Consider the following 54952-nt stretch of genomic DNA (forward strand, 5'->3'; position numbering starts at 1 on the left):
GCGCCGGTTCTGGTCTGGTATCTGCTGGGCGAGGATCCGGGCCAGTTGACGCTGGTGGGGGGCGCGGTGGTGATTGCAGTGCTGCTGGCGTCGAATCTGGTGGTGATGTGGCAGTTGCGCCGCAACCGGATGCTGGTGCGGTAGGGGTTATGGGATATTGCCGCAAGGTGCGGGACAAGGCCGCAGGCCGCCGCACCATCGGCGGGCCGTCCCGCGGCCTGCCGATTTGGCCAGCGACACGCCAGGCCTTTATAGTCCGGAGTATGCAGCCAGCATAAAGTGAATTTCACCAACGCCGGATCGGCAGACACCGGCCCACCGATGGCGCGGGCTTTATTCAGGCACGAAAGACCCCATCAGCCCCAAGGATTGCCCGCGCGCGTTTGGCGCGCAGTCGGGGCAATCCCGTTTTCCTTTGCCAGTTGCACAAGCGCTGCAATGCGGTTTTCTGTGTTCGGATGCGTCGAAAACAGTTTGTCACGCTTATGGACGTGCAGCGGGTTGATGATGAACATATGCGCGGTTTGCGGGTTCTGTTCCGCGCGGTCATAGTCGATGCGCGATGCGAATCCCTGTATCTTCTCCAGCGCGGATGCCAGCCACATCGGGTTGCCGCAGATTTCTGCGCCCACGCGGTCGGCCTCGTATTCGCGCGACCGCGAAATCGCCATCTGCACCACGGCCGCCGCCAGTGGCGCCAGAATCATGACTGCAATCATCGCAATCGCACCGCCCGCCCCCTGATTGCGCCCGCCGCGAAAGAACAGCGCGAAATTGGCCAGCATGGAAATGGCACCTGCAAAGGTCGCCGTGATCGTCATGATCAAGGTGTCATAATTGCGGATATGCGCCAGTTCATGCGCCATTACGGCGGCAACCTCCTCGCGCGACATGCGCCGCAACAGGCCGGTGGTGGCGGCAACGGCGGCGTTTTCGGGGTTGCGCCCTGTGGCAAAGGCGTTTGGCTGGTCTTCGTCAATGACATAGACGCGCGGGTGCGGCATGCCTGCATCATCGGCCAGCTTGTGCACCATGCGTTGCAGATCCGGATGAACCTGACTGTTGCATTCCTGTGCGTTATGCATGCGCAAAACGGCCTTGTCGGAATTCCAATAGGCAAAGGCATTCATCCCTGCCGCCACGGCAAGTGCGATCAGCAAACCTGCACCGCCGCCAATTGCATAACCCACGCCCATGAAAAGCGCGGTCATGGCAGCCATCAATATTGCGGTCTTGAAGTAGCCTGTCATCGAAACGCCCCCGATTGCAATGCGTTCGATATGGGCAGAAGTGAACGGGCATGCAAGATCTGATGAACGCGCGAAATCAGCGCACCGGGCGCGAGGGGGCGATATATATGACGCTGCATATCAATAAATGGTGAGCCGGACAGGATTCGAACCTGTGACCCGCTGATTAAAAGTCAGCTGCTCTACCAACTGAGCTACCGGCCCACACATCTCGGGCTACTTAGAAAAGCGCGGTCGCGGGGTCAAGGGCGAAATGCGCTTTTTGCGCAGTAATTGGTATCAATGTTGAAAAGACGTCTGGTCAGGCGGCCGCACGCCACTTATATCGCGCGGATGATGGACATAAACGCCCCCTTGGCCTTCGTCAAAATGCATGGCGCGGGAAATGACTTTGTCATTATCGACTCGATGCATCTTGCAGGCGGGGTGATGACGGCGGCGCTGGCCGCGGCGATTGGCGATCGTCATCGCGGCGTGGGTTTTGACCAGCTTGCGGAATTGCGCGCCTCGAATGTGGCTGATCTGGACCTTGATTTCTGGAATGCCGACGGGTCGCGGGCGGGGGCGTGCGGGAATGCGACGCGCTGTGTCGCGCAAATGGTCATGGCGGCGCGCGGGCTGGACAGGCTGCGCATTCGCACAGCGCGCGGGGTGTTACTGGCGGAAAACCGGCAGGGCCAGATTTGGGTGAATATGGGTGCCCCGCTGTTGGACTGGCAGGATATTCCACTGGCGCAGGATTGCGACATCGATCATTTGCCGCTGGATGGTGACCCTGCCGCCGTTGGCATGGGCAACCCGCATTGCGTTTTCTTCGTGGCCGATGCAGACAGCGCGCCAGTGGCCGAACAGGGGCGCAAGGTCGAACATACCCCGCTGTTCCCGCAATCCACAAATGTCGAATTTGCCAGCGTGACTGGGCCGGACCACCTGCGCCTGCGTGTGTGGGAACGGGGCACGGGCATAACGCTTGCCTGCGGGTCCGGGGCTTGTGCAACGGCGGTGGCCGCGCACCGGCGCGGGCTGACGGGACGGCAGGTGCGCATTGATGCAGATGGCGGGCAGTTGCTGGTGGACTGGCGTGATGATGGCGTGTGGTTGTCCGGCCCCGTGGCGCGTGTTTTTGACGCCACGCTGTCGGCTGAATTCCTTGCGGGTCTAACATGAGTGCGCCTGTTTTCACCACTTTGGGCTGCCGCCTGAACGCTTACGAGACCGAGGCGATGAAGGCCCTTGCCGAAGCCGCGGGTGTGCAGGGGGCGGTTGTCGTCAATACCTGCGCAGTCACGGCAGAAGCAGTGCGCAAGGCACGGCAGGAAATCCGCCGTCTGCGCCGCGAACACCCTGATGCGCCCATCATCGTGACCGGCTGTGCTGCGCAGACCGAACCCGAAACATTTGCCGCCATGCCCGAAGTGACCCGCGTTATCGGCAATACCGAAAAAATGCAGGCCGACACATGGGCGCAACTGACCCCTGACCTGATCGGGGCGACCGAACGCGTGCAAGTTGATGACATCATGTCAGTGCGCGAAACCGCAGGCCATCTGATTGACGGGTTTGGCACGCGCGCGCGCGCCTATGTGCAGGTGCAAAACGGCTGTGACCATCGCTGCACCTTCTGCATTATCCCCTATGGGCGGGGCAATTCGCGGTCAGTTCCCGCAGGCGTGGTGGTGGAACAGATCAAGCGACTGGTCGGCCAGGGTTATAACGAGGTTGTTCTGACAGGCGTGGACCTGACAAGTTGGGGCGCGGATTTGCCCGCAACCCCGCGACTGGGCGATCTGGTGCGCCGCATCCTTAAACTGGTGCCCGACCTGCGCCGTCTACGCATTTCCTCTATCGATTCGATCGAGGCCGACCCTGCATTGATGGAAGCCATCGCGACCGAGGCCCGTTTGATGCCGCATCTGCACCTGTCCTTGCAGGCGGGTGATGATATGATCCTTAAACGCATGAAACGTCGTCATCTGCGTGATGACGCGATCCGCTTTTGCGAAGACGCCCGCAGCTTGCGCCCCGACATGGTGTTCGGCGCGGACATCATTGCGGGCTTTCCCACGGAAACTGACGCGATGTTCGCCAATTCCCTGAAGCTGGTGGATGAGTGCGGCCTGACATTCCTGCATGTGTTCCCGTTCAGCCCGCGCAAGGGCACGCCGGCGGCGCGTATGCCGCAATTGGGGGGCAAGACCATCCGCGACCGTGCCGCACGCCTGCGCGATGCGGGTGCGCGCGCCTGCGCGACACATCTGGCCCAACAGCAGGGTAGGCGCCACCGCGTGTTGATGGAAAACCCCCATATGGGCCGCACCGAACAGTTTACCGAAGTGGATTTCACAGCGCCGCACCCTGTCGGCGCCATTGTGGATGTCGAAATCACCGGCAAAACTGATACCCGCCTTCTGGCCTGACCCCCTTGCGCCTGCGCCGCAGGGCTGTAGCTTGGCGCGGCCAGTCCAAGACTGATTGCCAGTTTCCAACCTACAAGGACCACACCCATGACCAACGCTGTTGAAACCCGCCTGTCCGACCTTGGCCTGACCCTGCCGGACGCGCCTGCACCTGCCGCCAATTATGTGCCGTTTGTCCAAAGCGGAAATCTGGTGTTTGTGTCCGGCCAGATCAGTTCAGGGGCGGATGGTCTGATTTGCGGCAAGCTGGGCGGGGATCTGGACGTGGCCCAAGGCACCGAGGCCGCCAAAGCCTGCGCGCTGGCGCTGATTGCGCAGCTGCGTGTTGCCTGTGACGGGGATTTGTCGCGCCTGAAACGCGTGGTCAAGCTGACGGGGTTTGTCAACAGCACGCCTGATTTCACGGACCAGCCCAAGGTCGTCAACGGGGCCTCGGACCTTATGGTTGCCGTATTCGGCGACGCGGGGCGTCATGCCCGTGCCGCAGTTGGTGCGCCGTCCCTGCCGTTGGGCGTCGCGGTCGAGATTGAGGGCGTATTTGAAATCGTGTGACGCGACATGCTTTGGCGCTGGATCGACAAACCGCTGGTGCGATTCCCGTCTGCGCGCAACAGGGAGTGTTAAGTTGGCGAATTCCGGGTTGAAGCTGCCACCCAAGGTGCGGGACAAGGCCGCAGGCCATCGCGCCATCGGCGGGCCGTCCGCGGCCTGCCGATTTGGCTGATGACAGTCCAAGGCTTCTAGCGCTGGAGCATGCAGCCTGCATAAAGTGAACTTCCATACCGAGGGATCGGTAGACCCCGGCCCACCGATGGCGCTGGCTTTATCCAAGTGCGACGGCGCGCAACAGGCCAACAGCACCCGCACCCACTGTGCTTCACTTTATCGGTTCTGCATTAGCGTTTCTTCATCGCCGCCTGAAGCGCTGCACCCAAGCCGCCCATCTGGGGCGCGGCATCTGCCTTTGGTTGCGCTTTCCCCTGTGGTTTCGGGGCCGCTTTGTGTTTGCCGGTGTCACGGGGGGCAGGGGCCGTCTCTGCCCCGCCATCCTTGCGCATGCTTAGCCCGATGCGTTTGCGCGGCACGTCCACTTCGACCACGCGCACGCGCACCACATCACCGGTTTTCACCACGTCATGCGGGTCCTTGACGAAACGGTCGGCCAGTTGGCTGACATGGACAAGCCCGTCCTGATGCACGCCAATATCCACAAAGGCCCCGAAGGCCGCGACATTGGTGACCGTTCCTTCCAGTGACATGCCGGGGCGCAGATCGGTGATTGAATCGATCCCGTCGGCAAAACTGGCGGTCTTGAATTCGGGTCGCGGGTCGCGGCCCGGTTTTTCCAGCTCGTTCAGAATATCGCGCACGGTGGGCAGGCCGAAACTGTCATCGACAAAATCAGCAGGTTCCAGTGACCGCAGAACCGATGGCGCGGCCATCAGCGCGGTCAGGTCCTTGCCCGTTGCCTTGACGATGCGCCGCGCCAGTGCATAGGCTTCGGGGTGGACAGATGATGCGTCCAGCGGTTCCGCCCCGTCACGAATGCGCAAGAAACCCGCTGCCTGTTCAAAGGCTTTGGGGCCAAGGCGGGCCACCTTCAGCAATTCCTTGCGGGTCTTGAACGGACCCGTTCCATCGCGGTGCGCAACAATGGCTTCGGCCAGTGTTTGGCCCAGCCCCGACACGCGCGCCAGAAGCGGCGCGGATGCGGTGTTCAGGTCCACGCCAACCGCGTTCACCGCATCCTCGACCACGGCATCCAGCATCCGCGCAAGGCGGGACTGGTTCACATCATGCTGATACTGGCCGACGCCAATGCTTTTGGGGTCAATCTTGACCAGCTCTGCCAGCGGGTCCTGCAAGCGCCGCGCAATCGACACAGCGCCGCGCAAACTGACATCCAGTTCCGGAAATTCCGCCGAGGCCAGCGCAGACGCCGAATAGACGGACGCGCCCGCTTCGGACACCACAACCTTGGTGGGTTTTGCACTGCCCGGAAGCTGCGCCAGCAAATCGCCCACCATACGTTCGCTTTCGCGGCTGGCCGTGCCGTTGCCGATTGCGATCAAGGCGACCTTATGGCGCGCGATCAGCGCCGCCAGCGTGGCCTGTGCGCCGCGCAGGTCGTTCTTGGGCTGGAACGGATAGATGGTTGCAGTGTCCAGCAATTTTCCCGTGCCGTCCACCACGGCAACCTTGCAGCCGGTGCGAATGCCCGGATCAATACCCAGTGTCACGCGGTTGCCTGCCGGGGCGGCCAGCAACAGGTCATGCAGGTTGCGCGCGAAGACGCGAATGGCTTCTTCCTCGGCGCGTTCGCGCAATTCGGCCATCAGGTCGATGGTCAGCGACAGTTTCAGCTTGATACGCCATGTCCAGTCACATGCCGCCGCCAGCCAGTCATCCGCCGCGCCATTGCCGCCAATCCCCACATTTGCGCGCACCATGCGTTCAACTGGCGCGGGGTCCGGCAGTGTCAGGTCCAGATGCAGGATGCCTTCGTTGCGGCCGCGCAGCATGGCAAGGGCGCGGTGGCTGGGGCAGGTTTTCAGCGCTTCGGAATGGGCGAAGTAATCGCTGAACTTCGCGCCTTCAGCTTCCTTGCCATCCGCGACAGTGGCGGCAATCGCGCCGTGGCTGCGCATATGGTCGCGCAAACGGCCCAGCAAGGCCGCATCTTCCGACAGGCGTTCGGCCAGAATGTCCCGCGCGCCGGTCAGTGCCGCCTTGGTGTCGGGCACGGCATCGGACACATAGGCGGGGGCCAGCGCTTGCGGGTCGCGCCGTTCGGTCAATATGGCATCCAGCAGCGGTTCCAACCCGTTTTCGCGCGCGATCATGGCCTTGGTGCGGCGCTTGGGTTTGTAGGGCAGATACAGGTCTTCCAGCGTGGCCTTGGTGTCGGCCCCCGCAAGGGCACGCGCCAGATCGTCTGTCAGCTTGCCCTGCTCGGATATGGATTTCAAAATCGCTGTGCGCCGGTCTTCCAATTCGCGCAGATAGGTCAGGCGTTCGGCCAGCAGGCGCAACTGCGCATCATCCAGCCCGCCGGTCACTTCCTTGCGATAGCGCGCGATGAAGGGCACCGTTGCCCCTTCGTCCAGCAGCGCAATGGCGGCCTGAACCTGTTGCGGACGGGCGTTGACATCAGTGGCAATGCGGGCGGCGATCTGGGGGGCGGTCATGACACTCCTGAACAGCTATGGACTGGGAAAACCCTCGATACCTGCGGGCAAACACGGCGGCAAGCCCTGTCAGGCGCTTACGCCATACCGCGCCATGAACATGCTGACGGTCCCGTCCGTAATGCGTGCAATTTCGGCATCGGTCACTTCGGTCTGCACCCCGCACAACATGCGATCACATAGCGTTGTCTGGCACAGCTGAAAGAACTGGTCGGCGGCAAGATCGATATCATCAATGGCCAGCGTGCCCCGTGCCACGGCCTGCCGGAAATAGGCCCCAAGCCGCGCGCGCCCCAGTTCCGGCCCGTTTTCATAGAATGCCTGCCCGATCTCCGGAAATCGCGGGGCCTCGGACACGCAAATGCGAAACATGGCAATGCCGAAATCAGACATCAGATAGCTTATCAGGCGTTGCGCTGCCCCATGCAGTGCCTGACACGGCGGCGCATCGGGAGAGAGGAATTCAAGCGCGGCATCGGCAAGGTTCAGAATCTCGGTCTGGTAGACTTCGGTGAAAAGCTGTCTTTTGTCAGGAAAGTAGCTGTAGAGCGTGGCCTTGGAAACGCCTGCAACGCGGGCAATGTCATCAACATTCGCGCGTTCATAGCCCATTTCCACGAAAACCTGTCGCGCGCCGTCCAGAACCTGCCTGAATTTCCGCCCTTGCCTGATTTTTTGCGTTGTCACTGACCCAGCATCCCCCCTGTGGTCTGCAAGAATAGTCGCTGGAAATCGGCAAGGAAAGCGCACAATATGCCAATACGACGTTTCACATGTTAAATCCGGGTCAAGATGGTCGAAATATTCCTGAAAACATTGCCATTCTTTGCCCTGATAGGTGTTGGCTTCGGTGCGGGCCGGTCGGGTTTCTTTCCGACACAGGCTACGGCATATCTGACGAAATTCGTCTTTTACTTTGCACTGCCGGCTATGCTGTTCGGGTTCGCCGCCAATCTTAGCTTTGCGGACCTGCTGGATATGCAGGCAGCGGGGGCGTATTTGCTGGCCTGTGCGGTGGTCTACGGTGTGGTCATGCTGGTTGCCTTCTTGCGCCGCGCGAAACTGGATACCGCCACCATCGAGGCCCATTGCGCCGTTATCGGCAATACCGGATTCCTGGGCGTGCCAATGCTGGTTGTCCTGCTGGGCGAGGCGTCGGTCAAAACGGTGCTGCTGGTGCTGACCATTGACCTGATTGTGTTCTCATCGCTGTTTACCGTGCTGATTACCTTTGCGCGGGGCGGGGGGGTGAACTGGCGATTGCCTGCGCGTCTGTTCGGGGCGGTGCTGCGCAACCCGATGGTGGTTGCCATGGTGCTGGGGCTGGCGTGGTCTGCAACCGGCTGGCAGGTGCCAGTGCCTGCCAATGATTTCCTGACCCTGCTGGGCGCTGCGGCCACACCATGTGCATTGTTTGCAATCGGTGCGTCCCTTGCCGACAAGAAGGTCGAGCGGTTGCAGATCGTGTCCTGGCTGTCCTTTGCCAAACTTTTCCTGCACCCTGCTGCGGTGGCTGTGGCCGCGCTGGGCCTGTTTGCGGTGGACCCCTATGTCGCGGGTGTGCTGATCGCGGCGGCGGCCCTGCCGGTTGCCGGCAATGTGTTCATTCTGGCGCAGCATTATCAGGCTGGCCCCGCGCGGGTTTCGGCCACGATTCTGGTATCGACACTGGTCAGTATTGTTACGGTTCCGGTCGTGATTGCATGGGTCTCCGGCTTCTGACACAGTGCCGGAAAATGAACGGAGAATGCTATGGAAACGGTTTCTGAAAACGCATGTTTCGGGGGGGTGCAAGGGGTGTATCGGCACGCATCGGCGGCGCTGGGCTGTGAAATGACCTTCGGGTTGTTCCTGCCAGCCGAGGCGCGGCTGCATCCTGTGCCGGTGCTTTGGTATCTGTCGGGCCTGACCTGCACGCATGAGAACGCGATGACCAAGGCGGGCGCGCAGGCACATGCGGCCGCGCATGGTCTGGCACTGGTGTTTCCCGACACGTCCCCGCGCGGGGACGACGTGGCCAATGATGATGCCTATGATCTGGGGCAGGGCGCGGGCTTCTATGTGAATGCCACACAAGACCCGTGGGCCAAACACTACCGCATGTGGGACTACATCACCGATGAATTGCCGCGTGTCCTGATGGCCAATTTCGCGCTAGAAGAAGACCGTCAGGCGATCACCGGCCATTCCATGGGCGGGCATGGCGCGCTGTGCATGGCCATGCATCTGCCCGGACGTTTTGCGTCTGTGTCCGCCTTCGCGCCGATTGCAAACCCGAGTGCCAGTGACTGGGGGCGCAAGCAATTCGGCGCGTATCTGGGCGATGATGAACGCACATGGGCCGCCCATGATTCCAGCCTGCTGATGGCCGAGCACGGATTCCGTGGCGAGTTGCTGATAGATCAGGGTGCGTCTGACCAGTTTCTGGACCTGCTGCGCCCCGAAGCGCTGGCCCATGCGATGGCTGCACGCCGCCAGTCCGGCACGTTCCGCATGCAGGCAGGGTATGACCACAGCTATTTCTTCGTTTCCAGCTTCATAGGCGAACATGTCGCCTTTCATGCGAAGGCGCTTGCACAATGACCCGCGATATTCATGCCGTGGTATTTGACATTGGCAATGTCCTGATCGGCTGGAATCCGGAACAGTTTTATGATGCCATAATCGGGTCAGACCGGCGCAAAGCGTTGTTCGCGGCGGTCGATCTGGACGGGATGAATGCCCGTGTCGACCGTGGCGCGCCGTTTCATGCCACGGTTCTGGGCATGATTGACGACCACCCCGACTGGGAGCGCGAGATCATGATCTGGCATGACCGCTGGGTTGACATGATCGCGCCGGTTATTGCGCCCTCTGTGCAGATATTGCGCAATCTGCGCGCGCAATCCGTTCCGGTATTCGCATTGTCGAATTTTGGCGATGATACATTCACCATGGCGCAGGAAAAATACGATTTCCTGCACGAGTTTGACCGCGCGTTTATTTCGGGCCGTCTGGGCGTAATGAAACCCGAAGCGCGCATATATCAGATATTGGAAGATGAAACTGGTGTCGCGCCGGAAAACCTGTTCTTTATTGATGATCGCGCGGATAATATTGACGCTGCTGTGTCACGCGGTTGGGCGGGGCATGTGTTCCAGTCCACCGACGGCCTGAAAAATGCGCTTGCACAGTTGGGGTTGCCAAACTGAGGTATAAAGAGGGGTGGAATGACATTTCCCATCATTTCTGCAGATATTGAACCGCATCTGAACTGGAGAGAGTTGACAGCCGCCATTGAACAAGCGCACCGGCTGCCAAAAGCGGAAATCAGCGACAGTTTTCTGTACCGGCGCGGTGATACCTTATTGTCGCGCGCGGCATGGATTGACGGGATGGGGGCTTTGGTGAAAACCGCGTCAATATTCCCCGACAATCCATCGCAGGGCCTGCCGTCTGTGAATGGCGGTGTGTCGCTGTTTTCCGATACAGACGGCACATTGCAGGCGATGGTTGATTTTCATCTGGTCACAAAATGGAAAACCGCAGGCGACAGTTTGCTGGCGGCGCAGTATCTGGCACGCCCTGACAGCCGCAACATCACGCTTGTGGGGGCCGGCGCGGTCGCGCGCAGCATGCATTCCGCTTATCGCGCGGTCTTTCCTGATGCCAGTTTCACAGTCTGGAGTCGCCGTTTTGACACCGCCGCAGAACTGGCGGCAGAGTTGCCGGATGCCGTGGCCACGCAGGATCTGGAACAGGCGGTGGCGCAGGCTGATATCATCTGCACCGCCACCATGAGCACAACGCCGGTCATTTTTGGCGAATGGCTGCAACCGGGCCAGCATCTGGACCTGATCGGGGCCTATCGTCCGGACATGCGCGAGGTTGATGACATCGCATTGCAGCGCGCAGCCCTGTTCGTTGATAGCCGTGATACGACGCTGGACCATATCGGGGAACTGAAAGATCCCTTGTCACGAAATGTTATTGACCGCAGCAATATTCAGGCTGATTATTATGACATGGCCAGTGGTTTATTCAAAAGGCCATCCCCCGATGCAATTACAATTTGCAAAAATGGAGGGGGGGCGCATCTGGACTTGATGACATGCCATTATATTATGTCAAAATGGCATGAAAGGATTGTTGATTGTTAAACTCATGTGACTTGCCAAGCTGCGGTTTTTCGTGCAGGAGTAAGTCGAAAATTAGTAAGAGGGTGTCATGATTGACCTGAATGAACTTTCCTTGGCTGATCTTAAAAAACTGCAGAAAGACGTCGCAAAAGCAATCGACAGTTTCCACGATCGGGAACGCAGGGCCGCAATCGCCGAACTGGAAGTTGTTGCAAAGGAACGCGGTTTCACGCTGGCGCAGTTGCTGGACGAAACCGTTGTAAAGCCACGCAAACCCGTTGCGCCAAAATATGCAAACCCCGCCGACCCGTCGGAAACATGGTCCGGTCGCGGGCGGAAACCGCGCTGGGTTGTGGCTGCGTTGGATGCCGGAAAAAAACTTGATGATCTGGCCATCTGAACCGCGTGTTTCAAACTGCACATAGTGTCTACAGGTTTCTGACTGACTTTTATACAATAATGGCCGATCGAAATATCGGCCTTATTTCTGCTGGTGTTGCGTTTTTTACGCTTTTGGCCGTGTTTCCAGCAATTGCGGCCTTTATTTCCTTATTTGGCGTTTTCGCGGATCCGGTCGCGTTGCAGCAACAGTTGTCGCTGATACAGGATCTGGTTCCGCCCGCCGCCTTCACCTTGCTTGAAAATCAAGTCATGCGGTTGGTGTGGTCAAATGACGGGACATTGGGCTGGGCCGGTTTGCTGTCGACATTGACGGCATTGTTTCTGGCGCGGCAGGGCGTGGATGCCATGCTGCGTGGCATGAACGCGATTTATGACAGCCCGCGGCGCACGGGCACGCGGCACTATATGGCTGTGGCGGTAATTACGCTGGGTATGGTGCTGGCCGGTATCGTGGCACTGCTGGCGCTTCTTGTTCTGCCCGTGGTTCTGGCGTTCTTCCCCTTGGCGGGGTTAAGCGCGCTTCTGGTCGAAGTGTCGCGCTGGTCGGTCACTTTCGGGTTGGTCGCGCTGTGGCTATGGGTGTTTTACCGCATTGGTCCGGTGCGCAGCCGTGGCAGCCATGCCAGTATCCGGCCCGGGCTGGCGCTTGCCATGGTTCTTTGGATTCTGGTGTCGGTGGGGTTTTCCTACTTCCTGTCGAATTTCGGCCGCTACAATGAAGTATACGGATCACTTGGTGCCGTCGTGGCCCTGTTGATGTGGTTTTACCTGTCGGCCTATGTGGTGCTGTTGGGGGGCGTGCTGAACGCCATGATCGACAGGGGGCGCAATGTTGCGACCGCCGCGCCTAGCCCCATGTCGGATGGAAACGACCCGCAGGCGACAGAGTGAAAATTTCAAACCCGCTGTCGGTGACGCCGATCGAGTGTTCGAACTGTGCAGACAGCATCTTGTCGCGTGTGATGGCGGTCCAGTCATCGGCCAGAACCACGGTTTCCGCGCGGCCCAGATTGACCATCGGTTCAATGGTGAAAAACATGCCCGCTTCCAGCTTCGGCCCGCTGCCAGCGCGCCCGTAATGCAGGACATTGGGCGGGGAATGGAACACCCGCCCCAGCCCGTGCCCGCAGAAATCGCGCACCACTGACATGCGCTGGCTTTCGACATAGGACTGGATCGCGTGGCCAATATCGCCGAAGGTGTTGCCGGGCCGGACCGCCTCGATGCCCAGCATCAGCGCGTCATATGTCACCTGAATCAGCCGCTCGGCACGCCGTGGCACCTTGCCCGCGACATACATGCGCGACGTGTCGCCAAACCAGCCATCCACAACCACCGTCACGTCAATGTTCAGGATATCCCCGTCCTTCAGCACATCATCGCTGCGGCGTTTTTCGGGGTCTTTGGATATTGTTTCATCCTTGCTCATGGGGATGGGGGCACCGGGTATGCCGTGGCAAACGACATGATTGACCGAAATACAGCTGGCGTGCTGATAGCCCCGATACCCGATTGTGGCCGATGTTGCCCCTGCGGCATTCACCATTTCGGTGATCATGGCGTCCAGCGTGCCGGTCGTTTGCCCCGGATGAATATGCTGCGCAATATCGTCCAGTATTTTCGCCGCCAGCTGGCCAGCCTTGTTCATTCCGGCAAAGTCTGCCGGTTCGTGAATGCGAATGCCGTCTTTCGTAACGTGGCCTTTGTGTAACTCGTCCAAGAATGCCTCCGTTGGGGCTTGATCTGCTTCAGCTTTGCCTCAATAGCGGGATTAGGATACTCAGGCAATGTTATGCATTTCGCGTTAAGATGATTCTTTAAGTTATTGCGGGGCTTTTATGTTCGGAGACAAGGATTCCCAGGGGAAACCCCAGGGCAATGCCGAACGCGCTGCCATACTGGCGCGCGCATTTAGCGATGCGCAAACCCTGCTGCATCAATGTCTGTCAGAGCATCGTGAAAGCGCCCTTCAGCATACGTTGGAGATGGTTGGCAAGGCCATGGGGGCCGATCGTGCCTATATCTTCCGCATCAGGGATGCCCTTACGGTTGATAATATACATGAATGGTGCGCCGACGGCGTTCGCCCGCTGAAGGCTGAATTGCAATATTTACCCTATGAGATGGGTGATCCGTTCTGGCAGGCGTTTCGCGCGACGCGCCAGTCATTCAAACTCTCGACCTGTTTGGTCCGGCCTGACAGTGCGTTCCGGCTTTTGCTGGAAAGTCATGAAATCAAGTCATTGATCGCATCGCCGCTGTGGTGTGATGGCGATATCACGGGACTTGTGGGCCTTGATTTCGTGCGCGAGGATCGCGCATTTACCGACCTTGAGGATGCCTTGATGCTGTCTTTCGCATCGTCCGTCGGTCTGGTCACGAATTTGCAGCACCAATCCGGTGAACTTCAGCGTGTGCAATCCGAATTACGGCTGGAACGTGCGCGCGTCGATGCCATGGTCTCTACCTTGCCGGAATTGCTGGTTGAAACTGATCACAGCGGGATAATTGTTGCGTTCAAGCAAAGTGATCCGCTGGTCTTTGCATTGAACCCGCAAGAAGTGATCGGGCACCCACCCGAAATTGTCTTGCCGCCAGTTGTCGCCGCTATCGTGCGCAAGGCCATGAAGCAGGTCGATCTTGTCGGCTGGTCGCCCAGTTTTGCCTATACGCTGCCATTTCCGGCAGGTGACAAGCGCTTTACCCTGACCGCGACCAGACGCCACCATGATGACCCGCTGGTGCCTCATGGCTATCTGTTCATCGTGCGCGATGTCACCGAAAGCTACAGTCAGGACAAGCAGATCCGGCAGTTGGGTCGTGTCGCCGAATTGTCTACGAACCTGATCATGCTGACCGACCGGAACAGGCATGTGACATGGATGAACCCTGCCTGTGTGGCCCGAACCGGGTATACGATGAAAACCGCACATGGGCGCAAGCCCAGCGAAGTCCTGCACCTTCGTGACGCCGCGCCGGATATGGTACCAAGATTTTGCGAAGCACTGGACGACGGGCATAGCATTAACGCGGAAGTGCGCGCGCGCAGCCGCCGCGGTATTTCCTATTGGCTGGATCTGAATATCCAGCCGCTGCGCAGTCCGGACGGATATATTCAAGGCTATATGGTCGTAGGCGTTGACATAACCTCTCATAAGCTGACCGAAGCGCGCGCATTGCGCGACAAGATACAGGCAATGGAAATTACCCGCGAAGGGATTGCGATTCTTGATCCTGACGGCCGGTTTCTATACCTGAACGCCGCTTTTCGCACGATTGCAGGGCTGCGGGGCGGGGTGGATGCGTCGACACTCACCTGGCACGAACTGGTCGCGCCAGAGCATACTGGAAAACTGGAAGATATCTTTTCCAAGTTGATGGCCGAAGGGTATTGGACAGGTGAAGTCCTGTTGTCCGATGAGGATGGGCAGGATGCATGGTATGATCTGTCACTATCCGTTCAGGATGATGGCAGTATCTTTGTGCTGGTACGAAACACCACCGCACGGCGTCTGGCCGAGGCTGACCGCGAGCGTTTGCGCGAACAGCTGCAGATCGCGCAAAGCAGGCAGCTTATGTCGCAGCTTGCTGGTGGGCTGGCCCATGATTTCGCCAATATCCTGGCCGCCATCGTCGGGTCTGTTGATATGCTGAAACCCAAGGCAAGCCCCGACAGCCTGCCCGGTCTGGACCGCATTCATGCCGCAGGGCGGCAAGGTCAGGCGCTTGTCAGGAACCTGTTGCGGCTAGGCAGGATGAAATCCGCAGCCAGCACATCGGATTTACAAGACGTGCTGCATCAATCCGTGGAACTGGTCAGGCCGGGTCTGGCCAAGGAAATACCCATTGTGCTGGATTTCGACGGAAAACGTGCCACCACAGAGGTGGACGCGACAGAAATGATGCAGGTGATCGTCAACCTGCTTATGAACGGTGCGGACGCGATCCGCGCGACTGGCAGACCAGATGGCCGTCTTAAGGTCAGCATGACAGCGCAGGACCAGATATCGCCCCTGCCGGAAATGGATATCGGCAAGCTCTATCCGGGAAGATCCTATGCTATCATAAGTATATCCGACAACGGGGCTGGTATGGATGAAACCGTCCGATCCGAGATTTTCAAGCCGTATTTCACGACCAAAGGCAAGGAAGGCACCGGGCTGGGTCTGGCCATTGTTGCCCATGTTGTAACGATCCGGCACTGGGGATTGCAGGTTCTGGCGGGCACCGGCGGCGGGACTGACATGCGCCTGTATTTGCCGGTCGGGGCGCCACATTCCGGCACCGTTATTGAAAGCCAGAGTCCCGATGCGCATCCCCTTGACGGGCGCAATGTGCTGCTGGTCCATGCAGATGACAGCATTCTGCAATCCATGGCGGGAACATTATCCGCTGCGGGTGCCGAGGTCGCAAGCTGCACCGACCCCGGTGATGCGATTGATGCCATTCGCGAAGATCCGCAAACATGGGATACGGTTGTCATAAGTGACGAACTTGCCCATATGACCGGTCTTGCACTTGCCAGAGATTTGCAGGCGTTAAATCGCAATTTGCGAATAATCGTTACCACAGCCTCGCAGCAGTTGCGTTTTGCAAACGAGATTGATAAGCAACTTGTCACCGCTGTTCTGCCTATTCCGGTATCGAGTGCCGAGTTAATTACGACCCTTGCTCATATTCGACTGACGTAGGTGTGTCCTGCGCTTTCGGGAATTTTTCCTATGCGGCTACTGATTGCAGACGATCATGCATTGATACTGGACATGCTTCAGAATTTCCTGAAGCAGGAAAAAGACATGGAAATCGTCGCAACCACGAATATGCAAGAGGCGATTTCGGCGGTATCATCACAACCAGGCTTCGACCTTGCCTTGCTGGATTATGACATGCCCGGCATGGATGGGTTGAACGGGCTGCAACGGTTTATGGAAATCGACGCGGCACCTGCCGCAGTTATCATATCGGGAAATGCAATGCGCGATGTTGCCGAACGCGCTGTCCAGATGGGCGCGCGCGGCTTCTTGCATAAATCCATGCCGGCGCAATCACTGCTGCACGCGATCCGTTTCATGGCGCTTGGTGAACGCTTCGTGCCGGTCGATTTTATGTTCGCGTCTGATTTTCCCGATGCGCCGCCCGCCTCCGATGCGCTGTCGGCCACGGCATTAACCGCGCGCGAACTGGAGGTGCTCAAGGCATTGTGCGACGGCAAGACCAACAAGGAAATTGCCCGTGATCTGGGGCTGCGTGAACCCACGATCAAGCTGCATGTCAAGACGCTGTACCGGCGCCTTGGGGCCAGCAACCGCACTCAGGCGGCCATGATGGCTAGATCTTCGGGCATATACTAGAAATTGCCTGATTGTGCGAAACTGATGACGCTGTTGATTATCTATCTGGTTTTCAACGTGAAATTATGTTAGTTTCCGTACATAAGCTGTGTTCAAACAGCAATGGCAGGGGCAGGCATGAAGCGCGCAGTATCATTGGTCGGGGTTTTTGCCCTGGACTGGAATTCCACGGAAACCGACGGCATATCCGGACTGCCGCCACATTGGCTGCGCGCAGGGTCATCGTGGCGCTGGCAAGGTCAGGCGCGTTGCCTTGATGGGCATGCCGATCTGCTTCGTCTGGGGCTGGCCGATGGCGATTGTGACATCCGCGCGCGCGCCCGTCCGGTGGCGGCACGGCTTGGCGGCACAATCCTGCCGGCTGACACCGCATCAACCCAGCCCCCGACACCGGCAATGGGGTTCGTGCTGACCGACGGGGTTACGTTGTTCAGCGCCCGTCTTGTGCAGACGGCAGGGGGGCAGTGGATCGCGGCGTTCGCAAACAGCCTGCCGCCGCAGGGGCAGCTTCTCTATGTTGTCGAGAATGCGGTGGCACTGGATGAAGATCACCCGCCCGCCGACGCGCGGACGCAGCAGCAGGATGTCATCTGCTTTGCGGATGATACGCTGATTGCCACACCGCAAGGTGCGCGCCCCATCCACCAGTTAAAGGCCGGTGACCTTGTCTTGACACAGGATAATGGCCCGCAGCCTGTCATCTGGATCGGCACCAGCCGCATTTGCGGCATGGCCATGCGCCGCTATCCGCGTTTGCGCCCCATAAGGTTGCGTGGCGGAATGCTGGGCATTGGCCAACCTGACGAGGATCTGCGCGTCTCGCCCGCGCATCGCCTGCTGATGCGTGGTGCAAGGGCGCGGGCGCTGTTCAACCTTGACGAGGTTCTGGTCCGCGCCTGCGATCTGCTGGACCACTCGGGCGTTACCCAGGATGTTGCGCTGCATGGTGCCACCTATATGCATCTGTTGCTGGAGCATCATCAGATCATCTTTGCAAATAACGTGCCCACCGAAAGCTTCCATCCCGCCTTCGCCGCGCCCGCAGTGCTGCGCCCGCACCGCGCGGCCCTGCGCGCTGTCTTCTCTGGTCTGGATGATGGCAATGGCGCATATTATGGTGATACGGCACGCCGCTATCTGGGCACAGCCGAAACCGCGCTTCTGGCGGCATAGTATGGCGGTTGACACCGGCTCGCGTCCCTGTATAAGCGCGCATCCCCAAGCATCCGGCTTGCGGGTGTCTTATTGGTGTTGGTGGCTCCCGCAAGGGACAGCCTGTCTCCCGCTCAGGGAAAGGACAACGCCCTTCACAGGCCCGTCAGGGCCGAATCTGGAAGGAGATCAGCCGTGACCAAACGCACGTCTGCCAAGTATAAAATCGACCGCCGCATGGGCGAAAACATCTGGGGCCGTCCCAAAAGCCCCGTCAATCGCCGCGATTATGGGCCCGGCCAGCACGGCCAGCGCCGCAAAACCAAACTGTCCGATTTCGGCACCCAGCTGCGCGCCAAGCAGAAGCTGAAGGGCTATTACGGCGATCTGACCGAAAAACAGTTCCGCCGCATCTATGCCGAAGCCGAACGCATCAAGGGTGACACGGGTGAAAACCTGATCGGCCTGCTGGAACGCCGTCTGGACGCCGTTGTTTACCGTGCGAAATTTGTACCGACCGTGTTTGCGGCACGCCAGTTCGTCAACCATGGCCATGTTACCGTCAACGGCCAGCGCGTGAACATCCCCAGCTACCGCATCCGCGAAGGCGATGTAATTGCTGTGCGTGACAAATCCAAACAACTGGCCGTTGTTCTGGAAGCTGTCGCACTGGCTGAACGCGATGTGCCCGACTATCTCGAAGTCGACCATTCCAAAATGACCGCTACATTTGTGCGCACCCCCAGCTTGGGCGATGTGCCTTATCCGGTCCAGATGGAACCCAATCTGGTCGTCGAATTCTACGCGAAAAACTAATTTTGCGCATATGACGTTCAGAAAACCCCGCCATCCGGTGGGGTTTTTTCGTGCCTGTTGCCCTCATTCGTATGCGCGCGCATCCCTGCTGATAACATGATGCTCCTGCATTCATTCTGGCCCAAATATCCACAGGGTTTCTAAAGGGGGCATGCCCCCTTGGTCTTTTTCTGCAAAGACGTTCCCAGACACAGATCAGCGCAGGCTGCGCCCCTTGATCACCGCATCCGGACCAAAGCGCGCCCGCAATGCATCGATGGCGCGTTCGGCCCGCGCACGTCCCTCGGCGCCGGGGTCCAGCAGGTCCGCATTGAATTCCGCACCATCATGCGCGCTCAACTCGGTTATACCCACGCCCAGCAGGCGGAAGGGGCCATTGATCAGGGCTTGTCCCAACAAGGGTTGGGCCGCACGATAGATCACATCGGCAAGGCAGCTTGGGGTGCGCAGACTGGTCCGCCGCGTAAGCACCCGATGATCTGCACGTTTCAGCTTCAGCGTGACAACCCGACCGGCAAGCGCCTTGGCCTTGGCGCGGCTGGCCACCTGATCGGACAAGCGCCACAAATGCCCCTCCAGAATTTCCGGATCCTGCAGGTCACGGTCGAATGTGGTTTCCTTGGAAATGGACTTCACATTCGGATCGCGGCTGACAGGGCGTGTGTCCTGCCCCCGCGCCAGATGCCACAGCCGCAGACCCATGGCCCCGAACCGCGCGCCCAGATCGGACTGGTCCCAGCGCAGCAGGTCATCGATTGTTGCAATGCCGGCTTGCGCAAGTTGCGCGCGCGTCGCGGCCCCGACGCCCCAGATCATGCCGACGGGCTTGCCCCGCAAGAAGTTTTCAGTGCCAGCGCGTGAAATCACTGCAAACCCGCGCGGCTTGTCCAGATCGGACGCGATCTTGGCCAGGAATTTATTATGTGACAAACCTATGGACCCTGACAGCCGCAATTCCTGTTCCATCCGGCGGACCAGCCGCGCAAGCGACACGGCAGGGGGGGCGGCGTGCAGGCGCGCGGTGCCGGTCAGGTCTAAAAACGCCTCGTCCAGCGACAGTGGTTCAATGGCGGGTGTCAGGTCTTCCATCATGGCGCGAATTTCGCGCGATGCGGCGGCATAGGCCTCGAAACGCGGTTTTACCACCACGGCATCGGGGCACAGTTGAAGCGCCTTGAACATGGGCATTGCCGAACGCACCCCGTGTATGCGCGCGATATAGCAGGCGGTTGTCACAACCCCGCGCTGGCCCCCGCCTACGATAACGGGTTTGTCCCTCAGGTCCGGGTTGTCGCGTTTCTCGACGCTGGCATAGAACGCATCACAATCCATATGCGCGATGCTAAGGTCCATCAATTCAGGGTCCGCCACAATACGCGGCGAATGACAGGCCGGACAACGCTGGCCAGAGTTGAAGATCGTCAGGCAATCACGGCATAGCGCGGGCATAGGGCTTTATAGCGCAGGAACGGGGCCGCGCGCCATCATCTTCATGGATGCGCGATTGTGCAATCCATCCCGCGTGCGGACAGGCGCAAACAGGCGCGTTCGGCTTCGGTTGCGGTCAGTCCGGCGAAACTGGCCTCGAACCGGCCGCTTGTCTGGCGAATGCGGCTGATCCCGTTGCCCAATGCGGCGGCTTCGGCCATCTTCACTGTAATGATACCACGCTCTGCCGCGTTGCGAGAGTTGAATTCCCCAAGTGATACACCCCAAAGCCGTCCGCCATCCGACGTGGACACGCGACTTATGATTTCGGGGTCGCTGGTCACGGCGGCGCTGGCTTCGCTGACGGCTGCGGTTGCAAGGGCTTGCGCATCGTCGCCCGGTTGGGCCGCACTTGTCAGGATGATTGTCGGGCGCGGTTGCGGTTGCGCTGTTTCTGCGGCAGTCTGCGTTGCAGAAGGGGGGGGCAGGCTGTCCTGCGCCAGAATTTGCGGGGCCCCGCCTGTGCCAGTGCTGATCGTGTCATCCAGAATGGCTGCAGCATATTCGCTTGTCATATCGGTCAGCAGCACCGTTTCAGCCGCCCCGATCCAGATTTTTTCCGGCGCGGTGTCTGTCCCGACCTCCTCTGACGATGCAAGTGCCTGCATCACTGGCTCTGCGTTTTGTAGTGTCTCGGGGCGCGCGGGCGGTGCATCCACGAATGCCATTTCTGTTTCGGCTTGCGCCTCGGGTGCTGTGGCTTCTTGTTCCAGCGCGGCCAGATCATCAATATGTGCGATGGAAAACCCCGCTGCCTGTGCTGCCGCAAGGTCCGGCTCTTCTGTGGGGGTAGTCATGTCCGTGGCCAGATCGGTTTCTTCGGTCAGATCGGGGGTCGCGCCAAACTCCTCAGGGCGAGCAGGCGGGGTGACCGTCGGTGTGTCGGGCGCCAAGGCAGCAAGGGCCATTGTGGTGCTGTTTTCGTCAACTTCGGGGGCGTTCTGGACCGCATCTGCCGGGCTGGCGGCCGCGATCTGGGAAACCGCAGCTTCCACGCCATCACGCAGGGCAATCAGCATTTCCGGTGCAGGTTCGCGGACAGGGCGTACGGGCGGGCGCGGGCTGCTGCGCACGGCGGTTTGCAACCGGATCGTGCGTGCGGATGCAGGCCTGTCACCACTGCTGTCAGGCGCTTGGGCCACGGCAACCGCGCCGCGCCCGCGATAGGCCGGTGTGGCGGGTGCGCGGGTTGCCACGCGCGCACCGGCGCGGTTGAACCCGATATCCAGCAATTCTGCGACATGTGCATTGCGCGCCGCCGTTGACGACCCGCCAAACATGGTTGCAATGATATGCTTGCCGCCACGTTCCGCAGATGCGGTCAGGTTGAACCCTGCGGCGCGGGTGTATCCTGTCTTGATTCCATTCGCGCCCGAATAGGCATCCAGAAAGCGCCGGTTGGTGTTGGGCACAGTGGCCACCCCCGCATTGTCACTGCGGCGCGAGAAGATGTTGAAGTATTGCGGATAGTCGAAATACAGCTGGCGGCCCAGAATGGTCATGTCGCGCGCGGTGGACACATGGCCCGCTTGTGTCAGGCCGTGGGGGTTCTTGAATGTGGTGTTGGACATGCCCATGGCACGCGCGGTCGCGGTCATGCGGTCGGCGAATGCCTCGACCGAACCGGAAATCCCTTCGGCAATGACCACCGAGGCGTCATTGGCAGAACGAAGTGCTGCCGCGCGGATCAGGTGGCGCAGGGAAATTTTCTGCCCTTCGCGCAGGCCCAGACAAACACAGGTCTGTTGTGTGGCACGGCGGCTGGTTGTGAACATGGTGTCCAGCGTTACTTCGCCATGTTTCACGGCCTCGAACGCGACATACAGCGTCATCATTTTGGTCAGGGATGCGGGGTGCAGTTTGGTGTCGTGATTGCGGGCGAATATGACTTCGCCATTTCGCGCGTCCATCACCATAGCGGCATAAGGGGCCGCAAGTGCAGGGGCTGCGACCAGATAGCCTGTCAGGAAAATTAACCATACCCAAACGTGACGGATCTGCCGCCCGAATCGTGCCTGCATCCGATTGCCTTTGTTTTCGCCGCGGTTTTTTTGCGGTCTAACTGCTCTGGAAATATATTAGCACGATGCGGACCGTCAGAAAAGTATGAAAATTCAATAGGTTTTTCCCTAAACTTCATGTGTTTTCAGGGCAGGTCTAGTGGGTATGCCGTCCTATGGCACCAGATTTCGGTGTGATGGCCTTAGCAGCCGTCGATCCAGCCAAGCAGGTCAGGCAAGGCACCAAGGCTGGGCAAGCTGCGGTAGCGCGGATGTGTCAGGGGCGGTTCGGCATATTCGATTTCCCAAACCAGACCATGTGGGACATAAACCCCCCATCCCCCCGCCAGAATGGGCGGAATGACATCCGACCGCATGGAATTTCCTACCATCAACGCAGCCTCGGCGCCGTCGCCGTGGCGCGCGAAAATACCGGCATAGGCCTGCGGCGTTTTGTGGGACACAATTTCGACCGCATCGAACATCTCTCCCAGTCCGGATTGGGCAAGTTTGCGTTCCTGATCCAGCAGGTCGCCCTTGGTAATAAGGACCAGCTTATGCGAAGGCGCAAGCACGGCAATCGTGGCCTCGACGTCGGGCAGCAATTCAATCGGGTGACGCAGCATGTCCTGCCCGGCGGCTAACAGTTGCGCAATAACAGATGCGGGCACGCGTTCTTCTGTAACCTCGATTGCGGTTTCGATCATCGACAGGACAAACCCCTTGATCCCGAACCCGTATTGCCCAAGGTTGCGGCGCTCTGCCTCCAGCAGGCGGGCCATCAGGGTGTCCTTGTCGGTGTAATCTGCCAGAAGGTTTGCAAAATGCTGCTGTGTCAGCCGGAAGAAGCGTTCATTGTGCCACAATGTGTCATCTGCATCGAAACCAAGGGTGGTGATACGGGTCATCTTGTCCTGTCTCGTGGCTTCGGGGCTTTTCTGTGGGCGCAGTTGCGTTATATTGCGCAGTAATCGCGTCATCCAGCACTGAAAAGGCCTAATCCCCGTATGCGCCATGTTCCGATCATGACAAACAGCGACGACCCGAACGGACCGGACAATGACGGGGCCGTCGTCACCAAGACACGGACCCGCACCCAGCGCCCGCCCATGTACAAGGTCATGCTGCTAAATGACGATTTTACGCCGATGGAATTTGTCGTCCATGTTCTGGAACGCTTTTTCGGCATGTCGCACGCGATGGCCTTCGACATCATGCTGACCGTTCACAAGAAAGGGGTGGCCGTTGTCGGCGTCTTCTCCTATGAGGTGGCGGAAACCAAAGTCGCGCAAGTGATGGATTTTGCGCGCCGTCATCAACACCCGCTGCAATGCACGCTGGAAAAGGAATAGGCGCCGCGCGCCCATGACATATACCCCCCCTGTCCTTGCCGCTGATCCGGCCCCGCGCGATGCGCGCCTGACCCTTGCCATGGCCGAGGGGCTGGTTCTGCCTGACGGGCCGGTTTGTGTGCTTCGCCCGCGTGCGTCCGAACGGTTTGATCCGCTGGAAATGTCCCGCTTGCACATGGTGCAGGGGTTCCGCCCCGACCATGACGCGCTTCTGGCCGCCGGTTATGATGTTGCCATCGCCGCGCGCCCTGCGCCTGCGGTTCTGGTGTGCCTGCCGCGCTCGAAGGCGGAAGCCTTCGGGTTGATTGCGCAGGCCGCTGGTGCGCCTGACACTGAACTGGTGCTGGTGGACGGGCAGAAAACCGATGGTATTGATTCGGTCCTGAAGGCCCTGCGCAGCCGTGTTGATGTGTCGGGTGTCGTGTCAAAAGCGCATGGAAAACTGTTCTGGTTCGACCCGCGCGGTGCGGACCTGTCCGATCTGGCGTTATGTCCGGCCACGATATCCGATCCTTATCTGGGGCAATTCCACACAATCGCCGGTGTGTTTTCCGCGGATGCGGTTGATCCTGCATCGCAAATGCTGGCGCAGGCGTTGCCGGATACGTTGCCCGCGACGATGGCGGACCTTGGCGCGGGGTGGGGCTATCTATCGGCAGCCGTGCTGGCGCGCAGCGGTGTGGAAACCCTGCACCTGATCGAGGCGGACTCCACCGCACTGGACCTTGCGCGACGCAATATCACAGATACCCGCGCGCAGTTTCATTGGGCTGACGCGACACAGATTGACCTGCCCGCCCGCATGGACGGGGTGGTCATGAACCCGCCTTTTCATACTGGCCGCAAGGCACAGCCGGAACTGGGATTGGCGTTTATTTCGGCAGCCGCGCGCCTTCTGGCCCCGCGCGGGCGGTTGTGGATGGTTGCGAATCGGCATTTACCCTATGAAGGGGCATTGGCGGCCGCGTTCACACAAGTCGAGATTGTGGTGGAAAACGGCGCGTTCCGTGTCTGGCAGGCAACCGCCCCGAAGCGCGTCGGCGCAGCCAGGGGTGTCCCGCCCGCCGCCGGCGCTAAGAAAGGCACCTAGGATGAGCTATTCTATCGCAGGCAAGACAGCAATCATCACCGGCGCAGCAAATGGTGTGGGTCTGGCAATCGCGCATCATTTCGTTGCGCAGGGCGCGCGCGTTGTTCTGGCCGACCGTGACGAGGTCAAGCTGAAAGCCGAAGTTGCAAAGATGTCGGGGTCGGACGAGCATGCGATATTCTTCGCCGGCGATTTACGAGAGCGCCTGACGCTGGCCAATCTGTTATCCGCCACGGTTGATGCTTTTGACAAGGTCGATATTCTGGTCAATGCAACACGACAATGCGCCCCCTCTGACCCGCTGGATGACCAGAGCGATGCGGTCGAGCAATCCTTGCAGCAGAACCTTCTGGCAAGTCTGAAACTTAGCCAGCTGGCGGCAAAGCGCATGTTGGCCCAAGCTGATGGGGATGGCGGTGCAGGCGGAAACGGCCGCAATGCGATCGGGTCCATCATAAACCTGTCGTCGATTGCGGCCCGCCGGTCACAGCCGGAACTTATGGCCTATTCTATTGCCAGCGCGGCCTTGGACCAAATGACACGGGCAATGGCCGTCGCGCTTGCGGGGCAACGTATTCGCGTGAATGGTGTCGCCCTTGGCAGCGTCATGAGTGCGAACCTGAAAGAGAAGATAAGCTGCAACGAAGATTACCGCGACCGGATTGTGCAGCAAACCCCCATGCGCCGGATCGGTGCCGCATCCGAGGCCGCAGAAGCTGTGCAATTCCTTGCGTCGGATGCGGCGGCCTTCATGACAGGCCAGATCATTACGATTGATGGCGGGCGCACATTGATGGACCCTGTGTCGGTTCCCGCGCATTGATCAACGCCCGGCGACCTTATTTCAAGGCTTGGAACGCCATCAGGGCAACCTGCAGGCGGCCACGCGGTCAGCGGTTTGGACCACCAGTTCCGCACGCGTCCGGCGCAGTTGCTGCAAGCGCGCTTGTTCCGCCTGCCGGTCAATCGCTTCGCGCGACTCTGATCGTGGGCGCTGAATGGATTCGGTACAAAACAGCACAGGTTCACGCGGCCATGCACATAGCCTAAGGCGCGTTACCCCCTCTTGGGCGGGCAGGACGCGGAACCCTTGTTCAAGCGCGGTTTCCACATCGGCAATTTGTTCATCGATTGCGCGCAAATCGGCCTGTGCCGCGCGCACGCACCGGTCCTGCGGTGTGCCACAGGCGGCGATCAGGGCTGGAATGGCTGCAAACAGGATAAGATTGCGCATGGTTCGGTTTTTCCGGTCGACGGGCGCACCCGGTTCCGCGCCCCGCTTCACCCTGTCACCGTGGCGATCGTTTGGCAAGGATGCGCTGCAATGTCCGGCGGTGCATACTTAACCTGCGTGCGGTTTCGGACACGTTGCGGTCGCATTGTTCATAAACACGCTGGATATGTTCCCAACGGACGCGGTCCGCCGACATGGGATTGTCGGGTATTTCAGGCAATTCGTCATCGGGCTGGGACAGCAGGGCGCGCAGCACGTCATTTGCATCAGCGGGTTTCGACAGGTAATCGGTCGCGCCGATCTTGACGGCGGCCACAGCCGTTGCAATCGCGCCATAGCCTGTAAGCACCACGACGCGCACATCGTCGCGCGCAGCACGCAGCGCTTCGACCACATCCAGCCCGTTCCCGTCCTCAAGTCGCAGATCGACCACGGCATAGGCGGGCGGGCGGGCCTTGGCGATCACTTTGCCAGCGACAACAGACGTCGCGGTTTCCACCTGAAACCCGCGTTTTTCCATGGCGCGTGACAGGCGTTTCAGGAACACTTCGTCATCATCGACCAATAACAACGATGGGTCCGGTCCAAGGTCAATCTTAACGCTGTCTTCCATTCTCACACCCGCTTGCCTGTCCTCGACATTTAGGGCGCGCAACCGAAAAGGTCAAACTCAACCGCACCTGTCAGGCGTTATCAATAAAGCAGGCCAGTGTGTCTGCAACCTGTTCTGGGGATTGGTCGCGGCGGATGATATCGACAAAACCGTGTTCGGGCAGCATCAGGTAGCTGAAGGTCGAGTGATCGATCAGGAAGAACTCATCATCGCTTTCCTGTGCAGCATAATACACGCGATAGGCACGCGCGGCATTGCGAATCTGTTCTTCGGTGCCGGTCAGGCCGATCATGCTCGGGTGCATGAAGCGCACAAACTCGGCCAGCAATTCCTGCGTGTCGCGCTGGTGGTCCACCGATACAAAAACCGGCGTCACGTCATAGCCGCGTTCAGTAAGCAGATCGACCGCCTGCGCATTGCGCGCTGTATCCAGCGGGCAGACATCGGGACAAAATGTATAGCCGAAATACAGCAGGACCGGACGATCCGCGAAATCGGCATCCGTGACGGTGCGCCCTGTGTGGTCAACCAGTTCGAACGGCCCGCCAATAGACCCTGCACCCCCGGCAATCGACGTTTCACGGCATTGGTTCAGACCGGCCTGATTTGACCCTGTCAGAACCATATAGCCAAGCCCCCCCATCAAGGCGGCAATCAGTCCGGCGGCAATAAGTGAATACAGGCGAATCATCGCACCCTCTCCAGCTTGGGGATATTGGTGACTTGATGCCGCAATGCGCGCGGCCTAACAATCCCTTATCCCGCAACTGTGACATCAAGCCCCGCCGCCCGGAAGGAACCCCCAATGAAAGCGTCCACTTTTGGCGAGATCAGTCAGGAAAACCGCGGCGAATGGGTGCGGTTGCGCACCTTGACCTATGTGCGCGCCCTTGCACTTGTCGGGCAGGTGGGCGCGTTCCTGCTGGCAGTTGCCGTGTTCGATTTCCGGTTCGACATGGGGTTGGTGGCATTGGTGATTGCGGCGTCGGCCGTATCCATCCTGCTGGCGCTGTTCCTGTTCCCGCCCACCAAGCGGTTGTCGGATGTAGAGGCATCGCTGACATTCCTGTTCGATATCGCGCAACTGGGCTGCTTGCTGTATCTGGCAGGCGGCATCACCAACCCGTTCGCACTGCTGATCATGGCCCCGGTCGCCGTTTCCGCCATGGCACTGCCGCCGCGTTCGACGATGATGCTTGCGCTGGTGGCGATAGGGCTGATTACGCTGGTCAGTATGGCCTATCAGCCGCTTCGGTTCACGGATGGCACCATTCTTGTTGTGCCCCCGATCCTGAGCTTCGGCTTCTGGGCGGCAATCGTCATCGGCGTGGTGTTTCAGGCGTTCTATGCCCACCGTGTCGCGGCAGAATCGGAATCGATGGCAGATGCGCTGCTGGCGGCACAGATGGCCTTGTCGCGCGAACAGAAGCTGACCGATCTGGGCGGCGTGGTTGCGGCAACCGCGCATGAGCTGGGCACGCCACTGGCCACCATCAAGCTGGTCAGTTCCGAGCTGGCGGACGAGCTGAGCGACCGCCCCGACCTGCTGGATGATGTGCGCCTTCTGGCAAGCGAGGTGGACCGTTGCCGCGATATCTTGCGCGCCATGGGCCGCAGCGGCAAGGATGACACCCATATGCATCGCGCGCCGCTGGAAACGGTCCTGCGTGAAGCCGCCGAGCCGCATTGCAACCGTGGCAAGCAGGTGCATTTCCTGCTTACGGCCGAAGGCGGTGCGCCGGACGCCCAGCCGCAGATCCTGCGCCGCCCTGAAATCATTCACGGGTTGCGCAACCTGATCCAGAATGCGGTTGATTTCGCGCAGAGCGAAGTGTGGATCGATGCGCGCTGGACCCCCCAAACCCTGACATTGCACATCATTGATGACGGGGCGGGGTTTCCTGCGCAGGTGCTGGCCAGTATCGGAGAGCCGTTCATCGGGCGCCGGCGTGACCCTGCCCGCAGCAAGCGGCGTCCCGAATATGACGGTATGGGCTTGGGCACCTTCATTGCCAAGACATTGTTGGAACGCACAGGCGCAAGGCTGGATTTCATGAATTGCGACGGATCGGTCAAGACCTTGCCGCAGGCGCCCGAACTGCATGGTGCACTGATCGAAATTCGCTGGCCGCTTTCGGCGGTCGCCGCAGATATGTCCGAAGGGCTTGGCCCCAACCTTGAAATTCGGGCCTAGTATTGCGGGACGGCCCAAGGCCCAGCCCCGGCGCTGAAAGGCTTGACTCCATGCCTGTCTGTGCATAAACGGGCAGGTGATTCCGGAAGTTTGAACGCTTCCGGTCTTTGCCTGTGGGCAAAGATCGCCATCCACCAGCGCGTTGCGCCCGTGGGTGCAATTGTGCTTTGTGGCCCTTCGCGGGCATTTGGTTGCAGCCCCGCCGGGGCAAGGAGATGACGCGCATGTTCGAGAATCTGTCCGAACGCCTGTCCGGTGTCTTTGACCGCCTGACAAAACAGGGCGCGTTGTCCGAAGATGATGTGCGCGCCGCCCTGCGGGAAGTGCGTGTGGCCCTGCTGGAAGCCGACGTTTCCCTGTCTGTGACCCGCGATTTTATCAAGCGTGTGCAGAAAAAGGCCACCGGCGCGTCAGTCACCAAATCGGTGACACCGGGCCAGCAGGTGGTCAAGATCGTCCATGACGAACTGATCGCCATGCTGGAAGGCGACGAAGGCACGGTGGCCCTGAAAATCGACAATCCGCCTGCGCCGGTGCTGATGGTGGGCTTGCAGGGGTCGGGTAAAACCACGACCACCGCAAAACTGGCCCGCCGCCTGACCGAACGCGAGGGCAAGCGCGTGCTGATGGCCAGCCTTGACACGAACCGCCCCGCCGCGATGGAACAGCTGGCCATCCTTGGCACCCAGATCGGGGTTGATACGCTGCCCATCGTCAAGGGGCAAAGCGCGGTCGAAATCGCCAAACGCGCAAAACAACAGGCCACGCTGGGCGGCTATGACGTGTTCTTGCTGGATACCGCAGGGCGTCTGCATATCGATGATGTGCTGATGGACGAAGTGCAGGCTGTGCGCGATGTCGCCAACCCGCGCGAAACCCTGCTGGTTGTTGATGGCCTGACAGGTCAGGACGCGGTCAACGTGGCAGCCGAATTTGACGGCAAACTGGGCGTGACCGGCGTTGTGCTGACACGCATGGACGGCGACGGGCGCGGCGGTGCGGCATTGTCGATGCGCGCCGTTACCGGCAAGCCCATCCGCTTTGTGGGGTTGGGCGAAAAGACCGATGCGCTGGAAGTGTTCGACCCCAAGCGCGTGGCAGGCCGGATCCTGGGCATGGGCGATATCGTGGCCCTTGTGGAAAAAGCGCAGGAAGTGCTGGAGGTCGAACAGGCCGAACGCATGATGAAGCGGTTCCAGAAGGGTATGTTCAACATGAACGACCTGAAAATGCAGCTGGAACAGATGCTGAAAATGGGCGGCATGCAGGGCGTCATGGGCATGATGCCGGGCATGGGCAAAATGTCCAAGGCCGCCGAAGCGGCAGGTTTTGACGATTCCATGCTGAAACGCCAGATTGCGCTGGTCAATTCCATGACCAAGAAGGAACGCGCAAACCCCGCAATCCTGCAAGCCAGCCGCAAGAAACGTATTGCCGCCGGCGCAGGGCTTGAAGTGTCGGACCTGAACAAACTGCTGAAACAGCACCGCCAGATGGCCGACATGATGAAAACCATGGGCAAGAAGGGCATGCTGAAACAAGCCATGGCGGGAATGATGGGCAAGGGCAAAGGCGCGGACGCGATGCCAGACCCCAGCCAGATGGACCCCAAACTGATGCAACAGGCCGCACGCCAACTGGGTGGCATGCCCGGAATGGGCGGCGCTGGGGGTGGTTTGCCCGGCGGGCTGTCAGGGATGTTCCGGAAGAAATGACCCCCGCACTGGCCCATACCCCTGTTCTGGAAACCGCGCGACTGGTGTTGCGCGCGCCGCAGGCCGCAGACTGGCCGGTCTGGCGCGAATTCATGGCGTCAGACCGTGCGCAATTCGTGAATGCGCTGGCGCGCGATGACAGCGCGGCATGGCGTGCGTTTGGCCATTTCATTGGGCATTGGGTGCTGCACGGGTTTGGCCAGTTCGTTATCACCGACCGGCAATCTGGCGCGACTCTCGGGTCTGCGGGGCCGTGGTTTCCGCTGGGCTGGCCAGAACGGGAACTGGGCTGGTTGCTGTGGACCCCGCAGGCCGAGGGCAAGGGCTATGCCTTTGAAGCGCTCAGCGCCATTCGTGACCATGTGCAGGATCATATGGGGTGGGATACCGCTGTCAGCTACATCGCGCCCGACAATCTGCGCAGCCTTGCGCTGGCGCAACGGCTGGGATGCGTGCATGACGAAGCGGCCGTGGCCCCCGATGGACTTGCAACAGTTCAGGTCTGGCGGCATCCGGTCACGCGCAGGGATAATGACGGCAACGCAAGGGCCTATGCATGAGTGACCACGTTCAACGCGCCGCTGACCTTCTGGCCAACCACCGCGACAGCATCGACCGGCTGGATGCGATCCTTGTCTATACGCTGGGCGAGCGGTTCAAACACACGCAAGCTGTTGGCCGATTGAAGGCGCAGCATGATCTTCCCCCGTCCGACCCTGCGCGCGAAGAGCGCCAGATTGAACGGCTGGAATGGTTGGCCAAAGAGGCCGATCTCGACCCGGAATTCGCCAAGAAATTCCTGAATTTCATCATCTCGGAAGTGATCCGTCACCACGAGGGAATGCAACGCTGACACTGAATTTGCGGGATATTCCCGCGACTGCCTACTCATAAGGAGAAACTGACATGGCAACGAAAATCCGCCTGGCCCGTGGTGGGTCCAAAAAGCGCCCCCATTACGCGATTGTCGCATCCGATTCGCGCATGCCGCGCGATGGCCGCTTTCTGGAAAAGCTGGGCACCTATAACCCGCTGCTGCCCAAAGACAGCGAAGACCGCATCAAGATGGATCTGGACCGCGTGAAGCATTGGCTGGATCAGGGCGCACAACCCACCGACCGCGTTGCGCGCTTTCTGGAAGCCGCAGGCCTGCGAGAGAAGGCCACCCGCGCCAATATGAAGAAAGCCCAGCCCGGCAAGAAAGCGCTGGAGCGTGCTGCTGAAAAAGCTTCCAAGACCGAAGAAGCTGCGGCAGAGTAATCTGGCGAAAGCTGGGGGGCTTGCCGCCCCCCTATTGCCCGCTGTTTGCGGGCAATCCCCCCCGGCGATTATTTTGGGCAAGATGAAAGCAACATGAGCAAAGCGCGAATTTGTGTCGGGGCGATCATGGGCGCCTATGGGGTGCGCGGCGAGGTGCGGCTGAAAAGTTTTTGTGCCGATCCCCGCGCGATTGGGGATTACAGCCCGCTTTGGTCAGAAGATGGCGCGCGACAGTTCACATTGACGCTTGGCGCGCAGGTGGCCCAAGGGTTTTCCGCGCGGTTGGGCGGGGTGAACAGCCGCGACGCGGCTGATGCCCTGCGCGGTGTGCGGTTGTTTGTGGACCGTGACCGTCTGGCGAATCTGCCCGATGACGAATTCTATCACGCCGACCTGATTGGCCTGCAGGTGTTTGACACTGGCGGTGCCGAACTGGGCCGCGTTAAGGCCGTGTTGAACCATGGCGCATCGGATCTGTTGGAAATTGTGGCACCGGGGCGCAAGGGCGCGATCCTGTTGCCGTTTACACAAGCGGCCGTGCCGACGGTTGATCTGGCAAGCCGCCGGATCATTGCCGACCCGCCCGAAGGTTTGATTGAATGACCGACCGGCCAAGGCGCGCAGCGGGCCGCATTGCGGTGACGCCCTCGCTTAGTCCGCGCGATCTGGATGCACCGCGTCCGCTGGCGCAGGCTTGGCAGGCGCGCGTCATAACCCTGTTTCCCGAAGCATTTCCCGGTGTGCTGGGGCTGTCACTGACGGGCAAGGCGCTGAAGGCGGGGCTTTGGGGGTTGGATACCATTGATCTGCGCCTGTTTGGCGATGGCAAGCACCGCAATGTGGATGATACGCCTGCGGGCGGCGGGGCAGGCATGGTCCTGCGTGCCGATGTGCTGGGGCGGGCGATCGCTCAGGCGCAGCGCGGGCGCAATGACGCCCCGCTGGTGTATCTGTCGCCGCGTGGCGCACCCTTCACGCAGGCCACAGCGCGGCGTTGGGCAGATGGCCCTGGCGTGACGCTGATTTGTGGGCGGTTTGAAGGGATCGACCAGCGTGTGATCGACTATTTCGGGATCGAGGAAGTCAGCCTTGGGGATTTCGTCCTGACCGGCGGTGAGTTGGCCGCGCAGGCCATGATTGACGCCACAGTGCGGCTGTTGCCTGATGTTCTGGGCAATGCCGCATCGGTCGAGGATGAGAGTTTTGCGCGCGGTTTGCTGGAACACCCGCAATACACCCGACCCGCCGAATGGCAGGGGCTTGGCATTCCGCCTGTGCTGCAATCCGGCAATCATGCCGAAATTGCCCGCTGGCGGCAGAGTCAGTCAGAACAGCTGACGCAGGCGCGCAGACCGGATTTATGGGCCGCATGGCTGGCGCGTCAGCACAAGGCGGACAAGGGGTAAACCGCGCCATCGTCAGTCCCCTGCGCACCATTGGCGCGGGCTTTATCCAAGTGCGCATATCCGGACCCACCACCGCCTTGTCTGGCAGGTCCGGAATATTCGCTGGTCGCGCGTGGCGGGGGTTAATGCACCAGTGCCGCGCGGGGCGCGTCGTCATCGCGTGACAGCTGGTCATTGACGATCAGCCCGTCAGGCCCAGCGGTCACCGCAACAGTGCTGCCGTCCAGAACTGTTCCGCCCAGCAGCATTTCGGCAAGCGGGTCTTGCAAGTAGCGCTGGATCACCCGTTTCAGGGGGCGCGCGCCGTAAACAGGGTCATAGCCCTTGTCGGCAAGCCATGTGCGCGCTGCATCATCAAGGTCCAGCGTGATCTTGCGCGCCAGAAGCCGTTTCAGCAACCGCGCCATCTGGATGTCAACAATCGCATCCATATCCGCCCGCGCCAGCCGGTCGAAGATGATGGTTTCATCCAGCCGGTTCAGGAACTCGGGCCGGAAATGGGCGCGCACGGCGTCCATCACCTGCGCGCGCGCCTGCGTGCCATCGCTGCCCTCGGGCAGTTGCGACAGGGCTTGCGACCCAAGGTTCGATGTCAGGATAATCAGCGTTTGCTTGAAATCCACCGTCCGGCCATGTCCGTCGGTCAGCACGCCGTCATCCAGAACCTGCAACAGCACGTTGAACACTTCGGGATGGGCCTTCTCGACCTCGTCGAACAGCACAACCTGATAGGGTCTGCGGCGCACCGCTTCGGTCAGAACGCCGCCTTCCTCATAGCCGACATAGCCGGGGGGGGCGCCGATCAGGCGTGCGACACTGTGCTTTTCCATGAATTCGGACATGTCGATGCGCACCATCGCGCTGTCATCATCAAACAGGTATTCGGCCACCGCCTTGGTCAGTTCGGTTTTGCCCACGCCGGTTGGCCCAAGGAACAGGAAGCTGCCAAGGGGGCGGTTTTCGTCGTTCAACCCTGCGCGCGCGCGGCGCACGGCATTGGCCACAGCACGCACGGCGGTGTGCTGGCCGATGACGCGCTTGTGCAATTCGTCTTCCATACGCAGCAGTTTGTCGCGTTCGCCTTCCAGCATTTTCGATGTGGGTATGCCGGTCCAGCGTTCCACAACCTCGGCAATCTGTTCGGGGCGCACGGCGTCGGCGACCATCTTTTCAGCCTCTCGTGCCTCGGCCTCGGCCAGTTTGCGTTCCAGTTCGGGAATGTCGCCATATTGCAGCCGGCCTGCCGCAGCGAAATCGCCGCTGCGTTTGGCGGTTTCCAGATCAATGCGCGCGCGGTCCAGATCTTCCTTGATCTTGCGGGCTTCTTCCAGCTTGTGCCGTTCGGCCTGCCATGTGGCTGTCAGTTCGGTGCTGCGTTCCTGAAGGTCGGAGAGTTCGCGTTCCAGCGTTTCCAGCCGGTCGCGGGATGCGGCGTCATCTTCCTTGCGCAGGGCTTCGGACTCGATCTGTTTTTGCAAGATGTCGCGGTCCAGCGCGTCCAGTTCTTCGGGCTTGCTGTCCACTTGAATACGCAAACGGCTGGCGGCTTCGTCCATCAGGTCGATGGCCTTGTCGGGCAGAAAACGGTCGGTGATGTAGCGATGCGACAGCGTGGCCGCCGTCACAAGCGCGCTGTCCGCGATGCGCACGCCGTGGTGCAGTTCGTATTTTTCCTTGATGCCGCGCAGGATGGAAATTGTATCCTCGACCGTGGGTTCCTGAACCAGAACCGGCTGGAAACGCCGCGCAAGGGCTGCGTCCTTTTCGACATGTTTTCGGTATTCGTCCAGTGTGGTCGCACCCACGCAGTGCAATTCCCCGCGCGCAAGGGCCGGTTTGATCAGGTTGGCGGCGTCCATTGCCCCTTCGGATTTGCCGGCGCCCACAAGGGTGTGCATTTCGTCGATGAACAGGATGATTTCACCATTGGCAGCGGTGATTTCGGACAGGATGGATTTCAGGCGTTCTTCAAACTCGCCACGGTATTTTGCACCGGCAATCAGCGCGCCCATATCCAGCGCCATCAGCTTCTTGTCGCGCAGGGATTCGGGCACATCGCCATTGATGATGCGCAGCGCCAGCCCTTCGGCAATGGCGGTTTTACCGACACCGGGTTCGCCAATCAGAACGGGGTTGTTCTTGGTGCGGCGGCTTAGAACCTGCATGGAGCGGCGAATTTCCTCGTCCCGGCCGATGATGGGGTCAATCTTGCCGTCCCGCGCGGCCTGTGTCAGGTCGCGGGCGTATTTTTTCAGCGCGTCAAAGCCGTCCTCGGCAGAAGCGCTGTCAGCCGTGCGCCCCTTGCGCAGGTCGTTGATGGCGGTGTTCAGTTTCTGTGCCGTGACGGCACCGGCATCCAGTGCGTCCTTGGCATCGGATTTCACCAGCGCCAGCGCCGTCAGCAGCCGTTCAACGGTCACATAGCTGTCGCCGGCCTTGTTGGCGACCTGTTCGGCCTGATCCAGCACCTTGGCGGTTTGCGGGTCAATGTAAATCTGGCCATCGCCGCCGGACACTTTCGGCAGTTTCGCAAGCGCGATATCATTGGCCTGCATCACGCGGTCGGGGGCACCGCCTGCGCGTTGAATAAGGTTGGCGGCCATGCCCTGATCATCATCCAGCAGGGCCTTCAGCAAATGGGATGGGGTGACGCGCTGGTGGTCTTCGCGCAGGGCAATGGTTTGGGCCGCTTGCAGGAAACCCCGCGCGCGTTCGGTGAATTTTTCCAGGTTCATCTGTGCTCTCCTTCATAAGCGCCCTGAAATGGGGAAACCGCCTGTCCTGCAGCGCGGCACCCTGTCGGGCCTTGATGCTTATTTGGGAAGGCAGTGCGCCTGTTGCAAGATGGGCACAGTCGAACTGGCGCGAAATTTGTTCAAAGGCGCGGGGCGGCCAGTGCGGCCCAGTCAAGTCCGGTTCCGCGTTGCAAAATGAACCGCGACCAGTCTGGTGCCGCATCGTCCTGCGCGGCAAGACGGAATCCTAACCTGTCAACCAGCCGCAGCGATGCCGTGTTGTCGCGGTGAATGCGGGCCTCGATGTGTTGAAGGGCAGGGAATTTCACAAAGCAACGATACGCAAACACGCCGACCATTGGCGCGGACAGTCCCTTGCCCCAATAGTCGCGTCCCAGCCAGTAGCTGATTTCGCCCGATGCGGGCGGTGTTGCGCCCCTTGACCATTGCAAACGAACCTGACCGACAAGCCGGTTTTGCCAATAGACCGCGCGCACTTTGTGATGCGCGGCCTGCTGGGACAAGGCAATCAGATCCTGCGCCAGTTCAAGCGACAGGGGGGCGGGGTACTGCTCGGGCATGAAGCGCCACAGATCAGGGTCATCCAGCATAGACTGATACAGGGCCGCGTCATCATGGTGCCAGCCGTCAAACAGGAAATTGCGCGTCAGCAAATCAGGCGGGGCGTGCAGCGTTGGCGTGGAAAGCTTCTTGCCGCGCAACAGATCAGGCACGGCGCTTGCAGATGGTTCCGTATGTGGCGCCGATGAGTCTGGCGTGTTGGTATCTAGTGGCATGTGGGCTTACCTTTTCGCTGTGGTCCTATGATAGGCACATGACGGTGTGAAATCAGCCAAGAGCGCGGCAAACTTTCCGTGATCTTTACAGAAAATTAAGGAACTGTTCGCGCCAGTGATACATTCTGAACCGAACGGCCTGTTTGTTCACAACACCAGTCTTGCAAGCTGTCCAGATCGGGCGTCAGTTCTTCTGCAAGCCCGTCGGCATAGGTAAGAAAACTGGTCATGCAGGGCTGATGGACAGACAGCAGAACCGGAATACCCAGCGCCAGCGCGTTTCCGATAACGGCGCGAAACCCGTGCCCTTCGGCCTCGGCCTTGCCAAATTTGTTCACGACCAGCAACGCAGGGCCTGCCGCAAGGCTGGCTGCCACCAGACCGACCGCAGTTTCAAGCCCGTGTGTATCCAGCCTGCACCCGGACGCGTGCTGGCCCAGATCCTGACTGATACGCACCTGACCGTCATGTCCCATAACACGCAGCATCATGTCGCAAGACTGGTCTTGCGCGCGGGCAGTGTTGATCTGGATGGCACCAGCCACGGGCCAGCGAGACTCCTCAAGCCGGGCGACCAGTTCCCCCAGCAGCCGGTTCGTGCCGCCGCGCCCTTGTGCAGGAATATAGCCGAGCATCTGTCTGCCCTTCTGTGCGTGTCGTGTTATATCCTGTCTATACCGGCGGGCGGGGCAGGGCCAGTCTGCATTGTGGGGGGCGGTTATGGAAAAGGGGCGCAATACCATGATTACGGGCGTTGTTCTGGCGGGCGGTCAGGCCACGCGCATGGGGGGCGGGGACAAGGGGGTGCGGTGTGTTGCAGGCAAGACCCTGCTGGCACATGTGCTGGACCGCCTGAGGCCGCAAGTTGATGCGGTGGCCCTGAATGCCAATGGCGACCCGTCGCGGTTTGACAGGTTTGCCCTGCCGGTTGTGCCCGATACGGTGCCGGGTTTCCCCGGCCCGCTTGCGGGTATTCTGGCGGGGATGGACTGGGGCGCGGGGCAGGGTGCAAGCCATATCGTCACGGTCGCGGCCGACACGCCGTTTTTTCCGCGTGATCTAGTGTGCAGGCTTGATGCTGCGGCAGGCGCATCGGGTCTGGCCGTGGCCGCGACGCGCCGGAACGGTCGGGTGCAGCGGCACCCGACATTTGGGTTGTGGCCCGTCGCGTTGCGCGATGACCTGCGCGCGGCCCTTCCGGATGGTTGCCGCAAAGTGTCTGTCTGGGTGGACCGTCATCACGGGCACGTTGCGGAGTTTGACACACACCCCTTTGACCCGTTTTTCAACATCAACACACCGCTTGACCTGAGTGTCGCAGAAGATCTGGCAGGCAGGCAATGACCGGTTCCCCGCCAGTGCGGTTCGACCGGATTGTGGTTGTCGACTGGTCGGCAAATTCCACCCCGAAACGAGGCGCGGATTCCATCTGGCTTGGTCGTGGGGGGACGGGGGCTGCGCCGCCGGAAAACCTGCCGACACGCGTATCGGCGATGCAGGCGCTTCGTGCTGGCATTGACGCGGCGCTGGGCGCCGAGCAGCGGATCTTGATTGCGTTTGATATCGGTTTCGGGTTTCCCCACGGCTTCGCGCAGCAGCTGACCGGGCAGGCCAGCGCACTGGCCGTTTGGGACTGGCTGGCGCGGCGTATCACGGATGATGCACGCAACCGCAACAACCGGTTCGAGGTGGCAGCGTTGATGAACCGCGCCTTCGCGGGGGTGGGGCCGTTCTGGGGGCGGCCAGCGGGGCGGGAGTATCCGGATTTGCCGGAAAAAGGGTCCGTGCGGCACGGGCACGGGCTGGCGGAACTGCGCCAGACCGAACGGCTGTGTTCAGGGGCGCACCCGATGTGGAAACTCTATACGACAGGGTCGGTCGGGTCGCAAAGCCTGCTGGGCATGGCCCATCTGGCAGGTCTGCGGGCGGAATACGGGCAGTCACTGGCGGTCTGGCCCATGCAGCCCGCCGACACCGCACAGGTCGTTCTGGCCGAAACCTACTTGTCGCTTATTGATCCTGCGGTGCGCATGTCACAGGGTTATGCCTGCAAGGATGCGGCGCAGGTGGATTTGCTGGCGCGGGCATTAACCGGATCTGATATGTCATGCCTGATGGCCCCGCAGGCACCACCTGAAGTGCTGCGCGAAGAGGGGTGGATTCTGGGTGCGGGACATGGGGCGACACTGCTTCGGGCGCTGGGCATCGGGTAGCGCGCGCGGGGCTGCATATGGCCCCACCCACCCGCCCCGCCGCGCGCCTGCGGCGCCCGGCTAGGCCACATGCAGCCCCGCGCCCTTTAGGGGGCATGCCTGGTCTGTTGCCGTATCCGGACAAATATGATGGAAATGCGCCGATTGTCGCGGTTATGTCCCGCGCCCACCCCATTCTTGCCCGAATTGGCGGCGATGGTGGCAGGGTAAAAGTGTAATTCGGGGCGTGACGATGGACAGACTGACCGAGATGGAAGCCTTTGCGACAGTTGTGGACCAAGGCGGGTTCACGGATGCGGCGCGCAAGATGGGCATATCGAAATCAGCTGTGTCCAAGCATGTGTCGGCGTTGGAAACACGCCTTGGCGCGCGATTGCTGAACCGCACAACGCGGCGCGTAAGCCCCACGGATATTGGTCTTGCCTATTACGACCGTGCGCGACGGGTGTTGAATGACGCGGGCGAGGCTGACAATCTGGTAACCTCCATGCAATCCGCCCCTTCGGGGATTCTGCGCATTGCGGTTCCCACGGATTTCGGGGCTGCGCATGTCTCTCCGCTTTTGGGGGAATTTCTGGAGCGCTATCCGGAAGTATCCGTTAACATGGTTCTGAAAAACCGCTATGTCGAACTGATCTCGGAAGGGTTCGATCTGGCCATACGGATGGGCGACATGGATGACAGCAGCCTGCGCGCCCGTAAAATTTGTGAAACAACCCAGCGCCTTATCGCGTCACCCGCGTATCTGGCCGAACATGGCCGGCCTGCACGGATTGATGACCTGAATGACCATCGCTTGCTGTATTATTCGCACAACGCGGCCACATCTGTCTGGCGCATTACCGCCCCGTCGGGCGAAGTGCGTCAGGTGCGTTCGGCGAGTTGGTTTTCCGTAAATGACGGGCAGTCCCTGTTGAATGCGGCCATTAACGGGCTGGGCATAGCGTATCTGCCAAGCTTCCTGTTCGCGCGGTCAATGAAGGACGGGCTGGTGCAGGATGTGATCCCCGACCTGCCGCAAGATGTGCAGGCGATGCACGCTGTCTTTCCCGCAGGTCGCTATACCCAGCCGAAGGTCCGCGCATTGATAGATTATCTGGTCGAAAAACTGGGCAATCGCAGCGTGAACGACTGGTAAGCGCCGCGCGTTCTTACCCGAAACAGCGCCGCCTCAGTCCCTGTGATACGGACCACCGGCAAGAATTGTTGCAGCGCGGTAAATCTGTTCTGACAACATGACACGGGCCAGCATATGCGGCCACACCATGGCGCCGAATGACACCAGCTTGTGCGCGCGGCTGCGCAAATCGGGGTCCAGCCCGTCCGCGCCCCCGATCACAAAAGCCATATCGCTTATGCCAGAATCGCGGCGGGTGGCGATATGCTGTGCAAAATCGCGCGAGGATATGATCTGCCCGCGTTCATCAAGGGCGATGATGTCGGCATGATCGGGAATCGACTTTTCCAGCAGTCTGGCTTGCGCGGCGGGGGTTGCGGCCTTGCGGTCGTCCAATTCGTGTTCCACGCATGGACCCAGTGACAGCGCGCGGCCTGCTTTGTCGAAACGCGCAAGATAGTCGTCAATCAATGCGCGTTCCGGCCCTTTGCGTATGCGCCCTATGGCGCAGACATGCAGGCGCATCAGCTGGCAGGCACACGGCCTGCGTCCTGCCACATCTTTTCAAGCTGGTAGAATTCCCGCACCTCCGGCCGGAAAATATGGACGACAACATCGCCGGTATCGATCAGCACCCAATCGCCGGTGTCCTTCCCCTCGACGCGGGCGGTCAGGCGAAAGGTCTCTTTCAGGCGGTCCATGAGTTTTTGCGCCATCGCCGCGACCTGCCGGGTCGATCGGCCGGATGCAACGACCATATGATCGGCCATGGCCGATTTTGATCGCAGATCGATGGTAACGATATCTTCGGCTTTATCATCGTCAAGCGAGGTCAGAACCAGATCCAGAAGCGCATCACTGCTTAAGGTGGCAGGTGCCGAGGGTGCCGTGCGGGCCGCAAGTGCGGTAGGTTCTGTGGTAGACAGAGAACTGTCCTCCTGATGTGTAAATGTTGACACCCTCAATTTAACACCATGGCAGCGGTTTCTCAATGATCCAGATAGGCTGTTGTCGCGCTTGTGGTCACTTTTTGCGTAGAAATTGCGCGAAGGGCGCGGTGTGAAGCGTTGCTTACGGTTTGATTCGGGCGTATGACAGCGGGCATGAAACGGTATTTCGACATGACAGACCATGCGCGCCTGCCGCAACGCTTTCAGCGTGAAAACCGGTCTGTGCTGGCACGACTGCGCTGATCTGCCCGCGCCAGCCCTTGGGCTGCCCCTTTCAGCACCGCCAATTCCTCTGATCGCAAGAGAGATCGCCATGACTGTAGCCAAAACTCTGTATGATAAAATCTGGGATGCCCATGTTGTCCATGAAGACAAGGATGGCACCTGCCTGCTGTATATCGACCGTCATCTGGTCCATGAAGTGACCAGCCCGCAAGCCTTCGAGGGGTTGCGCATGACGGGCCGCACGGTTCGCGCACCGGAAAAAACGATTGCCGTGCCGGACCATAACGTGCCCACGACGCCTGACCGCGCAAACGGCATTGAAAACCCCGAATCGCGCATTCAGGTCGAGGCATTGGACAAGAACGCCCGCGAATTCGGCGTGAACTACTACCCCGTGAACGATATTCGTCAGGGCATTGTGCATATCGTTGGCCCCGAACAGGGCTGGACACTGCCGGGCATGACGGTTGTTTGCGGCGACAGCCACACCGCCACGCATGGCGCGTTTGGTGCGCTGGCCCACGGCATCGGCACGTCAGAGGTGGAACATGTTCTGGCCACGCAGACGCTGATCCAGCAAAAGTCCAAAAACATGAAGGTGGAAATCACCGGATCCCTGCGCCCCGGCGTGACCGCCAAGGATATCACCTTGTCCGTCATCGGCGTCACGGGCACGGCAGGCGGCACCGGGTATGTGATTGAATATTGCGGACAGGCCATTCGCGAATTGTCCATGGAAGGGCGCATGACCGTGTGCAACATGGCCATCGAGGGGGGCGCACGCGCCGGCCTGATTGCACCTGATGAAAAGACATTCGCCTATGTGCAGGGCCGCCCGCACGCCCCCAAAGGCGCGCAATGGGATGCTGCGCTGGCGTGGTGGAAAACGCTGCAATCGGATGAGGGCGCGCATTGGGACAAGGTCATAACCCTGCGCGGCGAAGATATCGCGCCGGTTGTGACATGGGGCACCAGCCCCGAAGATGTGCTGCCCATTACCGCAAGCGTCCCCGCCCCCGAGGATTTCAGCGGCGGCAAGGTCGATGCCGTGCGTCGTGCGCTGGACTATATGGGACTGAAGGCGGGCCAGAAGCTGACCGATATCGAAATTGATACGGTCTTCATCGGGTCATGCACCAATGGCCGGATCGAGGATCTGCGCGCCGCCGCCGAAATCCTGAAAGGCCGCAAGATCAAGGTCAAGCGCGCCATGGTCGTGCCCGGTTCGGGCCTTGTACGTGCACAGGCCGAAGAAGAAGGACTGGCGCAGATTTTCATCGATGCAGGGTTTGAATGGCGCCTTGCGGGCTGTTCCATGTGTCTGGCGATGAACCCCGACCAGCTTGCCCCCGGCGAACGCTGCGCGGCTACATCCAACCGCAATTTCGAGGGGCGTCAGGGTCGCGGCGGTCGTACACATCTGATGTCACCGGGAATGGCGGCTGCGGCTGCAATCACGGGCCGTTTGACAGATGTGCGCGAATTGACGACCGAGCCTGCCTGATTTCATCTTGCCTTAAATACTCTGGGGTCCGGGGCAACGCCCCGGCACCTCTGACGAGGAGACGACAATGGACAAATTTACCACCCTTTCCGGTGTTGCCGCACCAATGCCGCTGGTCAATATCGATACGGACATGATTATTCCCAAACAGTTCCTGAAAACGATCCAGCGTTCGGGGTTGGGCAAGAACCTGTTTGACGAAATGCGGTTTGATGACAACGGCAACGAAATTCCCGATTTCGTGCTGAACCAGCCCGCATACCGGCAGGCACAGATTCTGGTCGCCGGTGACAATTTCGGCTGCGGATCGTCGCGCGAACACGCTCCTTGGGCACTTCTGGATTTTGGAATTCGCAGTGTCATTTCGACCAACTTTGCCGATATCTTCTATAACAACTGCTTCAAGAACGGCATCCTGCCAATCGTTCTGCCGCAAGAGCAGGTTGATATCCTGATGGATGATGCCCGCAAAGGCGAGAATGCGCGCATTTCGATCGACCTCGAATCACAGACAGTCACAAGTGCGGACGGGCAGGAATTCCATTTCCAGATTGACCCGTTCAAGAAGCATTGTTTGCTGAATGGTCTGGATGATATTGGCCTGACCCTTGAAAAAGTATCTGCAATTGACAGCTTTGAAGCGCAGGCAAATCAGGCACGTCCCTGGGTTTGAACGCCCAAACCCCCTGAAATGTGGCTTTTTCCAGTCGGCACCCGTGAAGGGTGCCGCTTTTTTTCCACAAATTTGATGCAAAGTCGCGACAGTTCGACCGTGAAATAGCCATAGCCCTGCGCAATATTCAAAAGGGACTTGCTAGGGTGGCGATAAATGGGCAATTTTGTGGCAAAAATAAGGCGGGCGCTTCCGGACAAGCTGGAAATCACGCGTTCTGTCGGAAACACGCGCACCGGATCGCCGGACAGGCGCGGCAAAAGGCAAGGTAGCAGGTCGTCCATGTCCCAAGTGGCAAGCGCATTTTTGCGCGGGTTTTCAGTAGTTGTTCTGATATTGGTGCCCGCGCTTCTGTTGCCCGGTATTTTGCCTGATATATCACAAGGTCTGACGCTGATCGCCCTGATTGCAGGGATTGTCGTTGTGGTGGAATACACCGCCCGCCATCCCGGCCTTATCGAATTCCGTGATGCGAAACCCTATAATCGTGGCCGCTTTGCGCTGCTGTTCGTCATTGTTCTGGCCCTGACGCTGATGCAGCGTGCCGTCAGTTTGCATGACGGACAACATGTGCCGCAGATTGCCATGTGGCTGGGCGCCGCGCTTGATTTCAATTTCAGTCCTGTCCGTATGTTGCGCGCCGCACTGCCCGGCGGCCTGACCGTGGAGCATGCGGCAAATGTGCAGGCAGCGGCATCTGTCGCCTTTGTTCTTGCGCAACTGGGCCTTGTGGGGTTTCTGGCGACGGTTTATTTGCGCTATTGGCCAAACCGCAGCTCGGTTCTGAATGTGTGGGTGAATCTGCCCAATTTTGACCCGACCAAGGGCATTGATGTTGTCCACCGGCTGGAGCGCGAGGGGCAAATTAACATTTTGGTAGGGATTATCCTGCCATTCTCCTTGCCGGTCCTGCTGCATATTTCCAGCTTGCTGGTGCAGCCCTTGACCCTTGAAACGCCGCTGTCACTGGTTTGGGGTGTTGCATTATGGGCTTTTGTGCCGGTCAGTCTGGTGATGCGCGGGGTGGCAATGTACCGCGTTGCGCAGCTTATCCGCGCGCAACGCCGCCGTATCGCGGACGCAGAAGCGTCAGTGCCGTTGCCTGCGCGGTCTGCCTATTCCTGATCTGTCTGATCCCCGCCAGCCTTGGCAACGCCCAGACCCTCGGTTCGGGTGATCTGCGGCTGGCCTTCTGGCGGATTGATCTGGGTGGGCGCGGTCCGGGTCTTGCGCTGCGCGATATCCTTCGCAATGATCCCGCCGCAGCGACCAAGGCGCAGCTTATCGCCCATGTCGCGCCTGATGTGATCGTCCTGTCCGGTGTGGACAACGACCATGACAATGCGACCTTGCGCGCTTTTCGGGACCTGATTGCCAGCTATGGGCATGATTTGCCCCATGCGTTTGCATTCCCGTCCAATGCCGGTGTGCGCACCGGGCTGGACATGACAGGTGACGGTCATGTGGCCGGACCGGATGATACGCAGGGCTATGGCTATTTCGCGGGCCAGAAGGCGTTGGGGATTCTGTCGCGTTTTCCCATTCTGCCTGCGCAATCCCGTGATTTCAGCGGCTTTCTGTGGCGCGACCTGCCTGACACGCTTAGCCCTTACCGCGCAGCCGGATCCATGCCGGACCCTGCGCGTGACGCCATTCAGCGATTATCAAGCACAGGACATTGGGACGTGGCGTTGGATATCCCCAAGCGCGGGTCGTTGCATTTGCTTGTCTATCAGGCAGGGCCACCGGTTTTTGGTGGACGAAACGACAGGAACCTGAATCGGAACCACGACGAAACTGCGTTCTGGCATCATTTTCTGGACGGCGCATTGCCCATGGCCCCGCCCGCGCGGCCATTCGTGCTGCTGGGGGGCAGCAATCTGGACCCGTTTGACGGGGACGGTCTGCATGATGCAATGCGCGCCCTGTTGGCCTACCCTGCGATTCAGGACCCCCAGCCCGCCAGTGATGGAGCCAGCGCAGGCAGAAATAGCGGGCATCGGGGGCCGGATGCATTGGACACTGTGCACTGGCCGCAGGTTCCGGGTCCGGGGAACCTGCGGGTCAGCTATGTTCTGCCGTCATCCGGCCTTCGCGTAACCGGTGCAGGGGTTTTCTGGCCCGCGCCGGATGCGCCGGAATCCGCGCTTCTGGGCAATTCTGACGATCCGCCAACGCGCCATCGCCTTGTCTGGGTGGATATTGATCCGGAAAACCTGTAGCGGCGCAAAAACCTTATGCACCATCGGATGCGTGCCCTAACGCAATGCGCGTTCCCCAGCCATGGCACGCTGCACTGACTGCGGCGGGCGGGGGCGTGTCTGTATAAAAGCAGTCCAGCTGCGCCAGCGACCCGATGCGCGCTGGCGCGCGGCGCTGGAATTTGGACCCGTCCGCCACCAGAAAGCTGCGCCGCGCCTGTTTCAGAATGGACTGGCTGACGCCCACTTCCTGAATGTCAAAATCCAGCATATCGCCGTCTTCATCCAGTGCCGAACAACTGATGACGGCCAGATCAAACTTGAATTGCGCAATGGCTTGGGTGGTTACCGTTCCGACAAGCCCCCCGTCCGACCGCCGCAGCAACCCCCCGACAAGGATGATTTCGCAATGCGGGTTATCGACCAGAATATTCGCCACGTTGATGTTATTGGTCAGCACCAGAATATCCCTGTGCCCCATCAGGGCGCGCGCCACGGCCTCGGTTGTGGTGCCGATATTCAGGAAAATTGAACACCCGTCGGGAATGTCCTGCACGCATCTGGCGGCGATGGCGGCCTTGGCGCCATCATTCAGGCCGCGCCGGTCCTCATATCCGATATTGGCGATGGTGGACGGCATAACTGCCCCGCCATGAACGCGGTCCAGTTTGCCTTGATGGGCAAGTTCGGCCAGATCCCTGCGGATTGTCTGTAGGGTTACGTTGAAATGCGTGGCCAATGCATCAACCGACACGCGCCCGTCGCGGCGCGCTATGGTCAGGATTTCTTGCAGGCGCATCGTCTGCGACATGTGATTCCCCCGTGTGGCGGGTTAGGTTTCGGGCCGGAATGTTCGTTTTTCGTGTTTCTCCTGTGGCTGCGAACATGGCTATCAGATTAATGCCGGAATATCATGGCCAAAATGTTCGTTTTAAGAAAAGCGAACAAAATAACGTCAAAAAATCTGCGTTATTGCGCGAATATCTGCCTTGTGGCACATATGACCGCAGGAAGTTTGCAATTCGCAACCGGAGTCAAGATGACACAGCCCATATCGACGGACCCGACGACGCAGGATGTTTTTGATCTGCTGGTAATTGGCGGCGGAATCAACGGTTGTGGCATCGCGCGCGATGCTGTGGGGCGCGGTTTGTCCGTTGTTCTGGCTGAAAAGGGTGATCTTGCGGGGGCGACGTCCTCTTCCTCGACCAAGTTATTTCATGGCGGGTTGCGTTATCTGGAGTATTTTGAGTTCCGTCTGGTCCGCGAGGCGCTGATCGAACGTGAAACACTGTTGCGGGCAATGCCGCATATCAGCTGGCCCATGCGATTTATCCTTCCATATCATAAGGATATGCGGTTTGAAAGCGATACACCAACGTCAAAACTGCTGTCATTCTTCCTGCCGTGGATGAAAGGGCGCAGGCCCGCATGGCTGATCCGGTTGGGGTTGTTCCTGTATGACCATCTTGGCGGGCGGAAGATTCTGCCAGCGACATCGACACTGGCCCTTGCCAACACGAATGAGGGTGCGCCGTTGCAGGCCCGCTTTGCCAAAGCGTATGAATATTCAGATTGCTGGGTCGAGGATTCGCGCCTTGTCGTCCTGAATGCCCGCGATGCCGAAGACCGCGGCGCGACAATCCTGACCCGCTCCGAGGTGGTCTCTGCCGAGGTGCAGGAGGGGCTTTGGCAAGTTACCATCAAGACCGAAAATGAAACGAACACATTGCGTGCGAAGGCGCTGGTGAATGCGGCGGGTCCGTGGGTCGGTGATGTCATTCATGGAAAATTGCGCCTGAACAGCCGCGAAAATGTGCGGCTTGTGCGTGGCAGCCATATCGTAACCCGCAAGCTGTATGACCATGATAAATGCTATTTCTTTCAAGGGACCGACGGGCGCATCATCTTTGCGATACCGTATGAACAGGATTTTACCCTGATTGGCACAACGGATGCGGAACACAGCGATCCGGCCACCCCACCCACCTGCACCGAGGCCGAGCGCGATTACCTGTGTGACTTCGCCAGCCAGTATTTCAAACGCCCCGTCACGGCAGATGATGTCGTGTGGTCCTATTCCGGTGTGCGACCCCTTTATGACGATGGCGCAAGTTCTGCGACAGCGGCAACCCGCGACTATACATTGAAGGTCGACAAATCCGCAGGTGCGCCCGTGCTGAACGTGTTTGGCGGTAAAATCACCACATACCGCCGTCTGGCCGAATCCGCCTTGGAGAAAATTGGTCAGGTCATGTCCGTTCCCGGTGGCACATGGACCGCCGGTGTTGCCCTTCCGGGCGGTGATTTTCCGCATGACGGCGTTGCCGATCTGGTTGCGGGGCTGCGGCGTGACTATGCGTTCCTGAGTGATTTCTGGGCGCGGCGTCTGGTGCGTGCCTATGGGCTGGATGCGCGCAAGATCCTTGGTAATGCGGTATCCGCGGAAGATCTGGGTCAGGATTTCGGCGCGACACTGACGCAAGCGGAAGTCACCTGGATGATGACCCATGAATATGCGCGCACCGCCGAGGATGTTTTGTGGCGGCGTAGCAAACTTGGTTTGCGCCTGACACGACAGCAAAGCGATGATCTGGCGGACTGGATGTCCCGTCAACCTGTGGCTGGGGGCTAGCAGAACGACATATTCGGGGACAGTCCTGTGCAAAACCTGCCTGCCCAACTGAAGATTTGGCATTGGTTGACGGCGCGCAGTGGTCTAACATCGGTGCAGTGGACCATATCAAGGATCGCGCCCATGCTGACCCTGCTTTGTCATCGCACGGCACCCGATGCGCGGGATGTGCTGACGCATTTCTACCGTGTCGAGGTCAGCTATAACCTGTTCGGCGAATATACGGTTACCCGCGAATGGGGTCGCGTCGGGTCGCGCGGGTGCCATATGAGTGTGTGGTTCGCAAATCTGCGCGACGCGGTGCTGGCGGCGGATAGCGCTGCGCGCAGGGCGGCCACGCGCGGATATGACCTGACCGAAAGGGCCTTTGCGACATCGGCCTGACGCCTTGCGGGGCGCAGGGGCGACCCTGCCTTGCCCCTGTCAGATGTGCTTAGACAGTTTGTGCAAGGGCACTTGCTGCAAGGCTCTTTTTCGGGTCGTAGAACGGACGCTCGACCACTGTGGCGGCAACTGCGCCCGATTGGGTCATCACCTCCAGTTCAAGGCCAAGCTCGCAACACTCCGCAGATACCATGGCCAGCGCAATGTTCTGGTCCAGCCGCGGTGAATAGATGGCCGACGTGACCTTGCCGACGCAGTTGCCGTTATGACTGATCGTCCAGAATGTCGTGTTCGGGCCGTCCAGCGGTGCGCCGCCCAGACGCAGACCAACCTGCTTGCGTTCCACCCCGTTGTCACGAATGCGCTGCAATGCGAACTTGCCAATGAAATCGGTGTCCATCTCCAGATCGACCAGACGATCCAGACCCAGTTCATAGGGGTTGGTGTTGATGTCCGCATCCGCATGATAGGACAGCATGCCGCCTTCGATCCGGCGAATAGTCGATGTGTGGCCGGGTTTCAGCCCCAGCGGCAGCCCTGCGGCCATGATCCGTTCCCACAAGGAATCGCCGCGTGAGCCATCGCGCAAATACAGCTCATACCCCAGCTCGCTGGACCAACCGGTGCGCGACACAATCAGCGGAATGCCGTCCAGTTCTACTTCGCGTAGCCAGTAATAGCGCAGGTCCATGATGCTGTCGCCAAACAAGGCGCGCATCACCTCGCCGGATTTTGGCCCCTGCAACTGCAAGGGCGACACGTCAGGTTCGGTGATTGTGACATCCAGCCCCGAATGTACTGCAACACCCTGCGCCCACAGCAGAATATCGCTGTCGGCCAGGGACAGCCAGAAATGGTTTTCGCCCAGACGCAGCAGAATAGGATCGTTCAGAATGCCGCCATGGGCATTGGTGATCAGCACATATTTGCACTGCCCCACGGCCATGTTCGACAAATTGCGCGGCGTCAGCATCTGGACGAATTTTGCGGCATCCGGACCAGTAACCTCGACCTGACGTTCGACGGCCACATCACACAGGATCGCATCATTCACGAGGTTCCAGAAGTTCTGAACCGGATCACCAAAATCGCGCGGGATATGCATATGATTATAAACCGAAAACCCCTGCGCGCCCCAACGCACGGTCGCGTCGAAATAGGGTGATTTGCGGATCTGGGTGCCGAAGCCGAAATCTTGCAACTGTGTCATGTTATCCCCCCGTATTGACGGCCGGCTGCCTGTGCCGTGATCCGTCTGAATGCTGCGCTGACCATAGCGATCCGCAGGGCGGTGTCTGTCCTGAAAATTGGGTCTGTCCCAGTCTGTTCGGACCGTTTTTTTGGCAGTTGCCAGACTGAACAGGCGCATTTCCCTAGCGCGCAGGCGGGGCCGCGAGTTTGGCAAGATTCGGCTGGCCTGACTTCACCTGCTTGGTCGTGATATAGACGAAATACCTGTCAATGCCGATATCGGCTGACAGCAGGTCATCCATCAGGTTCTGGAACGCCGCCATGCGGGGAACGAACACAGTCATGATATAGTCGATCCCGCCACCGGTCGCGACACATTCGGTGATTTCATCGACGCTGTGGATATAGGCCTCGAACCGGTCGAAATCCAGTTTGCGATGATGTGTCAGGGACACTGTCACAATGATCTTTGTGAAATCCGCGATCCGGTCCAGCGCGACCTTTGCATGGTAGCCACGAATGAAGCCTGCCGCCTTCAGCCGGTCCAGACGTGCCCAGCATGGTGTGGGCGACAGGTTGACGATTTCGGCCAGTCGCGTTTTGCTAAGCTGGCCGTGTTGCTGCACTGCGCTAAGGATGCGGATATCGGTAGCATCAAGTGCAGATCGTTTCATTCCTGTGCCTCTTGCAGCGGCCGCGGACAGAATGCCCCCGTACATGGCCTTCACTGTGGCAGTTTAACCCAACACGAATGCGCGGATACAGGGCTATGCGACCACCTTCGCGCTGATCGCGGCATATTTTCAGGCCAGTCCGGTTAAACCGGCGCACCTGTCGGACCACGCCCTAGCTGAACACCGCGCCTGTCAAAGGCCCTGTGCCGCGCAGCAATTCGGCCGCCGCCATCGCGCGTTTGCCTTCGCGCTGCACATCAGTTACCTGCACAGCCCCCTTGCCACAGGCGATTGTCAGCCCGCTTAGTACCTCGCCCGGTGCGCCGGTTTCGTCCACAGCCTGCGCGTTCAACAGTTTCAGCCGCCCGAACGGGGTGTCGCACCATGCGCCCGGAAACGGCGACAGCGCGCGGATCTGGCGCGCGATTTCATCGGCAGGGCGCGTCCAGTCAATACGGGCTTCGGCCTTGTCGATCTTGGCGGCATAGGTGACGCCCGTTTCAGGCTGCGGTTGGGGCGTCAGGTCTGGCAGGTGGTCAAGCGTGCGCGCAATCAGCCCTGCGCCCATCTGTGACAGGCGGTCATGCAGGGTCTGGGCAGTGTCATCGGGGCCAATGGGCGTGGTTTCGCGTAACAAAACCGGTCCTGTGTCCAGCCCCGCTTCCATCTGCATGATGCACACGCCCGTTTCTTTGTCACCCGCCATGATTGCGCGCTGAATGGGTGCTGCCCCCCGCCAGCGCGGCAACAGGGACGCATGGATATTCAGACACCCCATGCGCGGCGCGTCCAGCACAGTTTGCGGCAGGATCAGCCCGTAGGCCACGACAACCGCCACATCCGCGCCAAGGGCTGCAAAATCGGCCTGCGCCTGTGCATCCTTCAGGCTGGTGGGGTGACGCACGGGCAGGCCCAACGCATCGGCGCGGGCATGAACCGCACTGGGGCGGGGCTGTTTGCCACGGCCAGCAGGGCGCGGGGGCTGGGTATAGACGCACACGACATCATGCGCGGCATGGATCGCGTCCAGCGCTGCAACCGAAAAATCCGGCGTGCCCATGAAGATAACGCGCATTCAGCCCGCCTTTCTGGCGCGGCGCAGCAGCATGTCGCGCTTCAGCTTGCTTAGGTGGTCGAAATACATCTTGCCGTTCAGGTGGTCGATCTGGTGCTGCACGGATGTCGCCCAAAGCCCCACAAAATCACGATCCTCCTGCGCGCCACTGTGATTTACAAACCGCACTGTCACGGCGCGGGGGCGCTCAATGCTGGCCCAGACACCGGGCAGGTTGGGGCTGGCTTCATCATGGCTGCGCATTTGTGCGCTGGCATGCAGGATTTCGGGGTTCGCCATGCGCACCGCCTGACTGCGCGCGTCGGACGCATCCACCACCGCCAGCCGCAGCATGACGCCGATTTGCGGCGCGGCCAGCCCGACACCCGGCATCGCTTCCATCGTGTCGATCATATCGGTCCAGATGGCGCGTATGTCGTCGGTGATTGCATCAACCGGGGCTGCGGGACTGCGCAGGCGTTTGTCCGGCCACGGGATGCAGGGCCGCACACTCATCCACGGGCCTGTTCGCGCTTGAACTTGACCATCTTGCGCGTGATCATCTGGCGTTTGATTGCGCCCAGATGGTCGATGAACAGCTTGCCATTCAGGTGGTCCAGCTCATGCTGCGCGCAGGTGGCCCAAAGCCCGTCAAATTCGTCTTCGTGCATTTTTCCGTCAAGGCCCATCCAGCGCATGGTCACGCGCGCCGGTCGGGTGACTTCGGCGTAGTGTTCCGGAATGGACAGGCACCCTTCTTCATAGGTGTTCATGTCATCGGATGTGGCAATGATTTCGGGATTGACCAGCACCATCGGGCGGGGGGCTTCACCTTCTTCCTTGACGCAATCCATGACGAACATGCGCTGCAACACGCCGATTTGCGGCGCGGCCAGTCCAACACCGGGCGCGTCATACATGGTTTGCAGCATGTCTTCGGCCAGCTTGCCAATCTCGGGGGTTATCCCGTCAATCGGGGTGCAGGGCTTCTTCAGCCGCGGGTCGGGGTGTATCAGGATCGGGCGCAGGGTCATGTTTTGCGATTTAAGCCAAGCCACACGCCTGTTCAATGGGGCATTTTCCGCTTGCAGCGCGCACGCGCACAGGCCAGCTTGTTCCAAAACCGGAGGCACCCCATGAATTTCGACCAGATCATTGACCGGCGCGGCACCCATTCCATGAAATGGGACATGATGCAGGACCGTTACGGCGTATCCCCCGACACCGGAATTTCCATGTGGGTGGCCGATATGGATTTCCGTCCGCCGTCCTGTGTGCAGGACGCGCTGCAAAAGGCGGTGGATCATGGTGTATATGGCTATTTCGGGGATGATGATGCCTATCGCGCGGCCATTTGCTGGTGGATGGCGAACCGGCACGGCTGGCAGGTGGACCCCGCCCATATTTTCACCACGCACGGGCTGGTGAATGCCGTTGGCCTGTGCCTGCATACATGGACACAACCGGGTGACGGTGTGGTGTTGTTCACGCCGGTCTATCATGCGTTCGCGCGCACCATTCAGGCCGCCGGTCGCAAAGTGGTCGAATGCCCGCTGGCGTTGAATGATGGCCGCTATGAAATGGATTTTGATGAAGCCGATGCCCTGATGACCGGACAGGAACGCATGCTGGTCCTGTGTTCGCCGCATAACCCCGGCGGGCGTGTCTGGACGGCGCAGGAATTGCGCAAGGTCGCTGATTTCTGCGCGCGCCATGACCTGATTCTGGTGTCTGATGAAATTCACCACGATCTGGTGATGCCCGGCAGCCGCCATCTGCCCATGGCCGTGGCCGCGCCGGACTGCGCGGACCGTCTGGTCATGCTGACCGCTGCGTCCAAGACATTCAACCTTGCTGGCACGCATTGCGGCAATGTCATCATTGCCGATGCCAGATTGCGCGGGCAGTTCGCCACTACGCTGGCCGCGATGGGCATTTCGCCCAATTCCTTCGGGCTGCATGCTGTAACAGCGGCCTATTCACCGGCAGGAGCGGAATGGGTCGATGCGTTATGCACCTATCTGGACGGCAACCGGCAGGTGTTTGATGCGGGCATGAATGCCATTCCCGGTGTGCGGTCCATGGCGTTGCAATCCACCTATCTGGCTTGGGTGGATTTTTCAGGCACGGGTATGGACCCGCAGGAATTCACCGCAAGGGTCGAGCGTGACGCCCAGATTGCCGCCAATCACGGGCCGACATTCGGAACAGGCGGCACGGCCTATCTGCGCTTCAACCTTGGGGCACCGCGGTCAGTGATCGAACAGGCGGTGGCACGTTTGCAGGCCGCGTTCCGCGATCTGCAATAACCCCATGCACAGGGGGCGTGCACGAATGCAGATTGCGCCACCGTGCCCCCTGCCCATATGTCCCCCCAAGCAAATGGAGGGCTTCAAATGGGCCGATTGATTGACGGCGAATGGTCAAGTGAATGGTATGACACCAGCAAAACCGGCGGCGCGTTCAAACGCGACACGTCACGTTTTCGCAACTGGGTCACAGCAGACGGCAGTGCAGGCCCGTCTGGCGAAGGTGGTTTCAAGGCGGAAGCCGGGCGCTATCATCTGTATGTGTCCTATGCGTGCCCGTGGGCACATCGCACCCTGATTTTTCGCAAGCTGAAGGGGCTGGAAGGGCTGATTGACGTGTCGGCGGTTCATCCCGACATGCTGAATGACGGCTGGACCTTCGCGGATGATTTTGACGGCGCCACGGGTGACCGGCTGTTCGGGCACAAGTTCATGCGCGACATCTACACGCAGGCCGATCCGAAGATTTCGGGGCGCGTGACTGTGCCTGTGTTATGGGACAAGGAGCGCGGAACAATCGTGTCGAACGAATCCGCCGAGATTATTCGCATGTTCAATTCCGCCTTTGACGGGCTGACGGGCAACACCGATGATTACTATCCGCAAGCGCTGCGGGCCGATATTGATGCCGTGAATGACCGCATCTATGACACGGTGAATAACGGCGTTTACAAATCCGGCTTTGCCACCACGCAGGCGGCCTATGATAAGGCGGTTGTGCCGCTGTTTGACTCGCTCGACTGGTTGGAAGACCGGTTGCAGGGGCAGCGCTACCTGATGGGCAATACCCTGACCGAGGCGGATTGGCGGCTGTTCACCACATTGGTGCGGTTTGACAAGGTGTATCACCTGCATTTCAAATGCAACCGTCGCCGGATTGTGGATTACCCCGCATTATGGGCCTATACGCGCGACTTGTTCCAGCATGCGGGCGTTGCGGAAACGGTGAATTTCGACCATATCGTGCGGCATTATCACTACAGCCACGATACGATAAACCCGAACCGGATTATTCCCATCAATCCGGATCTGGATTTCAACGCACCTCATGGCCGCGACAGGCTTTGATACCGCGTAACCGCACTGTTCACACAAAAGCGATTCCCATAAGATTTGTCCTGCGCTAACGTGGGGCAAATTTCTTAGGGGGTGGTATGCGTATTCTTCCGGTTCTGGTGGCAGTTCTTGGTTTTGGTTTGGGTTCAGCAGCGCAGGCGCAAAGTTGCGGCGGCAATTTCGGTTCA

The 54952-nt window shown here is 59.8% G+C and carries 57 protein-coding genes and 1 tRNA gene (1 of these 58 cut by a window edge); 35 read left to right on the forward strand and 23 right to left on the reverse strand.

All coding sequences use genetic code 11. The features are described 5' to 3' along the window. Window positions 1–356 precede the first annotated feature (356 nt). Together htpX and ACTIE1_RS07850 are read right to left on the reverse strand one after the other, a co-directional pair. Window positions 357–1250 (reverse strand): zinc metalloprotease HtpX, encoded by an 894-nt coding sequence (gene htpX, locus ACTIE1_RS07845; RefSeq protein WP_439561964.1) that lies wholly within the window; start codon window positions 1248–1250, stop codon window positions 357–359. Window positions 1251–1378: 128 nt separating this feature from the next. Continuing rightward, window positions 1379–1454, reverse strand: a tRNA-Lys gene (locus ACTIE1_RS07850). A gap of 129 nt (window positions 1455–1583) precedes the next feature. Between ACTIE1_RS07850 and dapF the strand changes: the two genes are divergently transcribed. The 3 genes from dapF (at window position 1584) to ACTIE1_RS07865 (ending at window position 4219) form a co-directional block, all read left to right on the forward strand. Further along, window positions 1584–2417: a diaminopimelate epimerase gene (dapF, locus tag ACTIE1_RS07855; protein WP_439562150.1), complete on the forward strand. Its 834-nt coding sequence runs from the start codon at window positions 1584–1586 to the stop codon at window positions 2415–2417. Beyond that, complete coding sequence (mtaB, locus tag ACTIE1_RS07860; RefSeq protein ID WP_439561965.1) at window positions 2414–3667, forward strand: tRNA (N(6)-L-threonylcarbamoyladenosine(37)-C(2))-methylthiotransferase MtaB; 1254 nt, start codon at window positions 2414–2416, stop codon at window positions 3665–3667. The genes dapF and mtaB overlap by 4 nt, the downstream gene beginning before the upstream one ends. Window positions 3668–3754: 87 nt before the next feature. Then, window positions 3755–4219, forward strand: a complete 465-nt coding sequence (locus tag ACTIE1_RS07865) for a RidA family protein (protein ID WP_439561966.1) — start codon at window positions 3755–3757, stop codon at window positions 4217–4219. Between the two features lie 344 nt (window positions 4220–4563). Here the strand turns inward: ACTIE1_RS07865 and ACTIE1_RS07870 are convergent, their stop codons facing one another. Both ACTIE1_RS07870 and ACTIE1_RS07875 read right to left on the reverse strand, forming a co-directional pair. Continuing rightward, complete coding sequence (locus ACTIE1_RS07870) at window positions 4564–6855, reverse strand: Tex family protein (RefSeq protein ID WP_439561967.1); 2292 nt, start codon at window positions 6853–6855, stop codon at window positions 4564–4566. 69 nt (window positions 6856–6924) lie between these two features. After that, a complete protein-coding gene (locus ACTIE1_RS07875) occupies window positions 6925–7542 on the reverse strand; it encodes a TetR/AcrR family transcriptional regulator (RefSeq protein WP_439561968.1) in 618 nt (205 codons plus the stop codon). A gap of 105 nt (window positions 7543–7647) precedes the next feature. On the opposite strand from ACTIE1_RS07875, the gene ACTIE1_RS07880 reads away from it, so the two are divergent. The 6 genes from ACTIE1_RS07880 (at window position 7648) to ACTIE1_RS07905 (ending at window position 12266) form a co-directional block, all read left to right on the forward strand. Further along, a complete protein-coding gene (locus ACTIE1_RS07880; RefSeq protein ID WP_439561969.1) occupies window positions 7648–8577 on the forward strand; it encodes an AEC family transporter in 930 nt (309 codons plus the stop codon). A gap of 30 nt (window positions 8578–8607) precedes the next feature. After that, entirely contained in the window at window positions 8608–9438 is an 831-nt protein-coding gene (gene fghA / locus ACTIE1_RS07885; RefSeq protein WP_439561970.1) for an S-formylglutathione hydrolase, read from the forward strand. Then, entirely contained in the window at window positions 9435–10046 is a 612-nt protein-coding gene (locus ACTIE1_RS07890; RefSeq protein WP_439561971.1) for an HAD family hydrolase, read from the forward strand. The genes fghA and ACTIE1_RS07890 overlap by 4 nt, the downstream gene beginning before the upstream one ends. Before the next feature lie 18 nt (window positions 10047–10064). Beyond that, entirely contained in the window at window positions 10065–10994 is a 930-nt protein-coding gene (locus ACTIE1_RS07895; protein WP_439563330.1) for an ornithine cyclodeaminase family protein, read from the forward strand. A gap of 67 nt (window positions 10995–11061) precedes the next feature. Continuing rightward, complete coding sequence (locus ACTIE1_RS07900) at window positions 11062–11373, forward strand: H-NS histone family protein (RefSeq protein ID WP_439561973.1); 312 nt, start codon at window positions 11062–11064, stop codon at window positions 11371–11373. A gap of 59 nt (window positions 11374–11432) precedes the next feature. Continuing rightward, the gene (locus ACTIE1_RS07905) at window positions 11433–12266 is read left to right on the forward strand and encodes a YihY/virulence factor BrkB family protein (RefSeq protein ID WP_439561974.1); all 834 of its coding nucleotides are present in this window, start codon (window positions 11433–11435) and stop codon (window positions 12264–12266) included. Here ACTIE1_RS07905 and map read toward each other — a convergent pair. Next, window positions 12223–13095: a type I methionyl aminopeptidase gene (gene map / locus ACTIE1_RS07910; protein WP_439561975.1), complete on the reverse strand. Its 873-nt coding sequence runs from the start codon at window positions 13093–13095 to the stop codon at window positions 12223–12225. The two genes, ACTIE1_RS07905 and map, sit on opposite strands and share 44 nt — an antisense overlap. 118 nt (window positions 13096–13213) lie before the next feature. Between map and ACTIE1_RS07915 the strand changes: the two genes are divergently transcribed. The 4 genes from ACTIE1_RS07915 to rpsD all read left to right on the forward strand — a co-directional run bounded on the left by ACTIE1_RS07915 (window position 13214) and on the right by rpsD (window position 18694). After that, window positions 13214–16066, forward strand: coding sequence for a PAS domain-containing protein (locus ACTIE1_RS07915; protein WP_439561976.1), 2853 nt, complete (start codon window positions 13214–13216; stop codon window positions 16064–16066). Between the two features lie 30 nt (window positions 16067–16096). Beyond that, complete coding sequence (locus ACTIE1_RS07920) at window positions 16097–16726, forward strand: response regulator transcription factor (protein WP_439561977.1); 630 nt, start codon at window positions 16097–16099, stop codon at window positions 16724–16726. 117 nt (window positions 16727–16843) lie between these two features. Continuing rightward, entirely contained in the window at window positions 16844–17899 is a 1056-nt protein-coding gene (locus tag ACTIE1_RS07925) for a Hint domain-containing protein (RefSeq protein WP_439561978.1), read from the forward strand. A 174-nt stretch (window positions 17900–18073) separates the two neighbouring features. Further along, window positions 18074–18694, forward strand: coding sequence for a 30S ribosomal protein S4 (gene rpsD / locus ACTIE1_RS07930; RefSeq protein ID WP_439561979.1), 621 nt, complete (start codon window positions 18074–18076; stop codon window positions 18692–18694). Window positions 18695–18889: 195 nt separating this feature from the next. On the opposite strand, the gene ACTIE1_RS07935 is transcribed toward rpsD, so the two are convergent. From ACTIE1_RS07935 to ACTIE1_RS07945, 3 genes are all read right to left on the reverse strand, one after another. Further along, window positions 18890–20143 carry a DNA polymerase IV gene (locus ACTIE1_RS07935; RefSeq protein ID WP_439561980.1) on the reverse strand — a complete coding sequence of 418 codons (1254 nt, stop codon included), beginning with the start codon at window positions 20141–20143 and terminating at the stop codon, window positions 18890–18892. 41 nt (window positions 20144–20184) lie between these two features. Further along, a complete protein-coding gene (locus ACTIE1_RS07940) occupies window positions 20185–22203 on the reverse strand; it encodes a serine hydrolase (protein ID WP_439561981.1) in 2019 nt (672 codons plus the stop codon). Window positions 22204–22385: 182 nt separating this feature from the next. After that, complete coding sequence (locus ACTIE1_RS07945) at window positions 22386–23090, reverse strand: HAD family hydrolase (protein ID WP_439561982.1); 705 nt, start codon at window positions 23088–23090, stop codon at window positions 22386–22388. A gap of 117 nt (window positions 23091–23207) precedes the next feature. On the opposite strand from ACTIE1_RS07945, the gene clpS reads away from it, so the two are divergent. The 3 genes from clpS to ACTIE1_RS07960 are packed head-to-tail and all read left to right on the forward strand — an operon-like array spanning window position 23208 to window position 25447. Then, window positions 23208–23534, forward strand: coding sequence for an ATP-dependent Clp protease adapter ClpS (clpS, locus tag ACTIE1_RS07950; protein ID WP_439561983.1), 327 nt, complete (start codon window positions 23208–23210; stop codon window positions 23532–23534). A gap of 13 nt (window positions 23535–23547) precedes the next feature. Further along, complete coding sequence (locus ACTIE1_RS07955; protein WP_439563331.1) at window positions 23548–24624, forward strand: class I SAM-dependent methyltransferase; 1077 nt, start codon at window positions 23548–23550, stop codon at window positions 24622–24624. A 1-nt stretch (window position 24625) separates the two neighbouring features. Continuing rightward, a complete protein-coding gene (locus tag ACTIE1_RS07960; protein WP_439561985.1) occupies window positions 24626–25447 on the forward strand; it encodes an SDR family NAD(P)-dependent oxidoreductase in 822 nt (273 codons plus the stop codon). 39 nt (window positions 25448–25486) lie between these two features. Here the strand turns inward: ACTIE1_RS07960 and ACTIE1_RS07965 are convergent, their stop codons facing one another. From ACTIE1_RS07965 to ACTIE1_RS07975, 3 genes are all read right to left on the reverse strand, one after another. Then, window positions 25487–25858: a hypothetical protein gene (locus ACTIE1_RS07965; RefSeq protein WP_439561986.1), complete on the reverse strand. Its 372-nt coding sequence runs from the start codon at window positions 25856–25858 to the stop codon at window positions 25487–25489. A 55-nt stretch (window positions 25859–25913) separates the two neighbouring features. Beyond that, on the reverse strand, window positions 25914–26471 hold the full coding sequence (locus tag ACTIE1_RS07970; protein WP_439561987.1) for an ActR/PrrA/RegA family redox response regulator transcription factor: 558 nt from the start codon (window positions 26469–26471) through the stop codon (window positions 25914–25916). A 70-nt stretch (window positions 26472–26541) separates the two neighbouring features. Further along, window positions 26542–27162, reverse strand: coding sequence for an SCO family protein (locus ACTIE1_RS07975; RefSeq protein ID WP_439561988.1), 621 nt, complete (start codon window positions 27160–27162; stop codon window positions 26542–26544). Window positions 27163–27276: 114 nt separating this feature from the next. On the opposite strand from ACTIE1_RS07975, the gene regB reads away from it, so the two are divergent. The 7 genes from regB to trmD all read left to right on the forward strand — a co-directional run bounded on the left by regB (window position 27277) and on the right by trmD (window position 33046). Beyond that, entirely contained in the window at window positions 27277–28665 is a 1389-nt protein-coding gene (gene regB / locus ACTIE1_RS07980; RefSeq protein ID WP_439561989.1) for a sensor histidine kinase RegB, read from the forward strand. A 224-nt stretch (window positions 28666–28889) separates the two neighbouring features. After that, the gene (gene ffh / locus ACTIE1_RS07985) at window positions 28890–30380 is read left to right on the forward strand and encodes a signal recognition particle protein (RefSeq protein ID WP_439561990.1); all 1491 of its coding nucleotides are present in this window, start codon (window positions 28890–28892) and stop codon (window positions 30378–30380) included. Then, entirely contained in the window at window positions 30377–30940 is a 564-nt protein-coding gene (locus tag ACTIE1_RS07990) for a GNAT family N-acetyltransferase (RefSeq protein ID WP_439561991.1), read from the forward strand. Before ffh ends, ACTIE1_RS07990 begins: the two co-directional genes overlap by 4 nt. Next, window positions 30937–31233, forward strand: a complete 297-nt coding sequence (locus ACTIE1_RS07995; RefSeq protein WP_439561992.1) for a chorismate mutase — start codon at window positions 30937–30939, stop codon at window positions 31231–31233. Before ACTIE1_RS07990 ends, ACTIE1_RS07995 begins: the two co-directional genes overlap by 4 nt. Before the next feature lie 53 nt (window positions 31234–31286). Continuing rightward, window positions 31287–31640 (forward strand): 30S ribosomal protein S16, encoded by a 354-nt coding sequence (gene rpsP / locus ACTIE1_RS08000; RefSeq protein WP_439561993.1) that lies wholly within the window; start codon window positions 31287–31289, stop codon window positions 31638–31640. A gap of 93 nt (window positions 31641–31733) precedes the next feature. Further along, window positions 31734–32243, forward strand: coding sequence for a ribosome maturation factor RimM (gene rimM, locus ACTIE1_RS08005; protein ID WP_439561994.1), 510 nt, complete (start codon window positions 31734–31736; stop codon window positions 32241–32243). Continuing rightward, entirely contained in the window at window positions 32240–33046 is an 807-nt protein-coding gene (gene trmD / locus ACTIE1_RS08010) for a tRNA (guanosine(37)-N1)-methyltransferase TrmD (RefSeq protein WP_439561995.1), read from the forward strand. The genes rimM and trmD overlap by 4 nt, the downstream gene beginning before the upstream one ends. Before the next feature lie 122 nt (window positions 33047–33168). Here the strand turns inward: trmD and clpB are convergent, their stop codons facing one another. The 3 genes from clpB to ACTIE1_RS08025 all read right to left on the reverse strand — a co-directional run bounded on the left by clpB (window position 33169) and on the right by ACTIE1_RS08025 (window position 37213). Then, window positions 33169–35781 (reverse strand): ATP-dependent chaperone ClpB, encoded by a 2613-nt coding sequence (gene clpB / locus ACTIE1_RS08015; RefSeq protein WP_439561996.1) that lies wholly within the window; start codon window positions 35779–35781, stop codon window positions 33169–33171. A 140-nt stretch (window positions 35782–35921) separates the two neighbouring features. Continuing rightward, window positions 35922–36578, reverse strand: coding sequence for a GNAT family N-acetyltransferase (locus ACTIE1_RS08020; protein WP_439561997.1), 657 nt, complete (start codon window positions 36576–36578; stop codon window positions 35922–35924). A 95-nt stretch (window positions 36579–36673) separates the two neighbouring features. Beyond that, on the reverse strand, window positions 36674–37213 hold the full coding sequence (locus ACTIE1_RS08025) for a DUF2478 domain-containing protein (protein WP_439561998.1): 540 nt from the start codon (window positions 37211–37213) through the stop codon (window positions 36674–36676). Between the two features lie 106 nt (window positions 37214–37319). On the opposite strand from ACTIE1_RS08025, the gene mobA reads away from it, so the two are divergent. The 3 genes from mobA (at window position 37320) to ACTIE1_RS08040 (ending at window position 39929) form a co-directional block, all read left to right on the forward strand. Beyond that, window positions 37320–37922, forward strand: coding sequence for a molybdenum cofactor guanylyltransferase MobA (mobA, locus tag ACTIE1_RS08030; protein WP_439561999.1), 603 nt, complete (start codon window positions 37320–37322; stop codon window positions 37920–37922). Beyond that, window positions 37919–38791 (forward strand): molybdopterin guanine dinucleotide synthesis, encoded by an 873-nt coding sequence (locus ACTIE1_RS08035; RefSeq protein ID WP_439562000.1) that lies wholly within the window; start codon window positions 37919–37921, stop codon window positions 38789–38791. The genes mobA and ACTIE1_RS08035 overlap by 4 nt, the downstream gene beginning before the upstream one ends. A gap of 232 nt (window positions 38792–39023) precedes the next feature. Beyond that, window positions 39024–39929, forward strand: a complete 906-nt coding sequence (locus tag ACTIE1_RS08040; protein ID WP_439562001.1) for a LysR substrate-binding domain-containing protein — start codon at window positions 39024–39026, stop codon at window positions 39927–39929. 33 nt (window positions 39930–39962) lie between these two features. On the opposite strand, the gene rlmH is transcribed toward ACTIE1_RS08040, so the two are convergent. Beyond that, on the reverse strand, window positions 39963–40433 hold the full coding sequence (rlmH, locus tag ACTIE1_RS08045) for a 23S rRNA (pseudouridine(1915)-N(3))-methyltransferase RlmH (protein ID WP_439562002.1): 471 nt from the start codon (window positions 40431–40433) through the stop codon (window positions 39963–39965). Then, a complete protein-coding gene (gene rsfS / locus ACTIE1_RS08050; protein WP_439562151.1) occupies window positions 40433–40756 on the reverse strand; it encodes a ribosome silencing factor in 324 nt (107 codons plus the stop codon). Before rsfS ends, rlmH begins: the two co-directional genes overlap by 1 nt. Before the next feature lie 415 nt (window positions 40757–41171). On the opposite strand from rsfS, the gene leuC reads away from it, so the two are divergent. Both leuC and leuD read left to right on the forward strand, forming a co-directional pair. Next, entirely contained in the window at window positions 41172–42587 is a 1416-nt protein-coding gene (gene leuC, locus ACTIE1_RS08055) for a 3-isopropylmalate dehydratase large subunit (protein ID WP_439562003.1), read from the forward strand. Between the two features lie 67 nt (window positions 42588–42654). Further along, window positions 42655–43260: a 3-isopropylmalate dehydratase small subunit gene (gene leuD, locus ACTIE1_RS08060; protein WP_439562004.1), complete on the forward strand. Its 606-nt coding sequence runs from the start codon at window positions 42655–42657 to the stop codon at window positions 43258–43260. On the opposite strand, the gene ACTIE1_RS08065 is transcribed toward leuD, so the two are convergent. After that, complete coding sequence (locus ACTIE1_RS08065; RefSeq protein WP_439562005.1) at window positions 43239–43544, reverse strand: hypothetical protein; 306 nt, start codon at window positions 43542–43544, stop codon at window positions 43239–43241. The two genes, leuD and ACTIE1_RS08065, sit on opposite strands and share 22 nt — an antisense overlap. Between ACTIE1_RS08065 and ACTIE1_RS08070 the strand changes: the two genes are divergently transcribed. Next, complete coding sequence (locus ACTIE1_RS08070) at window positions 43543–44385, forward strand: hypothetical protein (RefSeq protein WP_439562006.1); 843 nt, start codon at window positions 43543–43545, stop codon at window positions 44383–44385. The two genes, ACTIE1_RS08065 and ACTIE1_RS08070, sit on opposite strands and share 2 nt — an antisense overlap. A gap of 116 nt (window positions 44386–44501) precedes the next feature. After that, window positions 44502–45482, forward strand: coding sequence for an endonuclease/exonuclease/phosphatase family protein (locus ACTIE1_RS08075; protein WP_439562152.1), 981 nt, complete (start codon window positions 44502–44504; stop codon window positions 45480–45482). A 13-nt stretch (window positions 45483–45495) separates the two neighbouring features. Here ACTIE1_RS08075 and ACTIE1_RS08080 read toward each other — a convergent pair whose 3' ends face one another. Then, window positions 45496–46272: a DeoR/GlpR family DNA-binding transcription regulator gene (locus tag ACTIE1_RS08080; protein WP_439562007.1), complete on the reverse strand. Its 777-nt coding sequence runs from the start codon at window positions 46270–46272 to the stop codon at window positions 45496–45498. A 228-nt stretch (window positions 46273–46500) separates the two neighbouring features. Here ACTIE1_RS08080 and glpD point away from each other — a divergent pair, with 228 nt between their 5' ends. Together glpD and ACTIE1_RS08090 are read left to right on the forward strand one after the other, a co-directional pair. Continuing rightward, on the forward strand, window positions 46501–48096 hold the full coding sequence (glpD, locus tag ACTIE1_RS08085) for a glycerol-3-phosphate dehydrogenase (protein WP_439562008.1): 1596 nt from the start codon (window positions 46501–46503) through the stop codon (window positions 48094–48096). Window positions 48097–48219: 123 nt separating this feature from the next. Continuing rightward, window positions 48220–48480 carry a WGR domain-containing protein gene (locus ACTIE1_RS08090; RefSeq protein ID WP_439562009.1) on the forward strand — a complete coding sequence of 87 codons (261 nt, stop codon included), beginning with the start codon at window positions 48220–48222 and terminating at the stop codon, window positions 48478–48480. 49 nt (window positions 48481–48529) lie between these two features. Here ACTIE1_RS08090 and ACTIE1_RS08095 read toward each other — a convergent pair whose 3' ends face one another. The 5 genes from ACTIE1_RS08095 to def (ACTIE1_RS08115) all read right to left on the reverse strand — a co-directional run bounded on the left by ACTIE1_RS08095 (window position 48530) and on the right by def (ACTIE1_RS08115) (window position 52433). Beyond that, entirely contained in the window at window positions 48530–49690 is a 1161-nt protein-coding gene (locus tag ACTIE1_RS08095) for a glycine cleavage T C-terminal barrel domain-containing protein (protein ID WP_439562010.1), read from the reverse strand. A 163-nt stretch (window positions 49691–49853) separates the two neighbouring features. Further along, window positions 49854–50345 (reverse strand): Lrp/AsnC family transcriptional regulator, encoded by a 492-nt coding sequence (locus tag ACTIE1_RS08100; protein ID WP_439562011.1) that lies wholly within the window; start codon window positions 50343–50345, stop codon window positions 49854–49856. Between the two features lie 172 nt (window positions 50346–50517). Continuing rightward, window positions 50518–51420, reverse strand: a complete 903-nt coding sequence (fmt, locus tag ACTIE1_RS08105; RefSeq protein WP_439562012.1) for a methionyl-tRNA formyltransferase — start codon at window positions 51418–51420, stop codon at window positions 50518–50520. Then, window positions 51421–51915, reverse strand: coding sequence for a peptide deformylase (def, locus tag ACTIE1_RS08110; protein ID WP_439562013.1), 495 nt, complete (start codon window positions 51913–51915; stop codon window positions 51421–51423). After that, window positions 51912–52433, reverse strand: a complete 522-nt coding sequence (gene def / locus ACTIE1_RS08115) for a peptide deformylase (RefSeq protein WP_439562153.1) — start codon at window positions 52431–52433, stop codon at window positions 51912–51914. Before def (ACTIE1_RS08115) ends, def (ACTIE1_RS08110) begins: the two co-directional genes overlap by 4 nt. A 102-nt stretch (window positions 52434–52535) precedes the next feature. Here def (ACTIE1_RS08115) and ACTIE1_RS08120 point away from each other — a divergent pair, with 102 nt between their 5' ends. The 3 genes from ACTIE1_RS08120 to ACTIE1_RS08130 all read left to right on the forward strand — a co-directional run. Then, window positions 52536–53708 carry a MalY/PatB family protein gene (locus ACTIE1_RS08120; RefSeq protein WP_439562014.1) on the forward strand — a complete coding sequence of 391 codons (1173 nt, stop codon included), beginning with the start codon at window positions 52536–52538 and terminating at the stop codon, window positions 53706–53708. Between the two features lie 87 nt (window positions 53709–53795). Next, window positions 53796–54776 carry a glutathione S-transferase family protein gene (locus tag ACTIE1_RS08125; RefSeq protein ID WP_439562015.1) on the forward strand — a complete coding sequence of 327 codons (981 nt, stop codon included), beginning with the start codon at window positions 53796–53798 and terminating at the stop codon, window positions 54774–54776. Window positions 54777–54862: 86 nt separating this feature from the next. Beyond that, on the forward strand, window positions 54863–54952 hold the 5' end (the start) of the coding sequence (locus ACTIE1_RS08130) for a lytic murein transglycosylase (RefSeq protein ID WP_439562016.1). Its footprint extends 1089 nt past the window's final position; the window shows 90 of its 1179 coding nt (coding positions 1–90); its start codon is at window positions 54863–54865; its stop codon lies beyond the right edge, outside the window.

The sequence above is a fragment of the Roseinatronobacter sp. genome (genome assembly GCF_051859525.1).
Lineage (GTDB): Bacteria > Pseudomonadota > Alphaproteobacteria > Rhodobacterales > Rhodobacteraceae > Roseinatronobacter.

What these genes read in the sequence shown, in the direction of transcription:
- htpX (WP_439561964.1), bottom strand. Translation starts at nt 1,250, where the DNA reads ATGACAGGCTACTTCAAGACCGCAATATTGATGGCTGCCATGACCGCG.
- dapF (WP_439562150.1), top strand. Translation starts at nt 1,584, where the DNA reads ATGATGGACATAAACGCCCCCTTGGCCTTCGTCAAAATGCATGGCGCG.
- mtaB (WP_439561965.1), top strand. Translation starts at nt 2,414, where the DNA reads ATGAGTGCGCCTGTTTTCACCACTTTGGGCTGCCGCCTGAACGCTTAC.
- ACTIE1_RS07865 (WP_439561966.1), top strand. Translation starts at nt 3,755, where the DNA reads ATGACCAACGCTGTTGAAACCCGCCTGTCCGACCTTGGCCTGACCCTG.
- ACTIE1_RS07870 (WP_439561967.1), bottom strand. Translation starts at nt 6,855, where the DNA reads ATGACCGCCCCCCAGATCGCCGCCCGCATTGCCACTGATGTCAACGCC.
- ACTIE1_RS07880 (WP_439561969.1), top strand. Translation starts at nt 7,648, where the DNA reads ATGGTCGAAATATTCCTGAAAACATTGCCATTCTTTGCCCTGATAGGT.
- fghA (WP_439561970.1), top strand. Translation starts at nt 8,608, where the DNA reads ATGGAAACGGTTTCTGAAAACGCATGTTTCGGGGGGGTGCAAGGGGTG.
- ACTIE1_RS07890 (WP_439561971.1), top strand. Translation starts at nt 9,435, where the DNA reads ATGACCCGCGATATTCATGCCGTGGTATTTGACATTGGCAATGTCCTG.
- ACTIE1_RS07895 (WP_439563330.1), top strand. Translation starts at nt 10,065, where the DNA reads ATGACATTTCCCATCATTTCTGCAGATATTGAACCGCATCTGAACTGG.
- ACTIE1_RS07900 (WP_439561973.1), top strand. Translation starts at nt 11,062, where the DNA reads ATGATTGACCTGAATGAACTTTCCTTGGCTGATCTTAAAAAACTGCAG.
- ACTIE1_RS07905 (WP_439561974.1), top strand. Translation starts at nt 11,433, where the DNA reads ATGGCCGATCGAAATATCGGCCTTATTTCTGCTGGTGTTGCGTTTTTT.
- ACTIE1_RS07915 (WP_439561976.1), top strand. Translation starts at nt 13,214, where the DNA reads ATGTTCGGAGACAAGGATTCCCAGGGGAAACCCCAGGGCAATGCCGAA.
- ACTIE1_RS07920 (WP_439561977.1), top strand. Translation starts at nt 16,097, where the DNA reads ATGCGGCTACTGATTGCAGACGATCATGCATTGATACTGGACATGCTT.
- ACTIE1_RS07925 (WP_439561978.1), top strand. Translation starts at nt 16,844, where the DNA reads ATGAAGCGCGCAGTATCATTGGTCGGGGTTTTTGCCCTGGACTGGAAT.
- ACTIE1_RS07935 (WP_439561980.1), bottom strand. Translation starts at nt 20,143, where the DNA reads ATGCCCGCGCTATGCCGTGATTGCCTGACGATCTTCAACTCTGGCCAG.
- ACTIE1_RS07940 (WP_439561981.1), bottom strand. Translation starts at nt 22,203, where the DNA reads ATGCAGGCACGATTCGGGCGGCAGATCCGTCACGTTTGGGTATGGTTA.
- ACTIE1_RS07945 (WP_439561982.1), bottom strand. Translation starts at nt 23,090, where the DNA reads ATGACCCGTATCACCACCCTTGGTTTCGATGCAGATGACACATTGTGG.
- clpS (WP_439561983.1), top strand. Translation starts at nt 23,208, where the DNA reads ATGACAAACAGCGACGACCCGAACGGACCGGACAATGACGGGGCCGTC.
- ACTIE1_RS07955 (WP_439563331.1), top strand. Translation starts at nt 23,548, where the DNA reads ATGACATATACCCCCCCTGTCCTTGCCGCTGATCCGGCCCCGCGCGAT.
- ACTIE1_RS07960 (WP_439561985.1), top strand. Translation starts at nt 24,626, where the DNA reads ATGAGCTATTCTATCGCAGGCAAGACAGCAATCATCACCGGCGCAGCA.
- ACTIE1_RS07965 (WP_439561986.1), bottom strand. Translation starts at nt 25,858, where the DNA reads ATGCGCAATCTTATCCTGTTTGCAGCCATTCCAGCCCTGATCGCCGCC.
- ACTIE1_RS07970 (WP_439561987.1), bottom strand. Translation starts at nt 26,471, where the DNA reads ATGGAAGACAGCGTTAAGATTGACCTTGGACCGGACCCATCGTTGTTA.
- ACTIE1_RS07975 (WP_439561988.1), bottom strand. Translation starts at nt 27,162, where the DNA reads ATGATTCGCCTGTATTCACTTATTGCCGCCGGACTGATTGCCGCCTTG.
- regB (WP_439561989.1), top strand. Translation starts at nt 27,277, where the DNA reads ATGAAAGCGTCCACTTTTGGCGAGATCAGTCAGGAAAACCGCGGCGAA.
- ffh (WP_439561990.1), top strand. Translation starts at nt 28,890, where the DNA reads ATGTTCGAGAATCTGTCCGAACGCCTGTCCGGTGTCTTTGACCGCCTG.
- ACTIE1_RS07990 (WP_439561991.1), top strand. Translation starts at nt 30,377, where the DNA reads ATGACCCCCGCACTGGCCCATACCCCTGTTCTGGAAACCGCGCGACTG.
- ACTIE1_RS07995 (WP_439561992.1), top strand. Translation starts at nt 30,937, where the DNA reads ATGAGTGACCACGTTCAACGCGCCGCTGACCTTCTGGCCAACCACCGC.
- rpsP (WP_439561993.1), top strand. Translation starts at nt 31,287, where the DNA reads ATGGCAACGAAAATCCGCCTGGCCCGTGGTGGGTCCAAAAAGCGCCCC.
- rimM (WP_439561994.1), top strand. Translation starts at nt 31,734, where the DNA reads ATGAGCAAAGCGCGAATTTGTGTCGGGGCGATCATGGGCGCCTATGGG.
- trmD (WP_439561995.1), top strand. Translation starts at nt 32,240, where the DNA reads ATGACCGACCGGCCAAGGCGCGCAGCGGGCCGCATTGCGGTGACGCCC.
- clpB (WP_439561996.1), bottom strand. Translation starts at nt 35,781, where the DNA reads ATGAACCTGGAAAAATTCACCGAACGCGCGCGGGGTTTCCTGCAAGCG.
- ACTIE1_RS08020 (WP_439561997.1), bottom strand. Translation starts at nt 36,578, where the DNA reads ATGCCACTAGATACCAACACGCCAGACTCATCGGCGCCACATACGGAA.
- ACTIE1_RS08025 (WP_439561998.1), bottom strand. Translation starts at nt 37,213, where the DNA reads ATGCTCGGCTATATTCCTGCACAAGGGCGCGGCGGCACGAACCGGCTG.
- mobA (WP_439561999.1), top strand. Translation starts at nt 37,320, where the DNA reads ATGATTACGGGCGTTGTTCTGGCGGGCGGTCAGGCCACGCGCATGGGG.
- ACTIE1_RS08035 (WP_439562000.1), top strand. Translation starts at nt 37,919, where the DNA reads ATGACCGGTTCCCCGCCAGTGCGGTTCGACCGGATTGTGGTTGTCGAC.
- ACTIE1_RS08040 (WP_439562001.1), top strand. Translation starts at nt 39,024, where the DNA reads ATGGACAGACTGACCGAGATGGAAGCCTTTGCGACAGTTGTGGACCAA.
- rlmH (WP_439562002.1), bottom strand. Translation starts at nt 40,433, where the DNA reads ATGCGCCTGCATGTCTGCGCCATAGGGCGCATACGCAAAGGGCCGGAA.
- leuC (WP_439562003.1), top strand. Translation starts at nt 41,172, where the DNA reads ATGACTGTAGCCAAAACTCTGTATGATAAAATCTGGGATGCCCATGTT.
- leuD (WP_439562004.1), top strand. Translation starts at nt 42,655, where the DNA reads ATGGACAAATTTACCACCCTTTCCGGTGTTGCCGCACCAATGCCGCTG.
- ACTIE1_RS08070 (WP_439562006.1), top strand. Translation starts at nt 43,543, where the DNA reads ATGTCCCAAGTGGCAAGCGCATTTTTGCGCGGGTTTTCAGTAGTTGTT.
- ACTIE1_RS08065 (WP_439562005.1), bottom strand. Translation starts at nt 43,544, where the DNA reads ATGGACGACCTGCTACCTTGCCTTTTGCCGCGCCTGTCCGGCGATCCG.
- ACTIE1_RS08080 (WP_439562007.1), bottom strand. Translation starts at nt 46,272, where the DNA reads ATGTCGCAGACGATGCGCCTGCAAGAAATCCTGACCATAGCGCGCCGC.
- glpD (WP_439562008.1), top strand. Translation starts at nt 46,501, where the DNA reads ATGACACAGCCCATATCGACGGACCCGACGACGCAGGATGTTTTTGAT.
- ACTIE1_RS08090 (WP_439562009.1), top strand. Translation starts at nt 48,220, where the DNA reads ATGCTGACCCTGCTTTGTCATCGCACGGCACCCGATGCGCGGGATGTG.
- ACTIE1_RS08095 (WP_439562010.1), bottom strand. Translation starts at nt 49,690, where the DNA reads ATGACACAGTTGCAAGATTTCGGCTTCGGCACCCAGATCCGCAAATCA.
- ACTIE1_RS08100 (WP_439562011.1), bottom strand. Translation starts at nt 50,345, where the DNA reads ATGAAACGATCTGCACTTGATGCTACCGATATCCGCATCCTTAGCGCA.
- fmt (WP_439562012.1), bottom strand. Translation starts at nt 51,420, where the DNA reads ATGCGCGTTATCTTCATGGGCACGCCGGATTTTTCGGTTGCAGCGCTG.
- def (WP_439562013.1), bottom strand. Translation starts at nt 51,915, where the DNA reads ATGAGTGTGCGGCCCTGCATCCCGTGGCCGGACAAACGCCTGCGCAGT.
- def (WP_439562153.1), bottom strand. Translation starts at nt 52,433, where the DNA reads ATGACCCTGCGCCCGATCCTGATACACCCCGACCCGCGGCTGAAGAAG.
- ACTIE1_RS08120 (WP_439562014.1), top strand. Translation starts at nt 52,536, where the DNA reads ATGAATTTCGACCAGATCATTGACCGGCGCGGCACCCATTCCATGAAA.
- ACTIE1_RS08125 (WP_439562015.1), top strand. Translation starts at nt 53,796, where the DNA reads ATGGGCCGATTGATTGACGGCGAATGGTCAAGTGAATGGTATGACACC.